This window comes from Kitasatospora sp. NPDC002543, from assembly GCF_053594915.1.
Map to the genome: position 1 here is coordinate 56198 of NZ_JBSFWR010000003.1, position 57671 is coordinate 113868.

Below are 57671 nucleotides of genomic sequence, written 5' to 3' on the forward strand. Positions count from 1 at the left end.
GCGGCCCGCAGCCAGCCGGGCGGCGGTGCCTGGACGCCCTTGCCCTGGATCGGTTCGACGATCAGCCCCGCGACGTCGCCGCGTTTCAACTCCTTGGCCAGCGCGGCGAGATCGCCGAGCGGGATGGCGGTGTCCGGCAGCAGCGGGTCGAAGCCCTTGCGGAAGCCGCTCTCCCCGTTGACCGAGAGCGAGCCGGTGGTCAGCCCGTGGAAGGCGTGGTCGGCGTAGAGGATCCGCCGGCGTCCGGTGGCGTACCGGGCGAATTTGAGCGCGGTCTCCACCGCCTCGGTGCCGCTGTTGCCGAAGAACACCCGGTCCAGCCCGGGAGCCTGGGCCAGCAGCCGCTCGGCCAGCAGCCCGGGCAGCGGCGAGCAGTCGAAGCGCACCAGGTCCGGCAGGTCGAGGTCCATCACCTGCCGGATCGCCGAGCGCACCACCGGGTGGTGGCGGCCGAGCGCGAAGATCCCGAAGCCGGCCAGCATGTCGAGGTACTCGTTGCCCTCGGAGTCGTAGAAGTACTGCCCGCGGGCGCGCTCGTAGTACTTGTCGAAGCCGATGGTGTGCAGCATCCGCGGCAGCTGCGGGTTGAGGTAGCGGCCGTGCAACTCGTAGCGTTCGCCGCCGCGTTCGGCGATCAGCTTGGCGAGGTCGAAGGCGGGGCGGTCTGGTTCAGCCGGCATGGCGCGGGTTCGCTCCTCGGGTCGGTAGCAGGTTCTTGGCGAAGACGGCGGTCTGGGCGGCGACCCCGGTCCCGGTGAGCCCGGCCTCCTCCAGGATCTCCCCGCGCGAGGCGTGGCCGAGGAACTCCTGGGGCAGGCCGAGCACCCGCACCGGCACGTCCACGTCGGCGTCCCGCAGCGCCTGGGCGACGGCCGAACCGACGCCTCCGGTACGGCCGTTGTCCTCGACGGTGACCACCAGCCGGTGGGCGGCGGCCAGTTCGGGCAACGCCGGGTCGACCGGCTTGACCCAGCGCGGGTCGACCACGGTGGCGGTGAAGCCCTCGGCGAGCAGCAGCCGGGCGGCGTCGAGGCAGGCGGAGGCGGTGGTGCCGACCGCGACCAGCAGGATCTCCGGCGCCCGCCCGGTGCGCAGCAGCACGTCCACTCCGCCGATCCGCTCGACGGCCGGCACCCCGGGCCCGATGTTGCCCTTCGGGAAGCGCACGACGGTCGGGGCGTCGCGGACGTCGACGGCCTCGCGCAGCTGGGCGCGCAGCTGTTCGGCGTCGCGCGGCGCGGCGAGCCGCAGGCCGGGTACGACCTGGAGGATCGACATGTCCCACATGCCGTTGTGCGAGGCGCCGTCCGGCCCGGTCACCCCGGAGCGGTCGAGCACGAAGGTGACGCCCAGCCTGTGCAGGGCGACGTCCATCAGGACCTGGTCGAAGGCCCGGTTGAGGAAGGTCGCGTACACCGCGACCACCGGGTGCAGTCCGCCGGTGGCGAGCCCGGCCGCGCTGGTGACGGCGTGCTGCTCGGCGATCCCGACGTCGAAGGTCCGTTCCGGATAGGCCTTGGCGAACGGGGCCAGGCCCACCGGCTGGAGCATGGCCGCGGTGATCGCCACCAGGTCCGGCCGCTCGGCACCGAGGGTGACCAGCTCGTCCCCGAACACCGAGGTCCAGGAGACCCCGCCGGTGGGCGAGATCGGCAGGCAGGTGTACGGGTCGATCGGGTTGACGGCGTGGAAGCGGTCGGCCTCGTCCTGCTCGGCCGGCCGGTAGCCGCGTCCCTTGACGGTCAGGCAGTGCACGATGACGGGCCCGCCGAAGTTGCGGGCCTGGCGCAGCGCCTGTTCGACCGCGCCCAGGTCGTGGCCGTCGATCGGCCCGAGGTACTTGAGGCCGAGGTCCTCGAACATGCCCTGCGGGGCGAAGGCGTCCTTGAAGCCCTTCTTGGCGCCGTGCAGCGCGTCGAAGATCGGCTGGCCGACCAGCGGGGTGCGCTGCAGGGCCTCCTTGCCGAGTGCGAGGAAGCGTTCGTAGCCCTGGGTGGTGCGCAGGGTGGCCAGGTGGTTGGCGAGGCCGCCGATGGTCCTGGCGTAGGAGCGCTCGTTGTCGTTGACGACGATGACCAGCGGCCGGTCGCGCGCCTCGGCGATGTTGTTGAGCGCCTCCCAGGCGAGCCCGCCGGTGAGCGCGCCGTCGCCGATCACCGCGACGGTGTGCCGGTCGTGCTGGCCGAGCAGCCGGGCGGCCTTGGCCAGGCCGTCGGCGTAGGAGAGCGCGGTGGAGGCGTGCGAGTTCTCGACCAGGTCGTGCTCGGACTCGCCCCGCGAGGGGTACCCGGAGAGTCCGCCGCGCATCCGCAGCCGGCTGAAGTCCTGTCGGCCGGTGAGCAGTTTGTGGACGTAGCTCTGGTGGCCGGTGTCGAAGACGATCCGGTCGTACGGCGAGTCGAAGACCCGGTGCAGGGCGATGGTCAGCTCCACCACGCCCAGGTTGGGCCCGAGGTGGCCGCCGGTGCGGGTGACGGCGTCGATCAGGAAGTCGCGGATCTCGTCGGCGAGCAGCGGGAGTTCGACGGCGGGGAGCTTGCGCAGCTCGGCCGGGGACGTGACGCGGGAGAGCAGTGACATGGGTACACCTCACGACTCGGAGCGGTGCGGTGGCGCCTCCACCCGGTCCGGAAGCGGGCCCGGCCCGGCGCTGGGGCGGCGCCGGCCCGGGCGCGGGGCCCGGGCCGGGGTGCCGACCTGGAGGTCAACTCCCGTCTCAGCGGCCCTTGTTGCCGCTGACGGTCTCGGTGATGGCGCGCAGCGACTGCTGGAGCGAGCCCATCGTCGCGAGGACGGCGGTCGGCTCGTAGCCGCAGTGGGCCATGCAGTTCTCGCAGCGCGGGTCCTTGCCGCGGCCGTACTTGCTCCAGTCCGTCTTCTCGACCAGTTCGCGGTAGGTCGGCACGTAGCCGTCGGCCATCAGGTAGCAGGGCCGCTGCCAGCCGAACAGCGAGTAGTTGGGGATGCCCCAGGGGGTGCACTCGAAGTCGGCCTTGCCCTCCAGGAAGTCCAGGAAGAGCGGGCTGTGGTTGAGCCGCCAGCGCCGGCGGTTGCCGTCGGCGAAGGCCTTGCGGAAGAGCTCCCTGGTCTGCTCGACCCCGAGGAAGTGCTCCTGGTCGGGGGCCTTCTCGTAGGCGTAGGCGGGCGAGATCATCATCTCGTCCACCTTGAGCTCGTCGTTGAGGTAGTCCAGGACGTCGATGACGGTCTGCGGGGTGTCGGTGTTGAAGAAGGTGCTGTTGGTGGTGACCCGGAAGCCGCGCCGCTTGGCCTCCTTGATCGCCGCCACCGCCTCGTCGAAGGTGCCCTCCTTGGCCACCGACTCGTCGTGCCGCTCCCGCAGGCCGTCGATGTGCACCGCGAAGGTGAAGTACGGCGAGGGCGTGAACTTGTCCATCTTCTTGCGCATCAGCAGCGCGTTGGTGCAGAGGAAGACGTACTTGCGGCGCTCGACCAGCTGCCGGACGATCTCGTCGATCTGCGGGTGCATCAGCGGCTCGCCGCCGGCGATCGAGACCATCGGCGCACCCGACTCCAGGACCGCGCCGACCGCCTGGGCGACGGGCATCCGCTGCTTCAGGACGCCCGCGGGGTGCTGGATCTTGCCGCAGCCCTCGCAGGCGAGGTTGCAGGCGAAGAGCGGTTCCAGCTCCACGATCAGCGGGAACTTGTCCCGGCGCTTGAGCAGCTTCTGCTGCATGAGGTAGGTGCCGACCCGCACGGTCTGGCGCAACGGCATGGCCATGGCTAGCTCGCCTCCTGGGGGAGCGTCGAGGATGTGGGGTGGTTCAGGTCCGCGGAGCCGTTCAGGACCGCGGGTCCGGGCGCGCGCTCCTGCCGGTACCAGTCGACGAGGGCGGGCACCGTCGCCCTCAGGGTCCGCCAGGCGCGCACCCCGGCCGGGAGGGTGCCGAACCGCAGCAGTTCGTGCTCGGGCGTGTCCACCACCACGCGCAGGACGGCCGTCGGCAGTGCGGGCCGCACCTCCCGCAGCGCGGCCAGGACGGCGGCGGCCTCCATGTCGACGGCGAGCGCGCCCTGGACGTGCAGTGCCCGCCGTTCGATGCCGCGCACCACGTGGTCGGCGGTGTGGTGCACGCCGGTGTGCACGGTCAGGCCGCGCTCCTTCAGCGCCCGGGTGAGCTCCGCCCCGGAGTCGAGCGGGTACAGGTGGCCCTCGGCGTCGCGCACGCCGTCGGCGGCGACCACGTCGCCGGGCTGCACGCCCGGGCCGAGCGCGGCTCCGAAACCGGCCACCACCACGGCGCCGTACCCGGTGGGGGCGGAGCCGAGCAGCCGACGGACGGCCAGCCCGGCGCGCCGCCGGCCGACCCCGGTGCGCACCAGCACCGGGGACCCGCCGGGCGCGCCGCGCCAGTCACCGCCGCGCAGGGCCCAGACCTCGGGGCCCAGGGCGCAGAGCACCAGCAGCGGCGCGGTGGTCACCGCGCCGCTCCGATCGCCGGAGCGCCGTCGACCCGGCTCGTGCCCGGGGCGCCGTGGACGTAGCGGCCGAGCGCGGTGACCGGGAAGACCAGCCGGTACAGGTGGTAGTTGATGGAGAAGTCCCACGGGAAGCCGGTTCCGGTGAACTGCGGTTCGTCCCAGGTGCCCTCGGGCAGCTGGGTGCGCACCAGCCACTCCACGCCGCGCTCCACCGCGGGGTTGGCCCGGCCCTGCGGCCCCTCGCCGGCCGAGAGCAGCGCCATCAGCGCCCAGGCGGTCTGCGAGGCGGTGGAGTCGCCGCGCCCGGCCCAGCGCGCCGGGTCGTCGTAGGAGCGCATGTCCTCGCCCCAGCCGCCGTCGGCGTTCTGCCGGTCCTCAAGCCAGCGCACCGCCCGGCGGATCGCCGGGTGCTCGTCGGGGACGCCGGCCGCGACCAGGGCGGGCAGCACCGAGCCGGTGCCGTAGATGTAGTTGGTGCCCCAGCGGCCGAACCAGGAGCCGTCGGCCTCCTGGTTGCGCAGCAGCCACTCGATGCCGCGCCTGGTCCGGGGGTCGCGGGAGCGGCCGGTCTCGGCGAGCATCTCCACCACGTGCGCGGTGACGTCGGCGGACGGCGGGTCGACGACCTCGCCGAAGTCGCAGAACGGCAGCTTGTTGGGCAGCGTGCTGGTGTTGTCCACGTCGAAGGCGCCCCAGGCACCGTTCTTGGACTGCATGCCGAGGTTCCACAGCACCGCCCGGTCGACCGCGCCGTCGACCCTGGCCGGGTCCGGGTGGGCGACCCGGCGCAGCGCGAGCACCACCTCGGCGGTGTCGTCGATGTCGGGGTAGGTGTCGTTCTCGAACTCGAAGGCCCAGCCGCCGGGGGCGAGCCCGGGCCGCTGGACGGCCCAGTCGCCGCGCTTGCGGATCTCCTCGCCGAGCATCCAGTCGACGGCGGAGACCAGCGCCGGGTGGTCGGCCGGCACCCCGCCGTCGACCAGGGCGATGGTGGCCAGGCAGGTGTCCCAGACCGGGGACTGGCAGGCCTCCAGCCAGCGCTTGCCGTCCTCGGTGTGCACGGTGAAGCGGTCGAAGGAGGAGAGCCCGGCCTTCATCACCGGGTGCTCCAGCTCGTAGCCCTCCAGGTGCAGGGCGATCAGCGAGTATACGGCGGGGGGCTGGATGCCGCCCCAGCAGCCGTCGGCCTCCTGGCGCTCGACGATCCAGCGGCAGGCCTGCGAGACGGCCAGTCGGCGCAGCGGGCGGAAGGCCCGGCGGTGGTAGGCGTGCAGCACCTTGTCGAGGCGTTCGAAGAGGCCGTCCCAGGTGGTGGCGGGGGCGAGCGGCCGGTGGGGGTACGGGTCGTCCGGGTCGGTGTGCAGCTCGGTGAGCGCGAAGGGGGCCGGACGGACCGGGCGGTGGGAGGAGACCACGGTCAACGGGACGATGGTCTGGCGGGCCCAGCAGCCGAAGGCGTAGATGTTCAGCGGCAGCCACCGGGGCAGGAAGATGATCTCGGGAGGCATCTCGGGCAGCCGGTCCCAGGGCCACCAGCCGAACAGGGCGAGCCAGATCCGGGTGAACACCCGGGCCGCCGCGATGCCCCCGGCGGAGCGGACGTAGCGCGCGGCGGCGAGCATGTGCGGGGCGTCCGGGTCGTCGCCGGCCAGTTTGAGCGCGACGTACGCCTCGACGGTGGTGGACAGCTCGGGCGGCCCGCCGTGGAAGGTGGACCAGGTGCCGTCCTCGCGCTGCTGGGAGCGGATCCACTCGGCGGTGGCGCGGGTCTGCTCCTCGGTGCGGATTCCCAGGAACTGTCGGAGCAGTAAGTCCTCGGCGTCCATGGTGACGTTGGTCTCCAGGTCGCCCTTCCACCAGCCCTCGGACGACTGCAGGGAGAGCAGGTGGGTGGAGGCGCGGGCCAGGGCCTCCCGTGCGTCGGCCGGCCGGAGGTCCGCCTCACCGGCCGGCCGGAGCTGGTCGGTGTCCTCGGGCTGCCACCTCCCCGCACCCAGCAGGGTCGGGGGGCGGTCGCCCACCGCGACCGGCTCGGAATCGTACTCAGGGTCGAGCCGGCCGTCCGCGGTTGCTGTCAACGTAACGTCACCTCTCTCGTACCACCACGAATTCGGCGAGTGCGACGAAGTGCTCGCGCACCTCGTCGGTCATGGGCACCTCGTCCAGGGCGGCGAGGGCAGTCGTGTGCTGGCGGCGGGCCTCCTCCTGGGTCCAGGCACGGCCGCCGGCCTCCTCGATCAGCGCGGCCCGGGCGGCGAGCTCGGGCTCGCTCTCCTCCCCGCGTCCCTTGGGGTCGGCCAGTTCCTCGGCGAGCCGGCGCGAGGCCGCTCCGCCCTCGGCGAGTGCGGCGGCCACCGGCAGGGACTTCTTGCGCTGGCGCAGGTCGCCCCAGTGCGGCTTGCCGGTGACCTCGGTGGCACCCCAGATGCCGAGCAGGTCGTCCACCGCCTGGAAGGCCAGGCCCAGGTGGTGGCCGTAGCGCTCCAGCGCTCCGGAGACCTTGTCGTCGGCGCCGGCCAGGACGGCTCCGATCGCCGAGGCGGCGGCCAGCAGCGCCGCCGTCTTTCCGCCCTCCATCTCCAGGCACTCCGCGACCGTGACGCTGTCGCGCTGTTCGAAGGCGACGTCCATGGCCTGGCCGTCGATCAGCCGGCGGGTCGCCGTGGTGAGCAGCCGGACGGCACGCGCGGCGTCGGTGGGGCTCGTGTCACCGGTCACCGCGGCGTCGAGCAGCACCTCCGTGCCGAGCGTCGCCAGGGCGTCACCGACCAGGATCGCCTGGGCCGGGCCGAAGACCGTCCAGGCGGTGGCCCGGTGCCGTCGGGTCTCGTCACCGTCCATCAGATCATCATGGAGGAGGGAGAAGTTGTGCACCAGTTCAACCGCGACCCCGCCGGGCACCCCCACCTCCTCCGCCGCACCGGTGGCACGGGCGGACAGCAGCGCCAGCGCGGGGCGCACGGCCTTGCCGCCGTCCCCCGTCACCGGGGTGCCGTCCCGGTCGATCCAGCCGAAGTGGTAGGCGGCGACGGTGTCCATGGGTGCGGCCAATCGGGCGACGGCGGCCCGTAGCGGCGGGGTGCAGAGCGTACGGCTGCGGGCCAGCAGCTCCGGCACCGAGACCGGTTCGGCGTGCGCCGTGCCTCCGACGGCGAAGCCGGTGCGTGACTCCACGTGCGTTCCCTCTCCCTCGTGGTGCCGGACCGCCCGGGGCGACCGGGTGCTGTCGGTGCGGCTGGTGTCGAATCGAGTGCCAGTGCCGGTGGCGCCGGTGGTACCGGTCGTACCGGTGCGGCCGAACGGGCCGTTCCCGACGGTCGCGCCGATGCGGTCGACGCTACGCCCGTCGGCTCTGGCGGGCTCTCCGGCGGCGGGGCCCGCCGTCACCTGGGCCACCTCCCGTCGCCGCGGTCCACCGGCACCCTGGCGCCGGCGGCGGCGAGTGCGGCGTCGGCCGCGGCGTGACCGCTGCGCACCGCGCCCTCCATGGTCGCGGGCCAGCCGGTGGCCGTCCACGAGCCGGCCAGCAGCAGGCCGGGGACGTCGGTGCGGGCCGACGGCCGCAGCGCCCCGTTGCCCGGGGCCGGGTCGAAGGTCGCGGTGCGTTCCCGGGTGACGAAGAAGTCCAGCACCTCGGCCCGGGCCGCGGCCGGCAGCAGCCGGCCCAGCTCGGGCAGGTAGCGCTCGCGCAGTTCGGCCACCGGCAGGTCGATCTCGTCCTGCGCGGCGGACTGCGACAGCGCCAGGTACTGGGCACCCGGGTGGGCCCGGCCCATCGGAGTGGCGGCCAGGCCGGAGTGCGCGGTGCGGTCGAAGACCCACTGGACCGGGGAGCCGAGCGCGGCGAAGAACGGGCGGCGCAACACCTTGCGGTCGTAGACCACGTGCACGTTGAGGATCGGCGCGGTGCCGAACCCGGCCAGCCGCTCCTGCCCGGGGATCGCGTTCGGCGGCAGCAGCGCGGCCGCGCTGTCCTGGGCGCCGGCCAGCACGACGGTGTCGGCGCCGAGCAGTTCCCCGCTCTCCAGCCGGACGGCGTGCTGCGGCGCGGCGGGCTTCAGTTCGGCCACCCGGGCCCGCAGCAGCACCCGTACGCCGGCCCGCTCCAGTTCGGCGAGCGCCCGGTCGTGGTGGATCGTGCCGAGCGGGACGGCGGCGGTGCCGATGTCCGAGGCGCCCGGGTCGGAGAGCAGGCCGGTCTTGAAGACCATCCCGGCGAGCGCCGTCGACACCTGGTCGGCCCGGCCGTTCAGGGTGGCGACGCCGACCAGGTCCCACAGGGCGGCCCGGGTGGCGGCGTTCTGCCCGTGGCGGTCCAGCCACTCGCCGAAGGAGACCTCGTCCAGCGCCGGGTCGGCGAGGTCCAGGCCCTTCAGGGCGAGCGCGCCGCGGACCACCCGGGCGCGGTCGGCCGGGGACAGGTGCGGGTAGCGGGCCAGGCTGCCGGCCAGGTGCAGCGGGACGGGCAGGCCCGTCCGGCGCAGTCGGCCGAGGGTGCGGACCGGGTTTGCCCCCGGCCCGGTGACGGAGAGTACCGGGATGTCGAGGCGGTCCTGGAGGTGGACCAGCCGGGAGGCGCCGAGGCGCTCCAGCAGGCCGCGGTAGGCGGTGCAGCAGCGCAGGTAGACGTGCTGGCCGTTGTCGACGGTCAGCTCGCCGCGCTGGAAGGAGAAGGCGAGGCCGCCGAGCCGGGGCCGCCCCTCGGCGAGGGTGACCCGGTGGCCCGCCTCGGCGAGGCGCAGTGCGGTGGTGATCCCGGCCAGGCCGCCGCCGACCACGACGGCGGCCGGGCGCGCGGCGTCGGCTCGCCCGGTCATCGGCCCTCCCCCTCGCAGTCGGTGGACCGCCCGCGGGCGGTCCCGGAAGCCGTCACTCGATCGTTCAACGCAAAACTACCCACACGTGAATCCGCGCTGACACAGCGTGACAGAACTGTTGCGAGAATCAAGAACGCCCCCCGGCGAGCCCGGAAAGCGCCACGTACGCCTTCTCCCAGCCGGGCAGCGAGACCCGGCCGCGCAGCACCGACTCCGGGTCGGTGGCGATCCGGCCGAGCAGCCGGTGGTAGATCCCGGCCATCGCGGCGGTGCAGGCGCGGCTGCGGCGGTCGAGCATCGGCAGCAGCCGCAGGCCCTCCTCGAAGGCGGCCTGGGCGCGGGCGGCCTCGAAGGCCACCAGTCCGGTGAAGTCCGCGCCGACCGGCGGCTCGGGCAGCGCGAAGCCCTGCTCGCAGCCGAACCGGACCAGGTCCTCGCTCGGCAGGTAGGTACGGCCGTTCAGGGCGTCCTCGCGCAGGTCGCGCAGGATGTTGGTGAGCTGCAGCGCCAGGCCCAGGGTGTCCGCGTAGCGTGCCCCGAGCTCCGGGTCGTCGCAGCCGTAGACGCCCAGCGAGAGCCGGCCGATCGCGCCGGCGACGCAGCGGCAGTAGACCTTCAGCTCGTCGTAGGTCTGGTACTCGGCGCCCTTGAGGTCCATCTCGACGCCGTCGATCAGTTCGTCGAAGCCGCCGAGCGGGATCGGGAAGCGCCGGGCCGCGTCGGCCAGGGCGACCTTGATCGGGTCGGTGTCGTCCTCGGCGACCACCCCGGAGCGGACCTCGTCCACGAGTTCCCGGGTGCGCAGCAGCGCCTCGGCCTTCCGGTCGTCCGGGAGGTCTCCGTCGCCGATGTCGTCCACCCGCCGGGCCAGGGCGTACAGGGCCGACATGGCCAGCCGCTTGGGTTCGGGCAGCAGCCGGATGCCGTAGCTGAAGTTGCGCGCCTGCAGTCCGGTGACTGCCTCGCAGTACCGGTACGCCGCCATGACCTGGGCCGACGCCAGTGGTGATGCCGCCACTCGGGCGTTCACCTTCCCTTCGCGAAGATGGCCGCCGCCTTCGCTGCGAGGCGGCGCTTGTCAGGCTTCGCCTGCTGGGCGAGCACGTCGTACCCGGCGTCCTCGACGGCCGCCAGGGCCGCGTAGCCGCCTGCGGTGAATCCCGCCAGGAGCAGTCGAAGCCTCCCCCGAACCGTACCTACCAATGGTGCGCCGCGGTCGAGCAGGGTGCGGGCCCGCTCGACCTCGAAGGCGATCAGCTCGCGCACCGCGCCGTCGGCGGAGGGGGCGGCCAGGTCCGCCTCGGTGACGCCGAAGCGGGCCATGTCCTCGGCGGGCAGGTAGATCCGGCCGTGGGCCAGGTCCTCGGCCACGTCCTGGAGGTGTTCGACCACCTGGAGGCCGCTGCACACGGCGTCGGAGAGTTCGATCCGCTCGGGGGTGGAGACGCCCGCGATGGCCAGCACGAGGCGACCGACCGGGTCGGCGGAGAGGGTGCAGTAGCCGATCAGGTCGTCGAAGGTGGCGTAGCGGGCGGTGGTCTGGTCCACCCGGTTGGCCTCGATCAGACGGCGGAACGGCTCGGGGGTCAGGCCGCGCCGGTCGACCAGCGGGACGAGGGCGCTCAACAGTGGGTGGCGGGGGCGGTCGGTGCCGGCCGCGGAGCCGCCGGCGGTGCGCAGCGCCGTCTCGAACACCCGGTCGAGGTCCCGCTCCAGACCGTCGAGCAGGGCGAGCCGGAAGGCCGTCTCCTGCGCGGTCGGCGGGCCGGACTGGTCCGAAGGGGTGGCGGGGGGCGTCCCCTCGACGCCGAGCAGGCGGGCGGTGGCGGCCGGGTCGGCCAGGTCGCCGTCGCCGGCGTCGTCGACCAGGCGGGCGAAGCCGTACACCGCCATCAGGTCGTCGCGCCAGGCCGCGGGCAGGAAGAACGGGGCGACGGGGAAGTTCTCCGCGCCCGCCTTGTCCAGGGTCTGTCCTGCGGATCCGTTCACCGGCGTATCTCTGGGCTGGGCCGAAGCCGACACTGCTGTCACTCCCCCGTTCTACACCGCGTGGCACGACCGGCCCGACTCGGACACGCGTCCGAGCGCGGGCGTCACGCACGGCACACCGCCCCCGAGACCACCAGGCTGACACGCCCGGGCGCGCCGGAGAAGACCGCCCCGCCCGGGGCACGGGGGCGCTCGCCCCGGCGCTCGCGGGCCGCCCGGCGCACCAGGGGGCGCGCAAGGCGAAGGGCCGGTCCCGGAGAATTCCGGAACCGGCCCCTGTGAGTGTGACGGGGACTACGGTCGCTCGCCGCGCTCGTAGCGGCTGACGACCTCCTCGGTGGGCCCGTCCATGACCAGCTCGCCGGCCTCGATCCATATGGTCCGCTCGCAGACCTCACGGATCGAGTTGTTGTCGTGGCTGACCAGGAAGACCGTACCGGCGGACTTGCGCAGCTCGTCGATCCGCCGCTTGCTGCGCTGCTGGAAGGCCTGGTCGCCGGTGGCGAGGGCCTCGTCGATCAGCAGCACGTCGTGGGTCTTCGCGGCCGCGATCGAGAACCGCAGCCGGGCGCCCATGCCGGAGGAGTAGGTGCGCATCGGCAGGGAGATGAAGTCGCCCTTGTCGTTGATGCCGGAGAAGTCGACGATGTCCTGGTAGCGCGCCCTCACCTGGGCCGGGGTCATGCCCATCGCCAGGCAGCCGAGGATGACGTTGCGCTCACCCGTGAGCTCGTTCATCAGCGCGGCGTTGACGCCCAGCAGCGAGGGCTGGCCGTTGGTGTAGATGCCGCCCTTCTCGGTCGGCAGCAGGCCCGCGATGGCGGCCAGCATGGTCGACTTGCCGGAGCCGTTGGAGCCGATCAGACCGATCGCCTCACCCTTGTACGCGGTGAAGCTGATGCCCTTGACCGCGTGCACCTCGCGCACGCCGGCGGCGCGCTTGCGGCTGATGATGCGACTCAGCGCCGAGGTGGCGCTGCCCTTGCCGGAGCCGGCGCCGTGCACCTTGTAGACGATGTGCACGTCGTCGACGACGACGGTGGGCTCGCGGGCCACGTCCGCGTCCTGGACGAGGTCGTCCTTGCTCAGGTCGATGTCAGCCACGGCCGTACTCCTCCTCGGCCTTCCAGAAGAAGACGTATCCGACGACGAACATGCCCACGCCCCAGGCGAGGCCGTACGCCCACTGGTGTGCCGGGAGGGACTGGTGCACCGGCTGGTGCGGGTTGTAGATGACCGGCGCGAACGCGTGCCGCAGCAGGTCCATGTAGACCGACGCCGGGTTGAGCGACATCAGCGTCTGGATGTAGTGCGGCCAGTGCGTGATCTTGTCCTGGATGCTGAACATCACACCGGACAGGAACATCCAGGCGCGCATCACGAACGGGATCAGCTGGGAGATGTCGCTGGTCCGGGAGCCGATCCGGGCCATCACCAGGGAGATGCCGGTGTTGAACAGCGTCTGCAGCAGCAGCGCCGGGATGATCAGCAGCCACGTCCGGCCCGGGGTGATCCCGGCGGCGAGCACGGTGACGACCAGCACCACCATCGAGATCAGCAGCTGCTGGAGCTGGATCACGGTGAAGGCGATCGGGAGGCTGGCCCGGGGGAAGTGCAGCGCCCGGATCAGCCCGAGGTTGTCGGAGATCGCCCGGGTGCCGGCCTGCACCGCGTTCTGGGTGAACTGGAAGACGAAGACGCCGATGCACAGCCAGGCGATGTAGGTGTTGTCCGGGAAGCCCTGCTTGCTCGCCAGGATCACGCCGAAGACCAGGTAGAACACCGCGCAGTTGAGCAGCGGGGTCACCACCTGCCACAGCTGGCCGAGCTTGGCGTTGGTGTACTGGGCCACCAGGCGGGCGGTGGCGAAGGCCCAGATGAAGTGGCGCCGGGCCCAGAGCTGCTTGGAGTAGGCGAACAGGCCGGGACGGGCGCCGCTCACCGTCAGACCGTACTTGTCCGCAAGCTGCTTGGGGGTCAGGCCCGCGTCCGCCCCCCTGGGGGCCGAGAGGCTGACGGGTTCACTCACTGTCGACACATTCGTCCTTCACGCGGGATCGGTCGGGGCGGCCGGTCGGCGGGGTCCGCCGGTCGTGCGCCGATGGGGATCCACTGGGATCTCGGGGGAGCCGGCCGGTGTGTGGGCACCGGCCGCAGCGATCGGCCGTCCGACGGGGGTGCCCGTCGGACGCGATCAGATGATCGGTGGTCGGCCCAGCCTGGTCAGTCGCCAGACGGTACGCCACCGCATGGGCCGCCGCGGACCACAGGGTTCGCGCCAGCCCGCCCGGAATCCGCCCCACCAGGCCTTCAGCGCCTCCGGGGAGGGGCGGCGGGCCAGGGTCAGCAGGAACCAGGTTCCCAGATAGAGAGGCACCAACAGGGCCGGAAGGTTCCGCCTCGCGAGCCAGACCCGGTTCCGGGCCACGTTGTGGAAGTAGGTCGCGTGGCGGGCGGGCGAGGTCGTGGGGTGGTGCAGCACCACGTCCGCCCGGTAGTCGATGGCCCAGCCGGCGTCCAGCGCACGCCACGCGAGGTCGGTCTCCTCGTGGGCGTAGAAGAACTCGGCGGGCAGCTGCCCGGCCTGCTCGAACACCTTGCAGCGCACCGCGCTCGCGCCGCCCAGGAAGGTGGTCACCCGGGACGAGCGCAGCGGGTCGCTGGCGCGCAGCCGGGGGACGTGCCGGCGCTGGGTGACCCCGGTCTCCGGGTCGGCGATCCGGAAGGAGACGATGCCCAGCTCCGGGTCGGCGGTGAAGGCCTCGCGCAGCAGGCGGGCCGAGTCGGTGCGCGGCAGGTTCCCGTCGTCGTCCAGGAAGAGGACGGCGTCGACCTCCGCGCCGTCCCGGCCGAACAGCTCGATGCCGACGTTGCGGCCGCCCGGGATTCCCAGGTTCTCCGGCAGCTCGACGGTGCGCACGCCCTCGGGCAGCGGGGGCAGCTCCACGCCCTGGCCGACCACGGCCAGCTCGACCGCCGGGCCCTCCTGGGCGCGGACGGCCTCGATCAGGGCGTTGAGCTCGGCGGGCCGGTTGCCCATGGTGATGATCACGGCGCCGAGGCGGAAGTTCTCCGCGGTGCTCTCGGCGCTCATCGCAGCCTGCTGGAGAGGACGATGCTCAGCAGGTGCAGCACGGTCTGGAGCATGGCGATCGCCGCCAGCACCACCACCGCGAGCCGGGTGAAGAGGAGCCCGCCGTGCACCGCGTCCGCGACGCCCGCGGCCAGGATGAACAGCGAGGCCTCGACCGCGCCGACCAGCCGGTGGAACTTCAGGACGGAGGCCGCCCGGCGGGCCTTGGCGACGGACGCCGAGCGCGGCACCGAGGCGCTGTCCTCGACGGCCGTCAGACCGCTGCGGGCCCGGGCCACGTCCACCAGGTCGGTCTCGGACTTGATCAGGATCGCGCCCAGCGCGGCCAGGGTGCCGAGGAAGGCCCACTCCCAGTGGGAGCCGGCGCCCTCGCGGTGCAGCAGGTCGGTGGCGCGCAGGCCGAGGCCGGTCAGCAGGGCCGCCTCGGACATGTAGTGGCCGACCCGGTCCAGGTAGACACCGGTGAGCGAGGTCTGCCGGCGCCAGCGGGCCACCTCGCCGTCCACACAGTCCAGCAGCAGGTAGACCTGGATCAGCAGGGCGCCCAGCACGGCGCCCGCGATGCCCGGCACGACCAGCGCGGCACCGGCCAGGATGCCGGTGAACATCATCAGGTACGTCAGGCCGTTGGGCGTGATCGCCGTCACGGTGGAGAGCACGCGGGTGATCCGCAGCGAGATCTTCCGCATGTACAGGCGTCCGGCCCAGTGCTCGGCGCTGCGGCGCTGGAGCATGCCCTCCGGGTGGATCACCGCGCGCAGCTCCTCGATCGAGGGCCTGCGGCTCAGGTCCACCGGGGGACGCCCGGCGCCCGCGGTGGAGGGGTCAGCTGTTGACGGCTTGGACATAGTCGGCGTACGCGTCCCTGATTGCGGAAGGGGAGAGGTCGAGGTGTTCGAGGATGGTGAAGCGCCCCGGTCGGGTGTTCGGAGCGTAGTGCACCGCTTCGGTGAACTCCGCCTCGGTGAAGCCGATCTGAGCCGCGGTCACCGGCAGCCCGTGGCTCGCCAGGCGCTCCACGATCAGACCGGTCAGCTCGCGCTCGCCCCGCAGGAAGCTGGCGAAGGCGGCGCCGAGGCCGACCTGCTCGCCGTGCTGGGCGGACCGCTTGGGATACAGCACGTCCAGGGCATGCGAGATCTCGTGGCAGGCCCCCGACGAGGGCCGGGTGCTGCCCGCGATGTTCATCGCGATGCCGGACAGTACCAGGGCCTCGGCGAGCGCCGTCAGGAGGTCCTGGTCCTGGGTGCTCCCCGGGTGCCGCAGCAGGTTCTCGCCCGCCGAACGGGCCATCGCCACGGCCAGGCCGTCCACCGGCTCGCCGGTCACCGCGTGCGACAGCTCCCAGTCCGCGCACGCCGAGATGTTGGAGACGACGTCGCCCACGCCGGCCGCCACGAAGCGCTGCGGGGCCTGCCGGATCACGTCCAGGTCGACCACGATGCCGATCGGGCTGGGCACCCCGTAGGAGCCGCGGCCCGCGTCGTTGTCCAGGGTCGAGACCGGCGAGCAGATGCCGTCGTGGGCCAGGTTGGTGGCGACCGCGACCAGTGGCAGGCCGACCCGGGCCGCGGCGTACTTGGCGGCGTCGATGATCTTGCCGCCGCCGAGGCCCACGATCGCGTCGTAGTGCCCGCCGCGCATCGCCTCGGCCAGCCGCACCGCGCTGTCCAGGCTGCCGTCGTCCACGTTGTACCAGTCGGCGCCCGGCAGGGCCGGCTCCAGGCGGCGGCGCATGGCCGAGCCGGAGCCGTTGCTGATCGCCACCGCGATCCGGCCCGAGGCCGACAGCCGCTGGTCCGCGAGGATGCCGCCGAGCGCGTCCAGCGCGCCCGGGCGGATCTCGACGAACAGCGGCGACGGGACCAGTCGGGTCAGTACCGGCACGCGATCTCCCGAGCCTTCGCCAGGTCGTCGTGGTTGTCGACCTCGACCCAGGAGACCTCGCCGATCGGCTGCACGTCGATCCGCAGGCCCCGGTTCACCATCTCCTGGTAGCCGTCCTCGTAGTACAGCTGGGGGTCGCGCTCGTAGGTGGCGCGCAGCGCGTCGGTCAGATCGGCGGCGGCGGACGGGTTGATCACCGTGACGCCGATGTACTCGCCGGTCGCCTCGTGGGGCTCCATCAGCTTGGTGATGCGGCGCATCCCGGCGGCCGGGTCGACGACGACCTTCATCTCCTCGTCGGCGAGCTTCTTCACCGTGTCGAGGGCGAGCAGGATGCCGGGGGCGGTGCCGGCCTCGGTCAGGCGGGCGTTGCCCTCCAGCATGGTGCGCTGGACGGAGGCCGGGTGGACGGTGTCGCCGTTGGCCAGCAGCAGGCCCTCGGCGAACAGGTCGCGGGCGCACCAGAGCGAGTAGGCGTTGTTCCACTCCTCGGCCTTGTCGTTCTCGACCAGGTGGAGCTTGACGCCGTACTTGCTCTCCAGGGCGTCCTTGCGGTCGTACACGGCCTCCTTGCGGTAGCCGACGACGATCGCGGCCTCGCGCAGTCCGACCTCGGCGAAGTTGCCGAGCGTGAGGTCCAGGACGGTCCGTTCCCCGTCGACCGGCACCAGCGCCTTGGGCAGGGTGTCGGTGTACGGGCGCAGCCGGCGGCCGGCGCCGGCTGCCAGAACGAGGCCGATCATGCGGGTCTCCTGATCCGTCGTGCTGTGCGCGCGGGGCCGTGCCGGAGGGCGGCGGCACCACCGGGCCCCGAACCGGTGCGTGTTCGACCGGGCCGGGCGGCGGCGCGCCGGTGCCGGCACAGATCCGGGCACCGTGTCGTATGTGATGGTAGGCGACCAGGGCGACCGGCCAGAACGCGCCCGCGGGCCCGGGGGCCGCTCCGGCGCCCGGGGAAGGGGGCGCCGGAGCCGCAGGGAGGAGGGGTCGTCCCCGCCGGACGGAGGGGCCGCCTCCGCGGGGAGGAGGGGCCGTCTCCGCCGGGAGGAGGGTCCCGGGACGTTCGAACGGGGCCCGAACGCGCGCCGAACGGTTCTGCGAATTCGGCGCCCCTTTCGAGGGCATCTCGGGCCCTTCTCCGGACGGTTTCCGACTCCTCCGGGTCATGATCCGTCCGGTTGTGCGTGGGACCCCTGCCGAGTGCCACCCATACGGCAGACTGGAGCCCGACGCCGGCGCCGGTGCCCCCGCCGTGTCCGACGCACCCGTCCGGTGCGCCGGAGACACCCGATACTCCCGGTGCTCCCGCTCCCGAAAGAGGCCCCATGCCCCAGAGTCTGCCGACCGACCCGACACACTTCGCCGCCGAGATCGACACCGGTCTCGACGTCGAGACCGATGTGACGGTCGCCCCCGGGGCAACCGGGTCCGCCCCCGCCGGAGCCGAGATCCTGCTGGAACTGGTCGACGACGAGGGCGTCACGATCGGCACCGGGGAGAAGCTCTGGGCCCACCAGCAGCCGGGCCGGCTGCACCGGGCCTTCTCCGTCTTCCTGTTCGACCGCCAGGGCCGCCTGCTGCTCCAGCGCCGGGCGCTCGGCAAGTACCACTCCCCCGGTGTCTGGTCGAACACCTGCTGCGGCCACCCATACCCGGACGAGCGGCCGTTCGTCGCCGCCGCCCGGCGCACCGCCGAGGAGCTGGGCGTCGCACCGGCGCTGCTGTGCGAGGCGGGCACCGTCCGCTACGACCTGCCGGACGAGGCGTCCGGGCTGATCGAGCGCGAGTGGAACCACCTGTTCGTGGGACTGGTCACCGCCCCCGTCGAGCCGAACCCGGAGGAGGTGGACGACTTCGCCTTCGTGACCGCGCAGGAGCTGCGCGAGCTGCGGGCGGAGCGCCCGTTCTCGGTCTGGTTCGAGACGGTCTTCGAGGCCGCGCTCCCCGGCATCCGGGAGATCGCCGGGCGGGACTGGTAGTCCGGGCCCTGCCGTTCCGGTTCCTGCCGGTCCGGCCTTTGACCGCCCGGTCTTTGCCTGCCCGGTCTTTGCCTGCCCGGCCGCTGTCGAGTCGGTCACTGTCGGCCCGATCGCTGCCGGTCCGGCCGCCGTGAGCCCGGTCACTGCCCGTCCGGCCGCGCCGGTGCCGGGCCCGGGCGGTCAGTGGCCGGGCTCCGCGGGGACGGGCAGCGAGGCCCAGATGACCTTGCCGCCCTCCCCCGTGTGTTCGACGTCACACACGCCGCCGGCCTGCAGGGTGACGCTCTTCACCAGCAGCAGGCCGCGCCCACCGGTCCGTCCGGTGTCGTTCTCCAGCGCCTTCGGCCGGTACGGGTCGCCGTCCTCGACCGACACCCGGACCCAGGCCCGGCGCACCGACAGCTCGGTGACCACCTCGGGCGACAGCTCCGCGGCGTGCGTCACCGCGTTGCTCACCAGCTCCGAGACGATCAACAGCAGGTCGTCCACCAGCTCCTGGTAGCGCACCCCGGTCATGCCCAGGGCCAGCAGGCGGTCGCGCACCGCGTGCCGGGTGAGCGGCACCGAGGCCTCGGTGGCCGGCACCGGGAAGCGCCACACGCCTTCCGCCGGGCCCCCGGCGGCGGTGGACCCGCCCGGGCCCTCCGTCCGCCTGCCGCGTCTGGGTTCGGCCTTCGCCGCTCCGCTGATCTGCTCCACGTCCAGCCGCCCCTTCGTCCGCGACCCGGGAATCAGGCGATCCGCTTCATGGCGCCCTCGGTCCACAGAGGCTAGGAGAGCCGTCGCGGCGGCCGTGGCACCGTCGACAAGTTGCCCGTGTCGGACCGGTTCCGGCCGCAACCGACCACGGGTGGTGCGGGAGTCGACCGGTTCCTACGCGGACACCACCGGTTCGGCCCGGATTCGAGCGTGCTCACCGGCCGTACCAACCTGTGCGGGCGGCGTGCGGGCCCGTCCCGGCCGCGCGCGGGCCGACCGCGGGCCGACCGCGGGCCCCGGCCGACCCGACCAGGATGTCCTGCGGCGCGGCCCCGAGGAAGCGCAGGTGAGAAGCACTCCAGAACCCTGGTAATGTTCTCTCTGTCGCCGAGGGGGCGAGGAAAAAGCCCCCGAAGCACACACCCGGTCCGGGTGGCGGAATGGCAGACGCGCTAGCTTGAGGTGCTAGTGCCCTTTATCGGGCGTGGGGGTTCAAGTCCCCCCTCGGACACAAGCGAATTCCCCGTGGGAGCCGAAAGGATCCCACGGGGAATTTCGTTTTTCGGGCCGCCCTTTTCATCCCGGGCCGGCCCCGGTCGCCATTCCCGGCCACCGCCCCCGTCCAGGCGCTGTGGCGTCGGCCTCCCCGTCGGTACACACCGGCCCGGAAGCCGGACACGAGATGGCAACAATCGGACGGTTTGAGCTTCCTCTGAGGTTTTCGCCCGTTTTCGGAACATAGGCTGCTCTCCGTTTGCCCGAAATAGCGACTCAAAATCGCAAAAACACCGACACCACCCGATGAACCACGAGCGAGAGGACCGATACGTTGAGTGAGCCCGAATCGTCGACGCCATCACACCAGAACTACCGCCGATCGCTCGGCACCATCAGCCTGACCGCCGTCGGGCTGGGGTCGATCATCGGCTCCGGATGGCTGTTCGGTGCCGAGCGTGCGGCCAAGCTCGCCGGCCCCGCCTCGATCCTCGCCTGGGTGATCGGTGCCGCGGTGGCGCTGACCATCGCCCTCACCTACAGCGAGCTGGGCTCGATGTTCCCCAAGGCCGGCGGCATGGTCCGGTACGGCCAGTACTCGCACGGCTCGCTGGCCGGCTACCTGGCGGCCTGGGCCAACTGGATCGCCATCGTCTCGGTCATCCCGGGTGAGGCCACCGCCTCCGTGCAGTACATGAGCTCCTGGCACTTCGGCTGGGCGCAGGGGTTGTACAACGGCAAGGAGTTGACCCTCAGCGGCGTGGCACTGGCCAGCGTCCTGCTGCTCGTCTACTTCGCCCTCAACTGGTTCGCGATCACGCTGTTCGCCAAGACCAACACCGCGATCACCGTCTTCAAGGTCGTCGTCCCGACGGTGACCGCCGGCGCGCTGCTCTTCGCGCACTTCGACACCGCCCACTTCACCGACCACGGCGGCTTCGCGCCGAACGGCTGGAGCTCGGTGTTCACCGCCGTCGCGGTCTCCGGCATCGTCTGGGCCTTCAACGGCTTCCAGTCCCCGCTCAACCTGGCCGGCGAGGCCCGCAACCCGGGCAAGTCGCTGCCGAAGGCCGTCATCGGCTCGATCCTGATCGCCCTGGTGATCTACGTCGCGCTCCAGATCGCCTTCCTGGGCGCCATCCCCGGCGGCGACCTGGCGAACGGCTGGAGCAACCTCTCCTACACCTCGCCGCTGGCCGACCTGGCCATCGCCTGGGGCCTCAACTGGCTGGCGATCACGCTGTACGCGGACGCCTTCATCTCTCCCTCCGGCACCGGCATGATCTACGCCGCCACCACCTCGCGCATGATCCACGGCGTGCAGGAGAACGGCCACCTGCCGAAGATCTTCGGCCGGGTCGACGCCAAGACCGGCATCCCGCGCCCGGCGCTGGTGCTCAACCTGGTGGTCGCCTTCCTGTTCCTCGCGGTCTTCCGCGGCTGGGGCTCGCTGGCGGAGATCGTCTCGGTGGCCACCGTGATCTCGTACATCACCGGCCCGGTCGCCGTGATGGCGCTGCGCCGCCTGGCCCCCGAGCTGCCCCGCCCGGTCCGGCTGCGGGCCATGCCCGTGATCGCCCCGGTGGCGATGGTCTTCGGCTCGCTGGTGCTCTACTGGGCCCGCTGGCCGCTCACCGGCAAGGTCATCCTGCTGATGGCCGCCGGTCTGCCGATCTGGGCCTGGTACGAGCTGCGCAAGCCGTTCGTCGAGCTGAAGCCGCACCTGAAGGCGGGCGCCTGGATGGTCGCGTACCTGTTCGTGATGGCCGGCGTCTCCTGGGCCGGCAGTGCCGACTTCGGCGGCCACGGCTACCTGCCGGAGGGCTGGGACCTGCTGATCGTCGCCGCCATCGGGCTGGCGTTCTACCGCTGGGGCGTCGCCAGCGCCTGGGCCAACCCCTCGCTGGCCGCCGTCCGCAAGGAGATGGCGGAGGCCGAGGACGCGGCGTCCGACGGCGCCGCGGAGCCCTCGCGGGTCTGAGTCGCGTGCACGTACGAACCCGTGGCGCATGAACCCGTGAGCGCACGGTGAAGGGCCGGTCGGAACACTCCGACCGGCCCTTCGGCGTTTCATGGGGGCGCGCGCGGTGCGACGCGCTCCTGCTGTGCCATCCATTCTGCCGTGGCGGGCACCCCCGGGTCACCGTCTTCGGGGATGATCTTCGTCGCGTTCTCCGCGCCTAGCGTGGTGGCGGCGGCCCTCGGCAGGAGGGCCCGGGCGCGAGGAGCGGATCGGTATGACGGACGTACGGCGGCAGGGCGGCGGGCTCGGGTCGGAGCCTGGCGCGGGCCCGGTCGGGGAGCCGGCCGCGGAGCAGGCCGCGGAGCAGGCTTGGGACGGGGCGGCGGAGCAGGCTTCGGACCTGGCCGCGGAGCTGACCGGGATGATGGCCGAGGACGGCGCGGCCGCCCGGCTGGCGCACAGCCCCGACCTGGCCGAGCAGGCGGCCTGGCGGCGGCTCACCGCCCGGCACGGGGACCGGTTCGCGGAGATCATGACGGTGCACGGCTGGCCGACCGAACGCACCGTCGGCCCCGAGGCCGCCCGGGCGGCCTGGCTGCTGGCGCAGCACGCGGACCGGCAGCTCGACGTCCAGCGGCGGGCGGCCGCGCTGATGGGCGAGGCCGTCGACCGGGGCGAGGCGAGCGCCCGCGACCTGGCCTTCCTCCAGGACCGGCTGGCGGTCAACGAGGGCCGGGAGCAGCGCTACGGGACGCAGATCGGCGCGGTGGCGGACGGCCGGCCGGTGCCGTGGCCGTGCGAGGAGCCCGGGCGGCTGGACGAGCGGCGCGCCGAGGTGGGCATCGAGCCGTTCGACGAGTACACCGCGCGGTTCGCCCCGAAGTAACCATCAGGTCCGCCGGTCGGGATTGACTCTTGCGCGCGGCGGCCCTGCCGCATTGACTTGCCTCCGACTAGCGCTGCTAGTTAAGCGGGGGCCGAGTGGATCAGCGGATGAGTGGATGAGGGGACGATCGGTGCGGCAGGACGCGGAGTACCCGGAGCACAGCGACCAGTACATCGACGGCGAGTGGCGGCCCTCCGGGGACGCCGGGTCGATCACCGTGCTGAACCCGGCGACCGAACAGGTGCTGGCCACCGTGCCGGCCGGCGGCGTGACCGACGTCGACGCGGCCGTGACGGCGGCCCGCCGGGCGGCCCGCGGCTGGGGTGCGACCTCCCGCGAGGAGCGGCTCGCGCTGCTGACCCGGCTGCGGGACGGGATCGCCGCCGCACAGGGCGAGATCACCGAGACGGTCGTCGCCGAACTCGGCTCGCCGGTCGGCTTCGCCGGCGCCGTGCACGCGGGGCTGCCGCTCGCCGTGGCGACCTCCTACCTCACCCTGCTCGCCGAGCACCCCTTCGAGGAGCGGATCGGCAACTCGGTGGTGCACGCCGAGCCGGCCGGGGTGGTCGCGGCGATCACGCCGTGGAACTACCCGCTGCACCAGATCGTCGCCAAGACCGTCCCGGCGCTGGCGGCCGGCTGCCCGGTGGTCCTCAAGCCGGCCGAGGACACCCCGCTGGTGGCCCGGCTGTTCGCCCGGCTGGTGCACGAGGCCGGGTTCCCCGCCGGCGCCTTCAACCTGGTGACCGGCACCGGCACGGTGGCGGGAGCGGCACTCGTCGCGCACCGGGACGTGGACCTGGTCTCGTTCACCGGCTCCACCGCCGTCGGCCGGCAGGTCGCCGAAACGGCCGGCCGGGGGTTGAAGCGGGTCTCCCTGGAACTGGGCGGCAAGTCGGCCAACGTGGTGCTGCCCGGCGCCGACCTGGCCCGCGCGGTCAAGGCGAACGTCGCCAACGTCTTCGCCAACTCGGGCCAGACCTGCAGCGCGCTGACCCGCCTGCTGGTGCACGAGGACCAGTACGAGGAGGCGGTCGCCCGGGCCGAGGAGGTCGCCTCCCAGTACCTGCCGGGCGACCCGACCGACCCGCGGACCAGGATCGGCCCGCTGGTCAACGCCAGGCAGCTGGCCCGGGTCCGCGGCTACATCGACGGCGCGCTGGCCGAAGGCGCCCGGCTGGTCGTCGGCGGTTCGGAGCCGGTCGCCGAACTGCCCGCCGGCTACTACGTCCGCCCGACCGTGCTCGCCGACGTGGCCCCGGAGATGACGGTGGCCCAGGAGGAGGTCTTCGGCCCCGTCCTGGCGATCCTCCGCTACCGGGACGAGGACCACGCCGCCGAGCTCGCCAACGGCACCCCGTACGGCCTGGCCGGCGGCGTCTGGGCCCGCGACACCGACACCGCCGCCGCCTTCGCCCGCCGCCTCGACACCGGCCAGGTCGACCTCAACGGCGGCCGCTTCAACCCGCTCGCCCCCTTCGGCGGCTACAAGAGCTCCGGCCTCGGCCGGGAGCTGGGCCGCCACGGGCTGGAGGAGTTCCTCCAGTACAAGTCGCTGCAGTACTAGCGGCAAACACCGTTCACTTAGGACGGTTGGGGCTGCGTCATGGGTCGGTTGTGAGCATGCTGATGCTGATGGTGGCGCCTTGTAGGTGGCTCGGTCGATACTTGGTCCGCGTGCGTTGTACTGAGATCGCTCGTCTCGGCCAGTACCTCATCGTCCCTCTCGAAGGGCACGATCCGGGTCAACTTGCCGATATGACCAGGCGCGCACACCCCGGCCGTCCGTGCTATGGCAGCCTGTTCTAACAGCGGAGCTCCCGTGGTGAGGATGTCTTGGAGGACAGACCTCTTCTACGGCAGCTCCGCTACTTTGCCTACAGGCTTTTACAGGCGATCGCCACGTCTAACTGGACGGCGTTGGTATAGCAGTCAGCTGACGGTCTTCGGCGAACAGATGACAGGTTTCAGAATTCAAAAATCTGTCATCTGTTCGCCGTTCGTCGTCCGCCACGGGGTGACGCACGTCTCGGCGGATCAGCAACCCGCTGGGCAGTACGGCCCGGAGATCTCGCAGACACTGGGGCCACCGAGTCCCACACCCGAGGGAAGGCCCCGTCATGCGAGCGATCCGTTCCCTTGCCACTCGTCCGACCGGCCCTCAGACCTCGGGCCAGATTGCGTCGTCCACTCAGGAGGTCATGGCCGAACTGCAACGGAGCGACGGGAAGGCCACCGGCATCGGGGCCGCGGCCGTCGGCGGCATCACCATGGCGACCGCGCTGAGCGGTGCGCTGCCTTCGCTCTCCCTTCCGGCCAAGGCGACACTTCTGGGCGCCATCACGCTCCTGATCGGCGCGCTCGCCCTGTCACTGGCAGCCGCCCGGCCCCGACTCCGCAATGAAGGCTACCGCGCCCTCTCCTATTTGGAATTCGCCAGTTTGACACCGGAACAATTGATCGAATCGTTCTCGGAACGAAACTCCGGCGATCTCGCGACGGCGCACGCACAGCGTTTGGTGGAGCTTTCCCGGCTCGTCCTACGGAAGTACCGCCTTCTGCGGCACGCGGTCGATCTGCTGTCCTGCGGACTGGTCCTGGGCGCGCTGGCCGTCGTTCTGACACTTGCGGCACACTGAGCAGATCGCTCTGCCCGGTCGGCACGTCGGCATCCGCCGACCGGGGACTCGGCCGTCGGAGGCGCCATATGCAGGAATCACACCGGGAGTTCCTGAGTGGCGAGAGGTGGGCGCTCCTGCGGCAGCTGGCGCCAGTAAGGTACCGCGCCTCCCGCACTACCTTGCTGCGGCAGGACGAACCCGCAAGCTGCGTCGTCGTCTTGGAAACCGGCAGCGTGATGGTGACCGCTGGCGGCCCTCGTGGCGGCGAGCACTTGCTCGCGGCCCGCGGCAGCGGCGAACTCCTCGGCGAGATGTCGGTGCTGGCGGAGGGAGTGCGCAGCGCCACCGTACGGACACTGGAGCCGTGTCAGGTCCGGGTGGTCCCTGCCGTGGACTTCACGGAGTTCGTCGAATCGCACAGCCTGCTGCGGCCGCTGCTTAGACACTCCTACAGTCGACTGCGCGAGGCCGACCAGACCAGGCTGGAACTCGCCACCGGATCCGTCGCGCTTCGGCTGTCCGGGCTCATCACGCGGTTGTCCGGCCCGGCGGCGTCCGGCGGCCCGTCCCGGATCCGGTTGCCACAGGAGGACCTCGCCAGGCTCATCGGCGTGTCACGCAACGCCGTCGGCAAGGTCCTGAAGGAGTGGAGCGGTCACGGCTGGCTGACCACGGCGCCGGGCGGCGGCGTGACGGTGACCGACTTGCCGGCGCTGCGCGCACACGCTGCGGAGCAGTAGGACCGTCGGCGTCTGCGCGCAGTGGCGCAGCTCACTTCCGTTCTGCACTCCGTTGGGCAGCACCGGCCGCGCACTCGGAGGCATGATCGCTGCCTAGCACACGGACCTCGGATCGCACCCGTACCCGCACCAGGAGAACCAGCAGAATGATGCTCCCCGTCCCCACCCTCACCCCCACCGAATCGGACGACATCCCGCCCGATGTCGCCATCCTGGTGGTCGACATCGTCGGCTACAGTAAGGTGCCGGAGACCACGATGCCCGGCCTTCGGGCCGCGCTGGACGCCGCCGTCGCCGAGACCTTCGACGACATCGGATTGGCCGCGCACTGGGCCGACGAACGTCAGGGCCGCGACACCGGTGACGGCTGGATCAGGATCCTTCCCGTCGCCAAGGTCGCCCGACTGGTCGACCCGGGCATCGCGATCCTGGAGGAGGCGTTGCGCCGCCACAACCGGGATCGGCGCGCCAGCGGGCCCGCGCTGCGGACCCGGCTGAGTGTCCACCTCGGTCCACTCTCCCCCGACTACCGGGGTGACGCCATCAACGACGCCTGCCGGTTGGTGGACAGCGACGAGGTCCGCGCCGCGGCCGCGGCAGCCACCGAGCACGGCTCGTTCCTCGCCGCGATCGTCTCTGACGAGGTCTACCGGCGGACAGTGGCGGCCGGTCGCACCTACACGCTGTCCGAGCGGGACTTCCTGGAGGTCTCGGCGGCTGTGCCGAGCAAGCAGTTCCACCGCGCCTCCTGGGTCCATGTACCGCGGCTCGCACCCGTGGCGATCAAGGACTCCCTCGGTCGGGAGGAGACGCCTGCGGAGCCCGCTCCGAAGCACTCGTCCGGTCCGCAGCTCACCTTTCACGGCAACGTCGGTACGGCCATCGGAAGCGTCGAGACCCTGCACATGGGAGGCGTCAACCTCGTATGACCATGGACGACTTGGAGCGGATCCAAGCCTTCCTGCCCGCGCCGGTCCGCACGCCTCCGACCGGTACCGGCGGGAAACCCGTCACGCCGAAGGACGCGGTGCCCTCGCTCACCTTCACGGCGGAGGTCGGGGTCGCCATCGGCCGAGTCGAAAAGATGTACCAGGAGATCCGTGAGGACTTCCTGGAGGCCAGGACGCTGGACCGTACCAAGCTGCTCGAATCCCGGACGTTCGCGTTCCCCTCCGCCTGGAACACCGCCCGCACGCACCTGACCGACGCCCTGGCCTACCCCGGGGTGCGGGTGATCATCGTGGTGGCCCCGCGCGGCTACGGATCCACCGCCTTCGTCCACCACCTGCTGGCGCACCACGCGCCGTACGGGATGAAGCTCGTCGAGCTCGAACCGGACGGGCCGCGCCCGAGGGCCTCCAGGATCCGTCGGGAGCCGGGCCGCGCCTACCAGTTGGACCTCAAGGATCCGCAGACCGACCGACCGTCGGTGACGTTCCTCAACGACGTCGCCGGGTGCGTCCCGATGCTGGAAGAGGTCCGCTCAATCTGGGTCCTCAACATCGCCGCAGATCTCTGGACCGAACAGCGGACCTGGCCCGTCGCGCCCGGGATCCGGGTGGTCGAACTCCGTTCCCCACCAGAGCCGTTCGCCATCGCAGAACGTCGGCTGACCGCGGTCGGCATGTCCTGGCTGGTGCCGTACCTCCGGTCGGACACCGCCCGCGCCCACCTGTCGTCCCTGCGCAACGCGGTGGAGGCGGTACGCGCGGCTGGCGCCGTGGCCGAACAGTGGCTGGAGTTCAAGCGCGACCACCCAGAGGAGTCCGGCTGGATCGAGGAAGGGCTCGGCCGGCCCGGTGAAATGGGCGACGACCCGTGCCATCCTAAGCTCCGCGCGAGCGTGGAGAACGCTCTCGGGGACTGGCGCACCGAGTTGGATCTCGCCTTCGAGCACGGTGGCGACCTCGGCGGCGCCCCGTCCCTCCCCGACCGCTGCCTACTGCTCTCCCTAGCCCTCCACCGGGTCGCACCAGCGGCCAGGATCTCGCGGGATGCCCGCGTCCTGGAGGAGCTGATCGCCCAGAAGGACAAGACTCGCGCTCCGACCAACCTCGGCCAGGTCTTCGCCGGGCGGGGGCTGCGGCAGCGGCTCAGAGCGCTGCACGCGACGGTGAACGCCCAGGACATCGCCTCGCTCGGCCGTCCGGGCTACGACCAGGCCGTCCTCACCTATGTCTGGGACAACTACGAGGACATGCGGTCCGTCCTGCTGGAGTGGCTGATCGCGACCGCCCCGGCCGAGCGGGCCGAGACGGACAACAGCGTCTCCGCCCTGACCACGCTGGCCGCCCGGCACCGGGACCCGGCGGTGCTGACGGACATCCGCGACGCCGCCCACGGGTCCGGGCGCTCGGACGTGTGCGCGGCCGTCATGACGCGCGTACTCAAGGACCCGGGAATGGAGCGGGCCGTGTGGGCCCGGCTCTACGACTGGGCCGATGACCAAATCGTCGCGACGAAGTCCGTGGTGGTCGACGTGGCCGAACACGTTCTGAGCACCGATGACCCCGGGGGCAGGGACCATGGCAAGGCGATGACCCGACTGCGTCGAGTGGCCTCGACATCGAAGGACCGATCCGTTCTCGCAAGGGTCCTGGCCATCTTCCGCCGTCTCGGTGATCGGGAGGATGGACGGAACCTGCTGCTCTCCGAGGTGCTGCGCTGGCGCGAGAAGAAGGCCCTCCGATCCGGGAAGATCGCCATGCTCGCGCTGATGGCACAGCTCGACGGTCCGTGGCCCTGGCTGCTCGGGGCGGCCAACGAGAAGGCTCGCGGCGAGATCGACGACGGCTTGCGGGACCTCCTGTCGGATCCGCAGTTCGAGCCACTGGCGGTCCCTGCCCTCTGCGCCTGGTTCGAAGGCGCGGCAGACGACCGCGAGGTGTACGCCGCCGTCAAGGACCGGGTCATGCCCGCACTGGGTAGGCACCTGTCCCAGAAGGCCGCCTTCGACTTCTTCCGCCGGGTCAACCGGCGGGCTCTGCCCGATGGCACCCGAGTCGGCGACGACCTCTGGGCCGCCCTCTTTCCCGGACGTCTCGGAAGCCCGCTCGCGGCGGGCCGCTGACAACCTTCGGGCGGACAGCCGACGACGAACGGATGACAGCGAACAGATGACAGATTTCAAAATCTGTCATCTGTTCGCTGTTTGCTGTTCGCTGTTCGCCGTCCGCCGTTCGCCGTCAGGCCAGGTCGACGCCCGGGTAGAGCGGGAAGGGGGTCAGCAGGTCGGCGGCGCGCTTGGCGGTGGCGTCGCGGAGGGCGGCGTCCAGGGTGTAGGCGGCCTTGGAGGGCGAGCCCTTGGCCGTGGTGGCGGGGGTGGTGGCGCGCAGGACGGTGTGGATCAGGTCGGCGATCTCGTCCATCTCGGCGGTCCCGAGGCCGCGGGTGGTGAGGGCCGGGGTGCCGAGGCGGATGCCCGAGGTGTACCAGGCGCCGTTCGGGTCCAGCGGTACGGAGTTGCGGTTGGTGACGATGCCCGAGTCGAGCAGCGCCGCCTCGGCCTGGCGGCCGGTCAGGCCGTAACCGGAGACGTCGGCGAGGACCAGGTGGTTGTCGGTGCCGCCGGTGACCAGCTTGCCGCCGCGACGCAGCAGGCCTTCGGCGAGCGCCCGGGCGTTGTCGACGACGGCGTGGGCGTAGGCCTGGAACTCGGGCCGGCGGGCTTCGGCCAGCGCGACCGCCTTCGCGGCCATGACGTGCGAGAGCGGGCCGCCGAGCACCAGCGGGCAGCCGCGGTCGACGTGCTCGGCCAGCTCGGCCTGGCACAGCACCATGCCGCCGCGCGGGCCGCGCAGGGACTTGTGGGTGGTGGTGGTGACGATGTGGGCGTGCGGGACCGGGTCGTGGTCACCGGTCAGCACCTTGCCCGCGACCAGGCCGGCGAAGTGCGCCATGTCGACCATGAGGGTCGCGCCGACCTCGTCCGCGATCTCGCGCATCGTGCGGAAGTTCACCAGCCGCGGGTAGGCCGAGTACCCGGCCACGATGATCAGCGGACGGAACTCGCGGGCGGTCTCGCGCAGCGCGTCGTAGTCGATCAGGCCGGTGGCCGGGTCGGTGCCGTAGCTGCGCTGCTCGAACATCTTGCCCGAGATGTTGGGACGGAAGCCGTGGGTGAGGTGGCCGCCGGTGTCCAGGGACATGCCGAGCATCCGCTGGTTGCCGAGCTCCTGGCGCAGCCGCGCCCAGTCCTCCTCGGTGAGGTCGTTGACGTTGCGGACCTCGGCGCGCTCCAGCGCCGGGCTCTCGACCCGCTGGGAGAGCACGGCCCAGAAGGCGGTGAGGTTGGCGTCGATGCCGGAGTGCGGCTGGACGTAGGCGTGGTCGGCGCCGAACAGCTCCCGGGCCTGCTCGGCGGCGATGCTCTCGACGGTGTCGACGTTGCGGCAGCCCGCGTAGAAGCGGCGGCCGACGGTGCCCTCGGCGTACTTGTCGCTGAGCCAGTTGCCCATGGTGAGCAGGACGGCCGGGGAGGCGTAGTTCTCGCTGGCGATCAGCTTGAGCGAGGCGCGCTGGTCCGCCAGCTCCTGGCCGATGGCGCCGGCGATCCGCGGGTCGACGCCGGCGATCACGTCGAGGGCGCTGCGGAAGGCGGTGTCGGCCGCGGCGGAGGCGGCGGTGTGGGGCTGCTGGGCCATGGCGGTCTCCTGGTGGGGATGACGGGGGCCCAGGCGCTCGGCAACTTCACGTGAGGATTCACGGGGCCGCTTCCCGATGGTTGATTCCATCCCTGCGCGCCAGTCGCGGCCCACCGGAATCGTACCAACACCGCGAGGACTGTGGCGGAGGTCTCAGAATGCGGGACGGGCAGTCCACTACGCCCCGCTATGTCCGTTCTTTTGCAACGCCAGTGTTTCAGCGAAATGAAGCCGCCACATTTCCCGAAACAGTTCGGCGGGAATGACCGGATCGACCGTCGAGGGTGATTTGCGGAACCTCGGATGCATCCGGTCAAATATCGATCGAACGGCAGCCGGGAAAACCCCGGACGCCGTACCGGAAATGCACACCAGCGCACCCTCACCCATGGGGCGGCGGAGAATTCGGGGGTTACGCCTCATGGCCGTGGTCGACACCGTCCCAGGCACCGCGAGCGGGCCCGCGCCCGCCGCCGACCCCGGACTGCTCCGCCGGATCCTGCGGGACCGGGTCGGCGCCTGCGCCCTGGCGGTGGTGGCCCTGTTCCTGCTGCTCGCCCTCGGCGCCCCGCTGGTCTCCGCGCTGTACGGGAAGAACCCGGTCGAGCACTACGGCCAGAACCTCCCCGGCCTGCTCAGCGACGGCGGCCTGCCGATGCTGCCGAACGGCGGGATCTCCGGGGACTTCTGGTTCGGCCTGGAGCCCGGTCTCGGCCGGGACGTGTTCACCCAGCTGCTGTACGGCATCCGCACCTCGCTGCTGATCGCCTTCGCGGCCGCCGCGGTGACCACCACGCTGGGCGTGCTGGCCGGCGTCGCGGTCGGCTACCTCGGCGGGATCACGGACCGGCTGTTCGGATTCCTCGCGAATGTGCTGCTGGCCTTTCCCACGCTGCTCCTGCTGCTGGCGCTCAGTCCGGTGATCCAGTCCCGACTGGTCGACCCGGGCACCGCGGAACCGGAGTGGATGCAGTTCCTGGTACTGGTCCTGGTTTTCTCGGCGTTCGGCTGGATTCCGCTCGCACTTTCCCTGCGGGCCACCGTCCGCTCGCTCCGGGAAAGGGATTTCGTGCAGTCCGCACGGGCCCAGGGCGCGAGCCGTTTCCATGTCGTCGTCCACGAACTTCTGCCGAATGTGCGCTCGCAGCTGCTGGTGCACGCCACCATGGCGGTGCCGACCTTCGTCGCCTCCGAGGCCGCGCTGTCCTTCCTCGGCGTCGGCGTCACCGAGCCCGTCCCGGACTGGGGGCGGATGATCGCGCGCGGTTCCGAGGTCTTCCAGGCAGACCCGACGTACATGGTGTTCCCCGGGGTGGCGCTGCTGCTGTTCGTCGTCGCCTTCAACCTGCTCGGCGACGCCGTCCGGGACGCGCTGGACCCGCGGAGCGGCACCGCCCGCTGACGGCTCCGCCGGACACCACCCCGCCGGGCGCCGGCGCCATCCGCCGGGCACCCCCTTCCGGACACCAGCTCTCCGGACACCATCCGCCGGGCACCGCCCGCGGAAACCTTTCGCCTCCTCCCATCCATCAACCCCGAGCCCGTCCCGGCACGATCCGCCGGGACAAGGAGAGATTCGCCATGCGCTGGACCAGACCGTCCCTCGCCGTCGTCGCCACCGCCCTGCTGGCGACCTCCTGCTCGGCCGGCGCGGGCAGCACCACCAGAGCCGGCGGCGCGGCCGGTTCCGGGGTCTCCGCCAAGGAGACCTCCCCGCTGACCGCCGTGCTCGGCACCGAACAGGAGAGCGCCGGCCCCGCCCCGGCCGTCCCCGGCGCCCGTGCGGGCGGCACGGTGAACGTGTACAACAGCGTCGAGTTCCGCCACCTCGACCCGCAGAAGGTCTACGCGGGCGCCACCTACAACGCCTCGCTGCTCTGGGGCCGCCAGCTGACCCAGTACCAGGTCGTGGACGGCAAGGCCAAGCTGGTCGGGGACCTGGCCACCGACACCGGCACCCCGGCCGACGGCGGACGCACCTGGACGTACAGGCTCAAGCAGGGCGTCGCCTGGGAGGACGGGAAGCCGATCACCGCCCAGGAGGTCAAGTACGGCATCGAGCGCACCTTCGGCAAGGGCTACGAGGTCGGCCCGCCGTACTGGCCGCAGTGGCTCACCGGCGAGGCGAGCTACGAGGCGGCGCGCGCCAAGTACGCGGGCCCGCAGGCCGGCGACCTGGACGCGATCGAGACCCCGGACGAGCGCACCATCGTCTTCCACTTCCCCCAGCCGCAGGCCGACGTCCCGTACATGGCCGCGCAGTCCTCCTCCTCGCCGGTGCGCAAGGACAAGGACACCGGGACGGACTACGACCGGCAGCCGTTCGCGACCGGCCCCTACCGGATCGTCGAGCACGTCCAGAACACCCGCATGGTGCTGGAGCGCAACCCGGCCTGGAAGCCCGAGACCGACCCGATCCGCAGCCAGTACCCGGAGAAGTTCGTCTTCACGTACGGCAAGGAGGCGCTCAACCTCAACCAGGAGATCCTCTCCGGGCGGGACGGCGGCGCCAACGCCACCACCGCGTCCGACACCCTCTCCGCCGAGCTCTACCAGACCACCGACACCGACCCGAAGGCCAAGGAACTGGTGGTCTCCGGCCGGCAGGGCGCCTTCGTCACCCAGCTGATGGTCAACAACGAGCGGGTGCCGGACGTCGAGGTCCGCAAGGCGCTGCACCTGGCCTACCCCCGCCAGCAGGCCCGTCAGGTCGAGGGCGGCGCCCGGACCGGCGAGCTGGCCACCACGCTCAGCTCGCCCGCGCTGATCGACTACCAGAAGTACGACCTCTACCCGGTCAAGCCCGAGGGCGACCCGGAAGCCGCCAAGGCCGAGCTCGCCAAGGCCAAGCAGGCCCCCGGCAGCCTGACCTACGCGTACCGGAACACCCCGACCGGGCAGCGCGTCGCGCAGGTGCTGGTCGAGGGCTTCGGCAAGGCGGGCATCACCGTCGTGCCCAAGCCGGTCGACCCCAAGGCCTTCCTGGACGAGGTGCACCGCGCCGACTCCCCGTACGACCTGTTCGAGGAGACCAGCTCGGTCGACTGGCCGACCCCCTCCACTCTGATCCCGTTCTCCTTCGACGGCCGGGCCGGCAGCGACATCAACTCGGCGCGCTACCGCAACCCGGAGGTCGACAAGGAGATCGACCGGATCAACCAGATCGGTGAGCCGCGCGCCAAGGCCAAGGAGCTGTACGCGCTGGAGCAGACCGTGATGAAGGACGTGCCGGTGCTGCCCTTCGCCTACCCGACCGTCAACCAGCTGCGCGGCAGCAACGTCGGCGGGGCGTTCATCCACCCGATCTACGGGACGGTCTCGCTGGCCTGGCTGTACCTGAAGTCCTGAGTGCCCGGGGCCCGCTCCCGTTCCACGGCCCGACGGCCGGGACGGCGGGCGGGCCCCCGCCACCTGCGCCCCTCCCCCCTCCCCCGCCTCCCTCGTCTTCTCGCCCTGACTGCTCCCCCGTCCCGTCGACCCCGGATCGGCCATGCTCTCCTTCGTCCTGCGGCGGACCGCCCAGGCCCTCGCGGTCCTGGTCGCGGTCTCCGCCGCCGCCTTCGCCCTCTTCTACGCCGCGCCCGCCGACCCGGCCCGCGCCGCCTGCGGCCCGCGCTGCGACAGCGGACAGGTCGCGGCGGTGCGCCAGGGCATGGGCCTGGACCAGCCGCTGCTCACCCAGTACACCGACTACCTGGTCGGGGTCGTCGCCGGGCGGGACATCGGCGACGTGGACGGCTCGACCATCCACTGCGCCGCCCCCTGCCTCGGCTACTCCTACCGGCTGCACCAGCCGGTCACCGAGGCGCTGGCCGACCACCTCCCGGTCACCCTCTCGCTGACCGCCGGGGCACTCGCCGTCCTGCTGGTGTTCGGCCTCGGCACCGGGTTCGTCTCCGCGTTGCGCCACGGGCGGCGGACCGACCGGCTGCTGTCCGGCTTCACCCTGGTCGGCGCCAGCGTGCAGATCTACTTCCTCGGGTACGTCGCGCAGTGGCTGCTGGTGTACTCCACCGGCCTGCTGCCGCTGCCCTCCTACACCTCGCCGGCCGACGACCCGGCCGCCTGGGCGGGCGGGATGCTGCTCCCCTGGTTCGTCCTCGGCTTCGTCAACTCCGCCGTGTTCGCCCGGCTTTCGCGCTCGCAGCTGCTGGAGACGATGAACGAGGAGTACGTCCGCACGGCCCGCGGCAAGGGCCTGGGACGGCTGCGTGCCCACCTCAAGTACACCTCGCGGGGCGCCGCCGGGCCGCTGGTGCAGCTGATCGGGCTGGAGGCCGGGGTCCTGCTGGGCGGGGCCGTGATCACCGAGACGGTGTTCGGGCTGAACGGGGTCGGACGGTTCGCCGCCGAGGCCGTCGCCGGGCAGGACCTGCCCGCCGTGGTCGGCGCGGTGCTGCTGGCCGCCTGCTTCATGGTGCTGTTCGTCGCGCTGGCCGACCTCGCGGTCGCCTGGCTCGACCCGCGTGTCCGGCTGAGCTGATGGGGAGTCCTTCGATGAAATCCACTGTTCCGGGGGCCGCCGGGCGCACGGCCGAGGCGACTTCTCCGGGGGCCGCCGAGCGGACCGTCGCGACCGCGAGTACGGCGGCTGCCGCCGCCGCGACGCGGGGCGGCGAGCCGGTGCTGAGTGTCCGCGACCTGACCGTCGCCTTCGCCGACCCGCGCGGCGGTGCGCCGGTGACCGCCGTACAGGGTCTCTCCTTCGACCTCGCCCCGGGTGAAGTCCTGGGCCTGGTCGGGGAGTCGGGCTCCGGCAAGTCGACCGTCGGGCTCGCCGTCCTCGGTCTGCACGACCCGCGCACCACCACCGTCACCGGCTCGATCCGGCTGGACGGGCAGGAGGTGGTCGGCGCCGGGGAGTCCGCGCTGCGCGGAGTGCGGGGCGGAACGGCGGCGCTGGTCTTCCAGGACGCGCTCACCTCGCTCAGCCCCTTCCACGCCGTGGGTGCCCAGCTCGCCGAGATGTACCGGCTGCACCACCCGGGCACGGGCCGGGCCGAGGCGGCCCGGCGGGCGGCCGAGATGCTCGACCGGGTCGGTATCCCGAAGGCCCGGACGCGCGACTACCCGCACCAGTTCTCCGGCGGCATGCGCCAGCGCGTGATGATCGCGATGGCGCTGATGAACGACCCCCGGCTGATCATCGCGGACGAGCCGACCACCGCCCTGGACGCCCGCGTCCAGCGCCAGGTCCTCGACCTGCTCGGCGAGTTGCAGCGCGAGCACGGAACGGCGGTACTGCTGGTCAGCCACGACCTGGGCGTGGTCGCCGGGACGACGGACCGCACGCTGGTGCTGCGCGGCGGGAGGGAGGTCGAGTCCGCGCCGACCGCCGAACTGCTGGCCGCGCCGCGCGAGCCGTACACCCGGGCACTGGTGGGCGCGGCGCTCCGGCTGGACTCGGTGCCGGGCACCGCCCTGCCGACGGTCGAGGAGCCGGTGCCGGCCCGGACCTTCCGGCCGCGGCCCGCCGGGCGGCCCGAGCGGTGGCTGGTCGAGGTGGAGGACCTGTCCGTGCGCTTCCCCGGGCGGCGGCGCTTCCCCGGCCTGCGGGCCGAGCCGGTCCGGGCGGTCGACGGCGTCGGCCTGCGGATCGCCCCCGGCGAGACGCTCGGGCTGGTCGGCGAGTCCGGCTCCGGGAAGTCCACCACCTCGCGGGTCCTGGCCGGACTGCAACCCCCCACCGGGGGAAGGGTGTTGTACGACGGCCAGGACGTCACCCGGCCGGACCGGGAGCTGCGGAAGCGGCTCAGCCGGGAGATCCAGCTGGTCTTCCAGGACCCGTACGCCTCGCTCAACCCGCGCCGGACCGTCGCCCAGACCCTGGACACCCCGCTGCGCCTGCACACCCCGCTGGGCCCGGCCGAACGGCGGGAGCGCTCCGCCGAGTTGCTGGAGCAGGTCGGGCTGGAGGCCCGGCACCTGGACCGCTACCCGCACGAGTTCTCCGGCGGGCAGCGCCAGCGGATCGGCATCGCCCGGGCCCTGGCCCCGCAGCCGCGCCTGATCATCGCCGACGAACCGGTCTCCGCGCTCGACGTGTCGGTGCAGGCCCAGGTGCTCAACCTGCTGATGGAGCTGCGCGAACAGCTGGACGTCGCCTTCCTGTTCGTCTCCCACGACCTCGCGGTGGTCCGGCACTTCTGCGACCGGGTGGCGGTCATGCACCGGGGCCGGCTGGTCGAGTCCACCGATCGGGACCAGCTGTTCGAGGCGCCGCACACCGAGTACACGAGGGAGCTGCTGGCGGCGGTGCACTGAGCGGTGGTGCGCTGAGCAGCGGTGCACCGAGACGGGTGAACATCTCCGCCGGGCCGGGGCGGAACGGGAAGCTCCGCGGGCGGCTCCGCGGGGGCGGAGCACGGGGCTCCGCGGGCGGCGCGGCGGGCGTTGCGGCGTGAACGGGCAGGTCGTTCGGCGTTCGTTCGGCTGCGCCGGTCCGGCTCAAGGCGCTAGCGTGCAGGCGATGTGACGTAGGAGACGAAAAGGAATCACCAACCGAGGGGGCACATTTGTCGGACGACCTGCTCATCGCAAAGATCAACCACGGCTTCGATCACCTCGACACCGACGGGGACGGCCTGCTCACCGAACGGGACCACGTCCTGATGGGCCTCTCGGTGGCCCGCTCCCTCGGCCACCAGGAGGGCTCCGAGGCCGAGGCGGTGATAGTCCGCGCCTACCTGACGACCTGGCACGACCTGCACCTCGCCCGGCTCCCCGCCGGCACCGAGGCCATCACCCGCCAGCAGTTCGTCACCTCGACCGGCTCCCTCGCCGACGACCCGGAGTCCGCGCAGGAGATCCTCGGTGCCCTCGCCAGGGCCTTCCTCTCCGTCGCCGACACCGACCGCAGCGGGACGGTGGACGCCGGCGAGTTCTTCGTCTTCCAGCGCGGCCACTTCGCCGGCCTCTCCCGCGACGACGCCGACGAGGCCTTCCGCCACCTCGACGCCGACGGCGACGGCGTGCTCTCCGCGGTCGAGTTCACCAGCGCGATCATCGAGTTCTGGACCAGCCGGGACCCCGAGGCGCCCGGGAACTGGTGGACGGGCAAGCCCCCTTACACCTTCTGAGCCGTCCGGCCGTCCGGCCGCCGGGCCACCCCCACGAGCCGGAAGCGTGGGGGTGGCCCGGCATGGACGCACCCGCCGGCTTCGACCGGGCACCGGAGCGCGGGGGCGCCCGTGCTCGGCTACGAGCGGGTGGCTCCTTCCCCGGACGAACCGGAGGAGACGGATGCGGCGGACGAGGCGGACGAAGCGGACGGGCCTGCCGGGTCCGGCTTCCGGCGGGCCGGGCGCCGGCTGACGCTCACCACCAGGCAGACGCCCGCCACCACGATCGCGCCGCCCGCGAGGGTCGGGCCGGTCAGCGGCTCGGCCAGGATCAGCCAGCCCAGCAGCACCGCGACCACCGGGTTCACGTACGCGTAGGTGGCCACCAGGGTCAGTGGGGCGGCGCGCAGCAGCCAGGCGTACGCGGTGAAGGCGAGCAGCGAACCGAACAGCACCAGGTAGACGAGGGCCAGCCAGGACCGGCCGGAGAACGCCCCGAGGTCCAGCCCGCGCTGCTCGCCGCGGACCAGTCCGATCAGCAGGTTGCAGAGGCCCCCGGCCAGCATCTGGTAGGCGCTCGCGGCGAGCACGTTGCCGGGCATCGGGATCTTCTTGCTCGCGAAGGAACCGAGCGCCCAGGTCAGGGTGGCGCAGATGATCAGGATCACACCGCCCGGCTGGATCGACCCGCCGATCGCCGGGGCCGACAGGACCCCGAGGCCGACCAGCCCGAGCAGCACCCCGGCCAGCTCGGCCGGCCTCGGACGGTCGCCGCCGACCGCCGTCAGCACCACCATCCACAGCGGGACCGCGGCCACCAGCAGGGCGGCCAGGCCGGAGGGGACGGAGGTCTCGCCCAGGACCACCATGCCGTTGCCGCCGGTCAGCAGCAGCACGCCGACCAGGGCGGAGGAGGCCAGCTGCCGGCCGGTCACCTTCAGCCCGGCCGGGCCCTGGCGCACCAGGAGGAAGCCGGCCAGCAGCAGGCCGGCGGTGACGAAACGGGCGCCGGCGGACAGGAAGGAGGGCATCGTCTCCACCGCGATCCGGATCGCCAGGTAGGTCGAGCCCCAGACGATGTAGACCACCAGGAGGGCCAGCCAGACCGCGCCGCCGAGACGGGCACCGGCCTTGGCCTTGGCGACGGCCGTGGACTCGGCCTCGGCCATGGCGACGGCCGTGGACTCGGCCGCGGCCGCGGCGTCGGTCACGGCCCCGCCGGCGGTGGAGGCTGAGGTGATGGCGGGGGTGTCGGGGGCTGAGCCGGGGGTCGCGGCCGGCTGGGCGGGCGAAGCAGGCGATGTCATGTGTGTCCCCCTCGGACGGTGCTGGCCGAACACTCGACATGACAGCGCATGAACGGCCCCGCGCGCCAGTCGGTATCAGGAACCGGACCGCAGGACGTACCGTGGGCGCTCCCGTCGAGGAGGTCGAACCCGTGTCCGCATCCGAGGAGGCCCTGCCGTTCTTCGTGTACGGCACCCTGCGCAGCGGCGGCCGCAATCACGCCGTCCACCTGGCCGGGCGCTGCGCCGACATCCGGCCGGCGGAGCTGGAAGGCGCCGCCCTGCACGAGGGCCCCGGCTTCCCGTACGCGGTGCCTGACCCGGCGCCCGGGCGCCGGGTCCTCGGTGAGCTCGTCACCGTACGCCCCGGCGCGTACGCCGGAGCCCTGGAGACCCTGGACCGCCTGGAGGACTGCCGGCCGGACGGGACCGGGCTGTACGTGCGGCGGCGGCTGGCGGTGCGGACGGCGCCGGGCGAGCTGCGGGACGCCTGGGTCTACCTCGCCGGGCCGAGGGCCGCGGCGCGGCTGCGGGAACAGCCGGCGCTGATCGAGTCCGGGGACTGGGGCGCCGGCGAGGGACGAACCGCCAGGTAGGCTGCCCCGGCCGATTAACTTTTATACTCATTGGCCCATTCGAACGACGAGGAGCCACCCGGTGCCCGAGCTGCCACCCCCGATCACCGTCGTCGGGATCGGGGCCGACGGCTGGCCCGGCCTCGCCGCCGCGTCCCGGGCCGCGCTGCGGGAGGCCCAGGTCGTCATCGGCGGCCCCCGCCAGCTGGACCTGCTCCCCCACGACGAGACCACCGCCGAACGCGTCCCCTGGCCGTCCCCGCTGCGCCCCGCCGTCCCCGGGCTGCTCGCCGCCCACGCGGGCCGCCGCGTCGCCGTCCTGGCCAGCGGCGACCCGATGTTCTTCGGAATCGGCCGCACCCTCGCCGAGACCGTCGGCGCCGAGCGCCTGCGCGTCCTGCCGCACCCCTCCTCCGTCTCCTACGCCTGCGCCCGGCTCGGCTGGCCGCTGGAGGCCACCGAGGTCGTCAGCCTGGTCGGCCGCCCGCTGGACACCCTCGCGCTCGCCCTCCACCCCGGCCGCCGCCTGCTGGTGCTCAGCGCCGACGCCGCCACCCCGGCCGCCGTCGCCGGGCTGCTCACCGCCCGCGGCTACGGCACCGCCCGCCTGCGGGTGCTCGAACAGCTCGGCGCCCCCGCGGAACGCCACCTGGACGGCCCCGCCGACGGCTGGCCGCACCCGCCCGGCGACCCGCTGAACGTCATCGCCGTGGACCTCGGCGACGGCCCCCGCGGCTCCGTCGTCCCCGGCCTGCCCGACGCCGCGTACGAGAGCGACGGCCAGCTCACCAAGCGCCACGTCCGCGCGGCGACCCTCGCCACGCTGGCACCCTCCCCCGGCGAACTGCTCTGGGACGTCGGCGGCGGCTCCGGCTCGATCGCCATCGAATGGCTGCGCGCCCACCGCGACTGCCGGGCCGTCAGCATCGAGCGCGACCCGGCGCGGGCCGGGCGGATCACCCGCAACGCCGCCGCACTCGGCGTGCCCCGACTCCGCGTGGTGACCGGCCCGGCCCCCGCCGCACTCGCCGAACTCCCCTCCCCCGACGCCGTGTTCGTCGGCGGCGGCCTCACCGCGCCCGGCCTGCTGGATGCCTGCTGGGCCGCGCTGCGCCCCGGCGGCCGGATCGTCGCCAACACCGTGACCCTGGAGTCCGAGGCACTGCTCACCGAGTGGTACCGGCGCCACGGCGGGGAGCTCGTCAAGCTCGCCGTCGCCCACGCCGTCCCGGTGGGCGGCTTCACCGGCTGGCGCCAGGCCATGCCGGTCACCCAGTGGGCCGCCGTCAAACCCGACGCCGCCGAACCCGACACCGCCGGGCACGACGCGGTCAAGCCCGACGCCGCCATGTCCGACACCCCTCAGGAGAACGCCTCGTGACCGTCCACTTCATCGGAGCCGGCCCGGGCGCGGCCGACCTGATCACGCTGCGCGGCCAGCGCATCCTGGCCCGCGCCGAGGTCTGCCTGTACGCCGGCAGCCTGGTCCCGCGCGAGCTGCTGGCCGAGTGCCCGCCCGGCGCCCGCCTGATCGACACCGCACAGCTCAACCTGGACCAGATCACCGCCGAGCTGGTCGCCGCCCACGAGGCCGGACAGGACGTGGCCCGGCTGCACTCCGGCGACCCGTCCGTCTTCTCCGCCGTCGCCGAGCAGATGCGCCGCCTGGACGCCGCCGGCGTGCCCTACGAGGTGGTTCCCGGCGTGCCCGCCTTCGCCGCCGCCGCGGCCGCGCTGAAGCGGGAGTTGACCGTCCCCACCGTCGGCCAGACCGTCATCCTCACCCGGATCGCCAAGCGCGCCACCCCGATGCCCGAGGGCGAGGACCTCGCCACCCTCGGCCGCAGCGGCGCCCTGCTGGTGCTGCACCTGGCCGCCGGGTACGTGGACGACGTGGTCGAGCAGCTGCTCCCGCACTACGGCGCCGACTGCCCGGTGGCCGTGGTCGCGATGGCGAGCCGCCCCGACGAGCTGGTGCTGCGCGGCACCGTCGGCGACATCGCCGAACAGGTCAAGGCCGCGGGCGTGGTCCGCACCGCCGTCATCATCGTCGGCCGTACCCTGGCCGCCGAGCAGTTCCGCGACAGCCACCTCTACTCGGCGGACCGCGAGCGCCCGCACGAGCCCTGCGGGGCGTGATGCGGCACGCGTCGCGGCACGTCCTGATCCTCGGCGGGACCACCGAAGGGCGCACGCTGGCCGCCGAACTGGCCCCGACCGCACACCGGGTCACCAGCTCGCTGGCCGGCCGGGTCGCCCGACCCCGGCTGCCCGCCGGGGAGGTGCGGATCGGCGGCTTCGGCGGAGCGGAGGGCCTGGCGAACTGGCTGCGCACGGAACGCGTGGACGCGGTGGTGGACGCCACCCACCCGTTCGCCGCCGGCATCTCGCGCAACGCCGCCCTCGCGGCCGCCGCCACCGGCGTCCCCCTGCTGGTACTGCGCCGCCCCGGCTTCACCCGCGTCGACGGCGACCACTGGCTCCCCGTCCCCTCCCTCGCCGCGGCGGCCGAGCTCCTGCCCCGGCGCGGGGAACGCGTCTTCCTCACCATCGGCCGGCAGGGCGTCGCCGCCTTCGCCCACCTGGACGGCGTCCACTTCCTCGCCCGCTCGGTGGACCCGCCCGAGCCGCCGCTGCCGCCCTCGTTCGAAGTCCTGCTGGACCGCGGCCCGTTCACGATCGAGGGCGAGCAGGCGCTGCTGCGCAGGCACGACGTCGACGTCCTGGTCACCAAGGACAGCGGCGGCGCCGCGACCTCCGCCAAACTCACCGCCGCCCGCGGCCTGCGCCTGCCCGTCGTCATCGTGGAGCGCCCGCCCGTACCGGACGGCGTCCCGGTCGTGCCGGACGTCCCCGGCGCGCTGCACTGGCTGGAACAACTACGGTAGTTGCCAATGCCGTTACGGATGGTCGCCGCCGAAGTGGTGGCGGCCGTTCGCCTGCTCCTCCGTACGGTGCTCGGCCTGCAGAACCGACCTCAACCCGTGCGCCGCCTCGGCGGCCCATGACCGGACGGTGGCGGAGCCGGGACATGGCCGGAGCACACCGGGAAAAGGTGGGGCGCGTCCGCCGGGAGCCGGGCAGGATGGCCCGATGAGCGATGATCAGCGACCTCAGGCCCCCCGCACCGGCGACGAACTCACCACCCTGGCAGGCTTCCTGGACTACCAGCGCGCCACCCTCGCGATGAAGTGCGAGGGCCTCGGCGCGGAACAGCTCCGTGCTCGCGTACTGGAACCGTCCGGGCTCTCCCTGCTCGGGCTGGTCCGCCACCTGGCCGAGGTGGAGCGCAGCTGGTTCCGCAACGTCCTCAACGACGAAGGCCGGCCCGGCTTCTGGAAGCATCCGGACGGATCCTTCGCCGAGTTCGACACCGAGGCCGCCGACCCCGACGAGGCCTTCGCGATCTGGCGCCGCGAGTGCGACCACGCCAGGGAACTCGTCGCCGCGGCGGAGTCGTTGGACGTCCTGGGCCACTACGGCGACGAGGTCTTCTCGCTCCGCTGGATCCTCACCCACATGATCGAGGAGTACGCCCGCCACAACGGCCACGCCGACCTCCTCCGCGAACACCTCGACGGCACCACCGGCGAGTAACCCGGGAGAAGCCCGAAGCGCGGGCCGGGGAGCGGCGTTCGCGCTGGGCGCTGAACAACCCGGTGTTCGTGGAGTGCCTGAACACCGGGTTGTCGGTTGCCGTGCTGCCGACCGGCCTCGACAGGTGAGGCCGGTCGGCGGGGCGGCGGTCCGTCAGATGTCGCGGAAGGTCTCGATCCGGGCGCCGATGGAGTTGAGGCGCTCGGCGAGGTCCTCGTAGCCGCGGTTGATGACGTAGACGTTGCGCAGCACGGAGGTGCCCTGGGCGGCGAGCATCGCGAGCAGGATGACCACGGCGGGGCGCAGGGCCGGCGGGCACATCATCTCGGCGGCGCGCCAGCGGGTGGGGCCCTGGACCAGCACGCGGTGCGGGTCGAGGAGCTTGACGTCGGCGCCGAGGCGGGTCAGCTCGGTCAGGTAGATCGCGCGGTTGTCGTACACCCAGTCGTGGATCATCGTGGTGCCGTGCGCGGCCGCGGCGATGGCGGCGAAGAACGGCACGTTGTCGATGTTGATGCCGGGGAACGGCATCGGGTGGATGGTGTCGATCGGCGCGGTCAGCTTGGAGGGCCGCACGGTGAGGTCGACCAGCCGGGTGTGGCCGTTGTGGGCCGGGTACTCGGGGGTGCGGTCGTAGTCGAGGCCCATGCCCTCCAGCACCGCGAGTTCGATCTCCAGGAACTCGATCGGCACCCGGCGGATGGTCAGCTCGGAGGAGGTGACGACGGCGGCGGCGAGCAGGCTCATCGCCTCCACCGGGTCCTCGGCCGGGGTGTAGTCGACGTCGCAGGTGATCTCCGGGACGCCGTGCACGGTGAGGGTGGTGGTGCCGATGCCCTCGATCCTGACGCCCAGCTTCTCCAGGAAGAAGCAGAGATCCTGGACCATGTAGTTGGGCGAGGCGTTGCGGATGACACTGACGCCGTCGTGCCGCGCGGCGGCCAGCAGGGCGTTCTCGGTGACGGTGTCCCCGCGCTCGGTCAGGACGATGGGGCGGTCCTGCGGGGCGCCCGGCTCGACCGAGGCGTGGTAGGCGCCGCCGGTGGTGGCGACCTCCAGGCCGAAGCGGCGCAGCGCGGTCAGGTGCGGCTGCACGGTGCGGGTGCCGAGGTCGCAGCCGCCCGCGTACGGGATGGCGAAGTGCTTGGCGCGGTGCATCAGCGGGCCGAGGAACATCAGCACGCTGCGGGTGCGGCGGGCGGCCTCGACGTCCATCGCCGCGAGGTCCAGCTCGGCGGGCGGGGTGAGTTCGAGGTCGCGGCCCTCGTTGATCCAGCGGCTCTTGACGCCGATGCTGGTGAGGACCTCGAGGATGCGGTAGACCTCCTCGATCCGGGCGACGCTGCGGATCGTGGTGCGACCGGTGGTCAGCAGCGAGGCGCAGAGGATCGCCACGCAGGCGTTCTTGCTGCTGCGGACGTCGATCGCGCCGGAGAGGCGGGTGCCGCCGGCGACGCGCAGGTGCATCGGGCCGGAGTAGCCGAGGGAGACGATCTCGCTGTCGAGCGCTTCGCCGATGCGGGCGATCATCTCAAGGCTGACGTTCTGCTTGCCCTGCTCGATGCGGTTGACCGCGCTCTGGCTGGTGCCGAGGGCGTCGCCGAGTTGCGCCTGGGACCAACCGCGGTGCTGGCGCGCGGTGCGGATGAGGGTGCCGATACGGGTGAGGTAGTCGCCTGTCACTCGCCAGACGATATCTCATGGTTGAGATGACGACAGAACCGGGGCCCGACATGCTGCTCCATTTGTCCGTTTCTCTCCCCGTATGGACGTCAGTTCTTCACATCACCAGGCGATGTTGTCACGCCGCCGTGACAGCCGTGACATTGTCACGACCCCCGGCAGCGGCCCCGGTTCACGATCCCGCGCCCCGGCCTCGCGGCTCCGCTCCGCCTCGCGGCTCCGCGTCACGGCCTCGTGTCACGGCCTCGTGTCACGGCCCGAGCGGCTCCGCCCGACCGACGACGGTGCCCGCGCGGTCGATGCAGATGACGTCCACCGCGACCGGCGAGCCCAGTAGCACGCCGAGCGCCGTCGCCCGGGCCGCCTCGGCCACCCGGTCCCCGAGCGGCACTCCGGCCGCCCGGCACAACTGCACCGCCTCCAGAGCGGTGTTGGCACCGGCGACCGCCCCGGCCAGCGCCTCGTCCGCCCCGGCACTCCGGGCCAGTTCGGCCAGGTACCCCTTGTCCACCTGGGACCGTGCCGAGTGCAGGTCGAGGTGGCCGGCCGCGAGCTTGGACAGCTTGGCGAAACCGCCCGCGATGGTCAGCCGGGGCACCGGGTGGCGCTTGAGGTACTTGAGCACGGCACCGGCGAAGTCCCCCATGTCCAGCAGCGCGTCCTCCGGCAGCCCGTGCTCCGCGACCGCCACCTTCTCCGAGGTCGACCCGGTGCAGCCGGCCACGTGGGTGCGCCCCGCCGCCCGGGCCACGTCCACGCCGCGGCGGATCGAGTCGATCCAGGCCGAGCAGGAGTAGGGGACGACCACGCCGGTCGTGCCGAGGACGGACAGGCCACCGAGGATGCCGAGCCGGGGGTTCCAGGTGGACCGGGCGATCTCCTCACCGTGGTCGACGGAGATCTCGACCACCACGTCCCCGCTGCCGCCCTGCGCGGCGGCCACCTCGGCGACGGCGTCCCGGATCATCTGCCGGGGCACCGGGTTGATCGCGGGTTCGCCGACCGGCAGCGGCAGCCCGGCCTTGGTGACCGTGCCCACGCCGGGGCCGGCCCGGAACACCACCCCGGTGCCGGGCTCGCCGGACCGGACGGTCGATCGGATCAGCGCGCCGTGGGTGACGTCGGGGTCGTCGCCCGCGTCCTTGACCACGCCGGCCATGGCGGAGACGAGCCCGCCGGGGCGGGGCCCGCCCGTTCCGGCGGCGGCCGGCTCCCCGGCGGTCGGCTTCCCGACTGGGGCCGGCTTCTCGGCGGTCGGTCCTCCCCCGGCGGTCGGATCCCCGGTAGTGGTCAGCTCCTCGGCCGCGAGGGCGAAGGCGGGTTGCTGCCCCCTGGGCAGGGTGATGACCACCGGGTCCGGGAACGCGCCGGTGAGCAGCGCGGTGTACGCGGCCTTGGTGGCGGCGGTGGCGCAGGCGCCCGTCGTCCAGCCGGGCCGCAGGCCACTGCTCTTCAACTGGCCGGCCCGGCCGCCCGCCGCCCCGGTTCCCGGCTCGGATCCCGCTGCCGCCACCTGCGCCCCGTTCCCGACGGCGCCCGTGCCGTCCTGTTCCACTCCGGCGACCGCCCCGGCCGCCGTCGAGGATTTTCCCCCACCGGGCCGGACGGGGCCCGACCGGGGTGGCGGCGGCCGAGACCTGCGCTGCGCGGCGCGACCGCGTGCACGACCTGCGGAGGGACGCCGCCCCGCGTTCCCGAAGTGTTCTCTGCACGGCCCTCGCCCACCGGACCTACCAGTGAGTAATCTGGCGGTCCGCCAGAAGCGGGTTCATGACACACGTGGGCCCGGCCGGGGCCGAGCGCCCCGCCGGGCCATCAGTCTGTGGGGGTTTTTGTGGCAGGGATGAGTCGGCGTACGTTCCTCACCGGTACGTCGGTGGCCGCCGCATGGTCGGCCTTGTCGCTGGGCGGCGCGCAGTTCGCCTCGGCCACGGCGCGCGACCAGGCGCTGGCGACGACGGCCGCACGGGCGGTCAGGGTCACCGGGACGACGCTGGAACAGGTGGCCACGCCGGTCGGGACGGGCACCTACAAGCGGCTGGCGGCCGGACCCGGCTGGCCGCTGGTGGTGCGCGGCGACCTGGCGTCGGCGGGCACCGGGCGGGACGACCGCCGGACCGGCCTGGCCAGCTTCGTCCAGTTCAGCGACCTGCACCTGGTGGACACCGAGTCCCCGGTGCGCTTCGAGTACCTGGCCAAGTTCAACGGCAGCGCCTACCGGCCGCAGGAGGCCCTGAACGCCCGCGGTGTCTCGGCCCTCGTCGAGCGGGTCAACTCGCTCGACGGCGGCCCCTACACCGGGATGCCGTTCAGCATGGTGATGGCCACCGGCGACAACACCGACAACCACGAGCTCGCCGAACTCGACTGGTACCTCAAGGTCATGGGCGGCGGCCGGCTCGCCCAGAGCACCGGCGACCCCAACCGCTACGAGGGCGTGCAGAGTTCCGGCAACGCCGCCTACTGGAACCCCGAACTCGCCTACAACGACGGCTACAAGGCGAAGGGCTTCCCGCGGATACCCGGCTTCCTGAACGCCGCCGGCCGCCCCTTCGACGCACCGGGCCTGCGCACGCCCTGGTACACCACCGTCGGCAACCACGACGACAGCATCGAGGGCACGCTGCCGGACCTCGGACTGCTGAACGACCTGTACGCGGGCCAGTACAAGTTGGAGGGCTGCGACGACGCCACGGCCGCCCAGCTGATGGACTCACTGCGCCGCGACCCGGCGGGCGCCGTGCTGCTGCTGGCGAAGCTGATCGCCAGTGGTGACCTGGTGCGCAAGATCACCCCGGACGAGCGCCGCCGGCCGTTCACGCTCAAGGAGTTCGCCAAGGCCCACCTGAACCCGGCCGTCACCGGCGCCGGCCCGTACGGGCACGGTTTCACCTCGGACATGGCGAACAGCGGCAAGCTCTACTACACCTTCCGCATCTCGGAGAAGGTGGTCGGCATCAGCCTGGACACCACCAACCAGGCCGGGTTCGCCGACGGTTCGCTGGGCACCGCGCAACTGCGCTGGCTGGAGCAGCAGTTGCAGGCGCACAGCGGGCACTGGTACGACGCGGACGGGCGCCGGGTGGCGGGCGGGAGCACGGACGAGCTGGTCCTCGTCTTCAGCCACCACACCAGCGGCACGATGGGCAACCTGCTGCCGGACCCGCGCAACATCTTCGAGGGTCGGCACGACGGCAACGAGCTGGTGGCGCTGCTCCAGCGCTACCCGAACGTCGTCGCGTGGGTGAACGGGCACACCCACATGAACAAGATCACGCCGCACGGCCACGCGGTGCCGGAGCGGGCCTTCTGGGAGATCAACACCGCCTCGCACATCGACTACCCGCAGCACGGGCGGATCATCGAGATCGCGGACAACGGGGACGGCACGCTCTCGCTGTTCACCACGCTGATCGAGTCCTCCGCCCCGTACGGGACGGACTTCGGCAGCACCTCGGACGCCAACCTCGCGGCGCTCTACCGCGAGCTGTCGTACAACGACCCGAACGGCCGCCCGACGGCGCTGCTGGGCACGGGCGCGGACCACAACACGGAGCTGCTGATCACCAAGCCGACCCGGTAGCCGTCGGGGGCCGACGGGGCCGGACGAGGACCAGATAGGGGACGGCGGCCGGCGAAGAACGGCGGAGAACGGCGGACAGGGAGCAGCGAACAGATCACAGATGACGGATGACGGATGACGGATGACAGCGAACAGATTTCATCATCTGTTCGCTGTCATCCGTCGCCCGTCACTCCTCCGGGTAGCGCCGCGGCGTCCAGACGACCTCCACGCCGCCGCCCCGCTCGACCGCCCGGGTCTGCGAGGAACCGATCAGCAGGATGGTCCGCATGTCGACCAGCGCCGGGTCCAGCTCGCCCAGCCGGACGATCCGCACCCGCTCGGTCGGGCCGCCGACGTCGCGGGCCATCACGACCGGAGTCTCCGGAGCCCGGTACTCCAACAGCAGGTCCCGGGCGAGCGCGACCTGGGTGGTGCGGGACTTCGAACCCGGGTTGTACAGCGCGAGCACCAGGTCCGCCTCGGCCGCGGCCCGCAGCCGCTTGGCCACCACGTCCCAGGGCTTGAGCCGGTCCGAGAGCGACACCGTCGCGTAGTCGTGTCCGAGCGGGGCGCCGGCCCGGGAGGCGGCCGCGTGGGCGGCGGTCATCCCGGGGAGCACCCGGACGGGAACGTCCCGGTACGCCTCCTCGCAGGCGACCTCCAGCACGGCGGTGGCCATCGCGAACACCCCCGGGTCACCGGAGGAGACCACCGCGACGCGGTGCCCGCGCCGGGCGAGGTCCAGGGCGAACTCGGCGCGCTCCGACTCCACCTTGTTGTCCGAGCCGTGCCGCCGCTGGCCCGGCCGCTCCGGCACCCGGTCCAGGTAGGTGGTGTAGCCGACCAGGTCGGTGGCCTCGGACAGCGCGCCGCGTGCCTCGGCGGTCAGCCAGAGCGGTCCGGCCGGCCCGGTGCCGACCACGGTCACGCTGCCGACGCCGTCCGACAGCCGGACCTCGGGCTCCAGCGGCGCGACCTTGCTCGGCAGCACCGCGACGGAGAAGTACGGCACCGTCTCGCCGTCGACCTCGGCCAGCGGGGCGATCCGCTCCCCCGCCATGAAGGCCCGTTCCACGTACTGCGCGTCCGCCAGCCGTCCCGCCCGCTCCAGGGCCCTGCGGACGGTCGGGAAGGTGCGCCCAAGCTTCATGATCACGGCCGAGTCGGCGGCGGCGATCCGGGCCGTCAGCTCCTCCTCGGGCAGCGTGCCGGGGATGACGGTGAGCGTCTCCTCGGCCTCGGTCAGCGGCTGCCCGAGCCGGGCCGCGGCCGCGCTGAGCGAGGTCACGCCCGGCACCACCTCGGTCGGGTAGCGGTGGGCGAGCCGCTTGTGCATGTGCTGGTAGGAGCCGTAGAAGAGCGGGTCGCCCTCGGCGAGGACCACCACGTCACGGCCGGCGTCCAGATGGGCGGCGAGCCGGGCGGCGGCCTCCTCGTAGAAGTCGTCCAGCGCGCCGCGGTAGCCGCCCGGGTGGTCGGTGGTCTCGACCGTCAGCGGGTAGACCAGCTTCTCCTCGATCTGACCGGCCGCCAGGTACCGCTCGGCGATCGACCGCGCGATCGACCGGCCGTGCCGGGCGCTGTGGTAAGCCACCACGTCGGCCTTGCCGATGAGTTCGGCGGCACGGACGGTCACCAGCGACGGATCGCCCGGGCCGAGCCCGACGCCGTACAGCCGACCCGTGGCACCCTCCGCGCCCTCGACCCCTGCGGCGCCCTCGACGCCTGCGGCGGCCTCGACGCCCGCGACGCCCGCGACATCCTCGATGTTCCGACGGCCCGTCACTCTTCTTCGCTCGCAATCGCGTTGATGGCGGCGGCGGCGATCGCGCTGCCGCCGCGCCGGCCGCGCACCACCAGGTGCTCCAGGCCGGAGGGGTGCTCGGCCAGGGCCTGCTTGGACTCGGCGGCACCGATGAAGCCGACCGGGACGCCGATCACCGCGGCGGGTCGCGGCGCGCCCGCCTCGATCATCTCCAGCAGCCGGAACAGCGAGGTCGGCGCGTTGCCGACGGCCACCACCGCGCCCTCCAGCCGGGGCAGCCACAGCTCCATGGCCGCGGCGCTGCGGGTGTTGCCCATCGCCCGGGCGAGTTCGGGCACCGACGGGTCGGTGAGGGTGCAGATCACCTCGTTGTCGGCGGGCAGCCGCCTGCGGGTGACGCCGCTCGCGACCATGTTGACGTCGCAGAGGATGGGCGCACCCGCGCGCAGCGCGGCGCGCGCGGAGGCGACCACGCCGGGCGAGTACACCAGATCCTCGACCAGGTCGACCATCCCGCAGGCGTGGATCATCCGCACCGCGACCTGGGAGACGTCCGCCGGGAGGGCGGCCAGATCGGCCTCCGCGCGGATGGTGGCAAAGGACTGGCGGTAGATGGACGCGCCGTCCTTCTCGTACTCGATCACTTCGTGGTCCTCCTGGCCTCGGCGACCGCCTCGGCCATCTCCTCGTTCGTCACATCAACGGCCGTCGCACCGACCGCCGCACCGTTCACCGCCAACCGGTAGCCGTGCCCCGTGGCGAGCACGTCCACCCACCGCCCGGCCGGGTGGCCGCAGCGCCGTTCGCAGCCCGACCAGTGGACGGGCAGCCGGACGGGCGACGCGCCCGCGGCCGGGTCCCGCACGGCGTCCGGGACCCGGGCCGTGTCCAGCGCCCGGGCCGCGTCCGCACGGACGTCGGCCAGCGATTTGGCGCAGCCCGGCAGCCCGGTGCAGGCCGTGGCCCGCTCCCAGGCCGAGCCGGGCTCGGTCCGGAAGCCGACCGAGGCGAGCCCGGGCAGCCGGTCGGCCGGGGCGCCGGGCAGCACCACCCCTCGCCAGGGGGTCAGTCGCAGCTCGCCGGCCGAGGCGGCGACCAGCGCCCGCCACTGCCCGGCGCCCGCCCGGCCGAAGCGCAGTCCCACCGAGACCCCGCCGGGCAGCGCGCCGACGGCCGGCCCGGTCCCGGCGAGGGCGGGCAGCGGAACCGTGCCGGCCGGCAGCAGGTCGGGGACCTCGCGCAGGTGCCAGGCCTTGCGCCCGTTCGTCCGCAGCGCGGTCAGGAAGGAGCGTGCCGCGTCCAGCACGGCCGCGACCTCCTGCCCGGCCTCGACCGGGTGCCCGTACCCGTCGCGCCCGAGGCGCAGCAGCCGGGTGCCGGCCGGGCCTGCGATCAATGTCACATCGGCGTCGAGCGCGGCGACGTCGCCCCGCCCGTCGTCCAGCGCGAACAGGAACTTGCCGGAGAGTCCGGCCGCCCAGTCGCTCGCACACAGCCGTGCGTCCAACTCCCTTACCCAGGACTGCACATCAACGCTGACGGGGGTTCCCGGGGCGGTGTCCAGCCCGGCCGCCGGGGAGGCGACGATGTTCCGGACCCGCTCGTGGGTGTCCGAGGGCAGCAGTCCGACGGCGCGCAGCCGGTCGGCGAGGTCGGCCGCGCAGTGCGGGGCCAGGCCGCGCAACTGGACGTTGCCGCGCGAGGTGGTCTCCAGTTCGCCGTCGCCGAGGGCCTCCGCCGCCTCGGCCAGCGCGAGCGTCTGACGGTCCGTCAGGAGCCCTCCGGGCAGGCGGATCCGGGCGAGGGCGCCGTCGTCGGCCGTATGCAGACGAAGCGCTCCGGGGCAGGCGTCCGCACGCCCCCGGTCGGGCACCTCCCGGTCGGGACCTGCGGCGCCCGGCGCGGTGGCGTCGGGTGTCGGTGGCATGGCGGCGAGCATACAGATGATCCGATCGCTTGCCCTTGTCCGTCGCATCACACCCTGACCCCGGCGCGGGCCGCTGTCCGCCCCGCGCGCCGGGCCCGCGCGCCGGGCGTCCGAAAGCTCGCCCTCCCCCCGGGTCAGCCGTACCCCGTACGATGCTGGCGGACGGTCCCCCGCGGGCCGTCCGAACGCCAGCGACGGCGCAGGGGAGGAAACCGGTGCGAACCCGGTGCGGTCCCGCCACTGTGACCGCGGTTCACCGGTAGACCGGTCGGCCGCGGGAGCCAGGAACTCCTGCCGTCCTCCACCGGCCCGGGGCGCGGACCCCGAGGAAGGCAGAAATGTTCCAGCGCTGTCGCATGCCCGCGCCCGTGTCCTCGGCCGCCGTCACGGCTGCCCGGACCGCCGCCACGACCACCCCGGTCGACCCCGCGGCCGTCCCGGCCGCCGCCACCCCGACGGCCGACCCGGCCCAGATCCCGGCCACCCCGGCCACCGACGAGGCCGGGAGGGCCTTCGCATGATCCTGCTGCTGTCGACGTCCGACACCGACCTGCTCAGTGCCCGTGCCTCCGAGGGCCCGGTGCGCTACCGGCTCGGCAACCCGGCCCGGCTCACTCCCGAGGACCTGCCCGCGCTGCTGGAGGGCACCGAGCTCGTCGTGGTCCGCCTGCTCGGCGGGCGCCGCGCCTGGCAGGAGGGCCTGGACACGCTGCTGGCCGGCCCCCGCCCGGTGGTGGTGCTGACCGGTGAGCAGGCCCCCGACGCCCAGCTGATGGAGCTGTCCACCGTCCCGGCCGGCATCGCCGCCGAGGCGCACGCCTACCTGGCCCACGGCGGGGCGGCCAACCTGGCCGAACTGGGCGCCTTCCTCTCCGACACCGTGCTGCTGACCGGCCACGGCTTCGCCCCGCCCGCCTCCGCCCCGGCCTGGGGCCCGCTGGAGCGCGAAGCCCGTACGACCGACGGCCCGGTCGTCGCGGTGCTCTACTACCGCGCCCACCACATGAGCGGCAACACCGCCTTCGTGGAGACCCTCTGCCGGGCCGTCGAGGACCAGGGCGCCCGGGCCAGGGCCTACTACTGCGCCTCGCTGCGCGGCGCCGAGCCCGAGCTGCTGGCCGCGCTCGGCGAGGCCGACGCGATCGTCACCACCGTGCTCGCCGCCGGCGGCACCCGCCCGGCCGACGCCCAGGCCGGCGGGGACGAGGAGGCCTGGGACGCGGGCGCGCTGGCCGCGCTCGACCGCCCGATCCTCCAGGCGCTCTGCCTCACCTGGTCGCGCGCCCAGTGGGAGGGCAGCGACGACGGCCTGTCCCCGCTGGACACCGCCACCCAGATCGCGGTGCCGGAGTTCGACGGCCGCCTGATCACCGTCCCGTTCTCCTTCAAGGAGCTGGACGAGGACGGCCTCACCGTCTACGCCGCCGACCCGGAGCGCGCCGCCCGCGTCGCCGGCACCGCCGTCAAGCACGCCAGGCTGCGGCACGTCCCGGCCGCCGAGCGCCGGCTCGCCCTGGTGCTGTCCGCGTACCCGACCAAGCACGCCCGGGTCGGCAACGCCGTCGGCCTGGACACCCCGGCCAGCGCGGTGCGCCTGCTGGAGCGGCTGCGCGCCGAGGGCATGGACCTCGGCGACGACCTCCCCGCGTTCGACGCCGCCGAGGGCGGCCACGAGGGCGACGAGCTGATCCACGCCCTGATCGCGGCCGGCGGCTACGACCAGGACTGGCTCACCGAGGACCAGCTGGCCCGCAACCCCGTGCGCATCCCCGCCGCCGACTACCGCCGCTGGTACGCCACCCTGCCGCAGGCCCTGCGGGAGCAGGTCGAGGAGCACTGGGGCCCGGCCCCCGGCGAGCTGTACGTCGACCGCTCGCAGAACCCCGACGGCGACATCGTGCTGGCCGCGATCCGCTCCGGGAACCTGCTCGTGCTGATCCAGCCGCCGCGCGGCTTCGGAGAGAACCCGGTCGCGATCTACCACGACCCCGACCTCCCGCCGAGCCACCACTACCTGGCCGCCTACCGCTGGATCGAGGCCGCGCAGGAGGACGGCGGCTTCGGCGCCCACGCGGTGATCCACCTCGGCAAGCACGGCAACCTGGAGTGGCTGCCCGGCAAGACCGCCGCGCTGTCCGCCGAGTGCGGCCCGGACGCCGTCCTCGGCGACCTTCCGCTGGTCTACCCCTTCCTGGTCAACGACCCGGGCGAGGGCACCCAGGCCAAGCGCCGCGCCCACGCCACGCTCGTCGACCACCTCGTCCCGCCGATGGCCCGCGCCGACTCCTACGGCGACATCGCGCGCCTGGAGCAGCTGCTGGACGAGCACTCCAACATCGCCGCGATGGACCCGGCCAAGCTGCCGGCCATCCGCGCCCAGATCTGGACCCTGATCCAGGCCGCCAAGCTCGACCACGACCTCGGCCTGGCGGAGCGCCCCGAGGACGACGGCTTCGACGACTTCCTGCTGCACGTCGACGGCTGGCTCTGCGAGGTCAAGGACGCCCAGATCCGCGACGGTCTGCACGTCCTCGGCCAGGCGCCGGCCGGCACCGACCGGGTCAACATCGTGCTCGCCATCCTGCGGGCCCGGCAGATCTGGGGCGGCGTCAGCGCCCTGCCCGGCCTGCGCGAGGCGCTCGGCCTGGACGAGGCGGCACCGACCCTGGGCGCCACCGACGCGGCCGAGGCCGAGGCCCGCGCCCTGGTCGAGGCGATGGAGGCCGAGGACTGGGCGCCCGCGGCGGTCGAGAAGGTCACGGCCGGGCTGCCGGAGGCCGTCCGGGGCGCCGTCCGCGAGGTGCTGGACTTCGCCGCCACCCAGGTGGTGCCGCGGCTGGCCGCCACCACCGACGAACTGGACGCCGTGCTGCACGCGCTCCAGGGCGGCTTCGTCCCGGCCGGCCCGTCCGGTTCGCCGCTGCGCGGCCTGGTCAACGTGCTGCCGACCGGCCGCAACTTCTACTCCGTCGACCCGAAGGCCGTCCCCAGCAAGCTCGCCTGGGAGACCGGCCAGGCACTCGCCGCCTCGCTGGTCGAGCGCTACCGTTCGGACAACGACGGCGCCTACCCGCCCTCGGTCGGGCTCTCGCTCTGGGGCACCAGCGCGATGCGCACCGCCGGCGACGACATCGCCGAGGCCTTCGCCCTGCTGGGCGTCCGCCCGGTCTGGGACGACGCCTCGCGCCGGGTCACCGGCCTGGAGCCGATCCCCCTGGACGAGCTGGGCCGCCCGCGCATCGACGTCACGCTGCGCATCTCCGGCTTCTTCCGGGACGCCTTCCCGCACGTCGTCGCCCTGCTGGACGACGCGGTGCGCCTGGCCGCCGCCCAGGAGGAGGCCCCGGAGTCGAACCACGTGCGCGCCCACGTCCAGGCCGACCTCGCCGTGCACGGCGACGAGCGCAAGGCCACCGTCCGCGTCTTCGGCTCCCGCCCGGGCACCTACGGGGCGGGCCTGCTCCAGCTGATCGACAGCCGGGACTGGCGCACCGACGCCGACCTGGCCGAGGTGTACACGGTCTGGGGCGGCTACGCCTACGGCCGCGGGCTGGACGGTCGCCCGGCGCGCGAGGAGATGGAGACCGCGTACAAGCGGATCACCGTCGCCGCCAAGAACACCGACACCCGCGAGCACGACATCGCGGACTCGGACGACTACTTCCAGTACCACGGCGGCATGGTGGCCACCGTGCGCGCCCTCACCGGCAAGGCGCCGACCGCCTACATCGGCGACTCGACCCGCCCGGAGACGGTCCGCACCCGCACCCTGACCGAGGAGGCCGCCCGGGTCTTCCGCGCCCGGGTGGTCAACCCGCGCTGGATCGAGGCGATGCGCCGCCACGGCTACAAGGGCGCCTTCGAGATGGCCGCGACCGTGGACTACCTGTTCGGCTACGACGCCACCACGGGCGTGGTCGCGGACTGGATGTACGAGAAGCTGACCCAGGAGTACGTCCTCGACCCGGTCAACCGGGAGTTCCTCGCGGGCGCCAACCCGTGGGCGCTGCACGGGATCAGCGAGCGGCTGCTGGAGGCGGCGAGCCGCGGGCTGTGGGAGCAGCCGGACCCGGAGCTGATCGAGCAGTTGCAGGCCGCGTTCCTGGAGACCGAGGGGGACCTGGAGGGCGGCGAGGAGTGAGGCCGCGCGGCGGCTGAGGCCCCTGCGAGGGGGAGGCCGCGCTCGGAGTGAGGCCGCGCTCGGGTTGGTCCCGGGTGGAGTGGGCCGGGGTCCTTGGAGCCCGGCCCACTCCGGAGGTGCCGGTGGGCCGGATCGCCAGTTCGATCCGGTCCACTGGTGCCGTCCGGTCCACTGCTTCCAAAGGTCGTGTCGTCTTCACCCGTTCGGCCGATGGGCGTACTGGTGGTGCACGCCCTTCCGGCGGACAATACGGGTCATGCCGCGTCGCTCCGCCCCCACCAGCCCGCCCCTGAGCACGCCCGCCGCCGCGGAACGGGAGCCCCGCGCGCCGCACCGGTACCGCGCGCGGATCGGCGCGCTGGCGGCCGGGGCGGTACCGGTGCTCGCCTTCCCCGCGCCCGGGCAGGCCTGGCTGGCCTGGATCGCGCTCGTCCCCGGACTGCTGCTGATGCAGCGGGCGCCGTCGGGCCGGGAGGCCGCGGTGCGCGGCTGGTGGTTCGGCGCGGGGTTCATCCTGACCGCGATGTACTGGCTGATCCCGTCCGTCGGGCCGGGCCTGCCGGTCATCGCGGTGCTGTTCGGGGCGCTGCAGGGCGCCGTCGGGTACACCGTGCACCGGCTGCTGCACCCCCGGCTGACCGCCCGTCGGGCCCTGCTCGCGCTGCTGCTCGTACCGGCCGTCTGGGTGACGACCGAGTACGCGCGGTCCTGGCCCGCGCTCGGCGGGCCGTGGGCGCTGCTCGGCGCCACCCAGTGGCAGCACCCGGCGATCCTCGCACTGGCCTCGGCCGGCGGGATCTGGCTGGTCAGCGCGACGGTGGCGACGGTCAACACCGGGGTGCTGATCGCCCTGACGGCGGTGCACTGGCGGCCGCGGGCCGTCGCCGCCGGGACCGTCGCGCTGGTGCTGGCCTCCGGCCCGCTGCTGTTCGCGCTGCGCGAGGCACCCGCCCGCGACGGGGCGGTGACCGTGGCCCTGGTCCAGCCCGGCATCGTGGAGGACCCGCAGGCCCGGTTCGAGGCGAGCTCGCGGATCACGGCAGGCCTGGTCGGGCAGCCGGTGGACCTGGTCGTGTGGGGCGAGAGCAGCAGCACCGCCGACCTCGACCGCGACCCGGCCGCGCTGGACACCCTGCGTCGGCTCGCCGCGACCACCGGCGCCGAACTCGTCGCCGGGGAGGACGCGCGCAAGGCCGACGGGCGGATCTCGAAGGACTCGGTACTGGTCTCGCCCGCCGGCGTGGTGGACCGCTACCGCAAGATCCGGCTGGTGCCGTTCGGCGAGTACATCCCGCTGCGGCCGGTGCTGGGCTGGATCGCGGGGGTCAGCCGGGCCGCGGGCGAGAACCGCGCCCCCGGCACGTCCTTCCACGTCCTGCCGGCCACCGACCGGGCGGGCGGCGCGCTGCCGGTCGGGGCGCTGATCTGCTTCGAGTCGGCCTTCCCCGACATGGCCCGCACGGCCGCCCGGGACGGCGCCAGGGTGCTCGTCTACCAGTCCTCGACCTCGACCTTCCAGCGCACCTGGGCGCCCGAGCAGCACGTCTCGCTGGCGGCGATCCGGGCCGCCGAGACCGGCCGGCCGGCCGTGCAGGCCTCGCTGACCGGGGTCTCTGCCGCCTTCGACGCCCAGGGCCGGGAGCTCGGCCGGCTCGGCACCGACGCCACCGGCGCGCTGACCGTCCGGCTCCCGCTCACCGAGCCCGGGACGCTGACCTGGTACGACCGGATCGGCGACGTGGTGCCGCTGGGGGCGCTGCTGGTCACGGCGGGGGCGGCGGCGGTGGCCGTGACCGGGTGGCGCCGCTCGCG

At 73.0% G+C, this 57671-nt stretch carries 45 protein-coding genes, 1 tRNA gene and 2 riboswitches (2 of these 48 running past the window's edge); of the genes, 23 read left to right on the forward strand and 23 right to left on the reverse strand.

Features of this window, described 5'->3' with window-relative positions; translation table 11 throughout:
- The 15 genes from ACWD4P_RS02330 to ACWD4P_RS02400 all read right to left on the reverse strand — a co-directional run.
- Positions 1 to 680, reverse strand: the 5' portion of a protein-coding gene (locus tag ACWD4P_RS02330; RefSeq protein WP_449778271.1) for an aspartate aminotransferase family protein. 721 nt of this gene lie to the left of the window's left edge; only the first 680 of its 1401 coding nucleotides appear in the window; its start codon is at positions 678 to 680; its stop codon lies beyond the left edge, outside the window.
- On the reverse strand, positions 670 to 2580 hold the full coding sequence (dxs, locus tag ACWD4P_RS02335) for a 1-deoxy-D-xylulose-5-phosphate synthase (RefSeq protein ID WP_449778272.1): 1911 nt from the start codon (positions 2578 to 2580) through the stop codon (positions 670 to 672). The genes ACWD4P_RS02330 and dxs overlap by 11 nt, the downstream gene beginning before the upstream one ends.
- 136 nt (positions 2581 to 2716) lie before the next feature.
- The gene (gene hpnH, locus ACWD4P_RS02340) at positions 2717 to 3745 is read right to left on the reverse strand and encodes an adenosyl-hopene transferase HpnH (RefSeq protein ID WP_359817332.1); all 1029 of its coding nucleotides are present in this window, start codon (positions 3743 to 3745) and stop codon (positions 2717 to 2719) included.
- 2 nt (positions 3746 to 3747) lie between these two features.
- Positions 3748 to 4446: a 5'-methylthioadenosine/S-adenosylhomocysteine nucleosidase family protein gene (locus ACWD4P_RS02345; protein WP_449778273.1), complete on the reverse strand. Its 699-nt coding sequence runs from the start codon at positions 4444 to 4446 to the stop codon at positions 3748 to 3750.
- On the reverse strand, positions 4443 to 6524 hold the full coding sequence (shc, locus tag ACWD4P_RS02350; RefSeq protein ID WP_449778274.1) for a squalene--hopene cyclase: 2082 nt from the start codon (positions 6522 to 6524) through the stop codon (positions 4443 to 4445). The genes ACWD4P_RS02345 and shc overlap by 4 nt, the downstream gene beginning before the upstream one ends.
- A gap of 7 nt (positions 6525 to 6531) precedes the next feature.
- Entirely contained in the window at positions 6532 to 7620 is a 1089-nt protein-coding gene (locus tag ACWD4P_RS02355) for a polyprenyl synthetase family protein (RefSeq protein ID WP_449778275.1), read from the reverse strand.
- 209 nt (positions 7621 to 7829) lie between these two features.
- Positions 7830 to 9263, reverse strand: coding sequence for a hydroxysqualene dehydroxylase HpnE (gene hpnE, locus ACWD4P_RS02360; RefSeq protein ID WP_449778276.1), 1434 nt, complete (start codon positions 9261 to 9263; stop codon positions 7830 to 7832).
- A gap of 127 nt (positions 9264 to 9390) precedes the next feature.
- Complete coding sequence (gene hpnD, locus ACWD4P_RS02365; protein WP_359817346.1) at positions 9391 to 10248, reverse strand: presqualene diphosphate synthase HpnD; 858 nt, start codon at positions 10246 to 10248, stop codon at positions 9391 to 9393.
- A gap of 41 nt (positions 10249 to 10289) precedes the next feature.
- The gene (gene hpnC, locus ACWD4P_RS02370) at positions 10290 to 11252 is read right to left on the reverse strand and encodes a squalene synthase HpnC (protein ID WP_449778277.1); all 963 of its coding nucleotides are present in this window, start codon (positions 11250 to 11252) and stop codon (positions 10290 to 10292) included.
- A 294-nt stretch (positions 11253 to 11546) separates the two neighbouring features.
- On the reverse strand, positions 11547 to 12356 hold the full coding sequence (locus ACWD4P_RS02375; RefSeq protein WP_359817322.1) for an ABC transporter ATP-binding protein: 810 nt from the start codon (positions 12354 to 12356) through the stop codon (positions 11547 to 11549).
- Positions 12349 to 13290, reverse strand: coding sequence for an ABC transporter permease (locus ACWD4P_RS02380; protein ID WP_359817318.1), 942 nt, complete (start codon positions 13288 to 13290; stop codon positions 12349 to 12351). The genes ACWD4P_RS02375 and ACWD4P_RS02380 overlap by 8 nt, the downstream gene beginning before the upstream one ends.
- A 156-nt stretch (positions 13291 to 13446) precedes the next feature.
- Entirely contained in the window at positions 13447 to 14346 is a 900-nt protein-coding gene (locus tag ACWD4P_RS02385; RefSeq protein WP_359817316.1) for a glycosyltransferase family 2 protein, read from the reverse strand.
- Positions 14343 to 15080 carry a CDP-alcohol phosphatidyltransferase family protein gene (locus ACWD4P_RS02390; RefSeq protein ID WP_359817344.1) on the reverse strand — a complete coding sequence of 246 codons (738 nt, stop codon included), beginning with the start codon at positions 15078 to 15080 and terminating at the stop codon, positions 14343 to 14345. Before ACWD4P_RS02390 ends, ACWD4P_RS02385 begins: the two co-directional genes overlap by 4 nt.
- 91 nt (positions 15081 to 15171) lie before the next feature.
- Positions 15172 to 16233, reverse strand: a complete 1062-nt coding sequence (locus ACWD4P_RS02395) for an iron-containing alcohol dehydrogenase family protein (protein WP_359817314.1) — start codon at positions 16231 to 16233, stop codon at positions 15172 to 15174.
- Positions 16221 to 16976 (reverse strand): phosphocholine cytidylyltransferase family protein, encoded by a 756-nt coding sequence (locus ACWD4P_RS02400; RefSeq protein ID WP_359817312.1) that lies wholly within the window; start codon positions 16974 to 16976, stop codon positions 16221 to 16223. Before ACWD4P_RS02400 ends, ACWD4P_RS02395 begins: the two co-directional genes overlap by 13 nt.
- Positions 16977 to 17558: 582 nt before the next feature.
- Between ACWD4P_RS02400 and idi the strand changes: the two genes are divergently transcribed.
- The gene (gene idi / locus ACWD4P_RS02405) at positions 17559 to 18212 is read left to right on the forward strand and encodes an isopentenyl-diphosphate Delta-isomerase (RefSeq protein WP_359817310.1); all 654 of its coding nucleotides are present in this window, start codon (positions 17559 to 17561) and stop codon (positions 18210 to 18212) included.
- Between the two features lie 180 nt (positions 18213 to 18392).
- On the opposite strand, the gene ACWD4P_RS02410 is transcribed toward idi, so the two are convergent.
- Entirely contained in the window at positions 18393 to 18911 is a 519-nt protein-coding gene (locus ACWD4P_RS02410; RefSeq protein WP_449778278.1) for an ATP-binding protein, read from the reverse strand.
- Between the two features lie 426 nt (positions 18912 to 19337).
- On the opposite strand from ACWD4P_RS02410, the gene ACWD4P_RS02415 reads away from it, so the two are divergent.
- The 8 genes from ACWD4P_RS02415 to ACWD4P_RS02450 all read left to right on the forward strand — a co-directional run bounded on the left by ACWD4P_RS02415 (position 19338) and on the right by ACWD4P_RS02450 (position 28686).
- A tRNA-Leu gene (locus tag ACWD4P_RS02415) sits at positions 19338 to 19422 on the forward strand.
- Between the two features lie 318 nt (positions 19423 to 19740).
- Positions 19741 to 21387, forward strand: coding sequence for an APC family permease (locus tag ACWD4P_RS02420; RefSeq protein WP_359817308.1), 1647 nt, complete (start codon positions 19741 to 19743; stop codon positions 21385 to 21387).
- 403 nt (positions 21388 to 21790) lie between these two features.
- Positions 21791 to 22255: a DUF6624 domain-containing protein gene (locus tag ACWD4P_RS02425; protein ID WP_449778362.1), complete on the forward strand. Its 465-nt coding sequence runs from the start codon at positions 21791 to 21793 to the stop codon at positions 22253 to 22255.
- 115 nt (positions 22256 to 22370) lie between these two features.
- On the forward strand, positions 22371 to 23822 hold the full coding sequence (locus ACWD4P_RS02430) for an aldehyde dehydrogenase family protein (protein ID WP_449778279.1): 1452 nt from the start codon (positions 22371 to 22373) through the stop codon (positions 23820 to 23822).
- Between the two features lie 634 nt (positions 23823 to 24456).
- Positions 24457 to 24894, forward strand: a complete 438-nt coding sequence (locus ACWD4P_RS02435; RefSeq protein ID WP_449778280.1) for a Pycsar system effector family protein — start codon at positions 24457 to 24459, stop codon at positions 24892 to 24894.
- 161 nt (positions 24895 to 25055) lie between these two features.
- Positions 25056 to 25616 carry a Crp/Fnr family transcriptional regulator gene (locus ACWD4P_RS02440; RefSeq protein ID WP_449778281.1) on the forward strand — a complete coding sequence of 187 codons (561 nt, stop codon included), beginning with the start codon at positions 25056 to 25058 and terminating at the stop codon, positions 25614 to 25616.
- A gap of 146 nt (positions 25617 to 25762) precedes the next feature.
- The gene (locus ACWD4P_RS02445; RefSeq protein ID WP_449778282.1) at positions 25763 to 26545 is read left to right on the forward strand and encodes a hypothetical protein; all 783 of its coding nucleotides are present in this window, start codon (positions 25763 to 25765) and stop codon (positions 26543 to 26545) included.
- An 11-nt stretch (positions 26546 to 26556) separates the two neighbouring features.
- Positions 26557 to 28686 carry a hypothetical protein gene (locus tag ACWD4P_RS02450; RefSeq protein WP_449778283.1) on the forward strand — a complete coding sequence of 710 codons (2130 nt, stop codon included), beginning with the start codon at positions 26557 to 26559 and terminating at the stop codon, positions 28684 to 28686.
- Positions 28687 to 28801: 115 nt separating this feature from the next.
- Here ACWD4P_RS02450 and ACWD4P_RS02455 read toward each other — a convergent pair whose 3' ends face one another.
- The gene (locus ACWD4P_RS02455) at positions 28802 to 30259 is read right to left on the reverse strand and encodes a glycine hydroxymethyltransferase (protein ID WP_449778284.1); all 1458 of its coding nucleotides are present in this window, start codon (positions 30257 to 30259) and stop codon (positions 28802 to 28804) included.
- Positions 30260 to 30279: 20 nt separating this feature from the next.
- Positions 30280 to 30376: riboswitch (ZMP/ZTP riboswitch) on the reverse strand.
- Positions 30377 to 30680: 304 nt separating this feature from the next.
- Between ACWD4P_RS02455 and ACWD4P_RS02460 the strand changes: the two genes are divergently transcribed.
- The 5 genes from ACWD4P_RS02460 (at position 30681) to ACWD4P_RS02480 (ending at position 37338) form a co-directional block, all read left to right on the forward strand.
- The gene (locus ACWD4P_RS02460; RefSeq protein ID WP_449778285.1) at positions 30681 to 31661 is read left to right on the forward strand and encodes an ABC transporter permease; all 981 of its coding nucleotides are present in this window, start codon (positions 30681 to 30683) and stop codon (positions 31659 to 31661) included.
- Between the two features lie 179 nt (positions 31662 to 31840).
- Complete coding sequence (locus ACWD4P_RS02465) at positions 31841 to 33607, forward strand: ABC transporter substrate-binding protein (RefSeq protein WP_449778286.1); 1767 nt, start codon at positions 31841 to 31843, stop codon at positions 33605 to 33607.
- A gap of 142 nt (positions 33608 to 33749) precedes the next feature.
- Complete coding sequence (locus ACWD4P_RS02470; protein ID WP_449778287.1) at positions 33750 to 34742, forward strand: ABC transporter permease; 993 nt, start codon at positions 33750 to 33752, stop codon at positions 34740 to 34742.
- Positions 34743 to 34756: 14 nt separating this feature from the next.
- Entirely contained in the window at positions 34757 to 36523 is a 1767-nt protein-coding gene (locus ACWD4P_RS02475; RefSeq protein WP_449778288.1) for a dipeptide ABC transporter ATP-binding protein, read from the forward strand.
- A 251-nt stretch (positions 36524 to 36774) separates the two neighbouring features.
- On the forward strand, positions 36775 to 37338 hold the full coding sequence (locus ACWD4P_RS02480; protein ID WP_359817293.1) for an EF-hand domain-containing protein: 564 nt from the start codon (positions 36775 to 36777) through the stop codon (positions 37336 to 37338).
- Positions 37339 to 37457: 119 nt separating this feature from the next.
- On the opposite strand, the gene ACWD4P_RS02485 is transcribed toward ACWD4P_RS02480, so the two are convergent.
- Positions 37458 to 38627: an EamA family transporter gene (locus ACWD4P_RS02485; protein WP_449778289.1), complete on the reverse strand. Its 1170-nt coding sequence runs from the start codon at positions 38625 to 38627 to the stop codon at positions 37458 to 37460.
- 131 nt (positions 38628 to 38758) lie between these two features.
- Between ACWD4P_RS02485 and ACWD4P_RS02490 the strand changes: the two genes are divergently transcribed.
- The 5 genes from ACWD4P_RS02490 to ACWD4P_RS02510 all read left to right on the forward strand — a co-directional run bounded on the left by ACWD4P_RS02490 (position 38759) and on the right by ACWD4P_RS02510 (position 42778).
- Complete coding sequence (locus ACWD4P_RS02490; protein WP_449778290.1) at positions 38759 to 39202, forward strand: gamma-glutamylcyclotransferase family protein; 444 nt, start codon at positions 38759 to 38761, stop codon at positions 39200 to 39202.
- A 61-nt stretch (positions 39203 to 39263) separates the two neighbouring features.
- Positions 39264 to 40562 carry a precorrin-6y C5,15-methyltransferase (decarboxylating) subunit CbiE gene (gene cbiE / locus ACWD4P_RS02495; protein ID WP_449778291.1) on the forward strand — a complete coding sequence of 433 codons (1299 nt, stop codon included), beginning with the start codon at positions 39264 to 39266 and terminating at the stop codon, positions 40560 to 40562.
- Entirely contained in the window at positions 40559 to 41320 is a 762-nt protein-coding gene (gene cobM, locus ACWD4P_RS02500; protein WP_449778292.1) for a precorrin-4 C(11)-methyltransferase, read from the forward strand. Before cbiE ends, cobM begins: the two co-directional genes overlap by 4 nt.
- A complete protein-coding gene (locus ACWD4P_RS02505) occupies positions 41320 to 42069 on the forward strand; it encodes a cobalt-precorrin-6A reductase (protein ID WP_449778363.1) in 750 nt (249 codons plus the stop codon). Before cobM ends, ACWD4P_RS02505 begins: the two co-directional genes overlap by 1 nt.
- A gap of 205 nt (positions 42070 to 42274) precedes the next feature.
- Complete coding sequence (locus ACWD4P_RS02510; RefSeq protein ID WP_449778293.1) at positions 42275 to 42778, forward strand: DinB family protein; 504 nt, start codon at positions 42275 to 42277, stop codon at positions 42776 to 42778.
- A 153-nt stretch (positions 42779 to 42931) separates the two neighbouring features.
- Here ACWD4P_RS02510 and ACWD4P_RS02515 read toward each other — a convergent pair whose 3' ends face one another.
- A complete protein-coding gene (locus tag ACWD4P_RS02515; RefSeq protein ID WP_359817281.1) occupies positions 42932 to 44461 on the reverse strand; it encodes a UDP-N-acetylglucosamine 1-carboxyvinyltransferase in 1530 nt (509 codons plus the stop codon).
- 250 nt (positions 44462 to 44711) lie between these two features.
- Entirely contained in the window at positions 44712 to 45974 is a 1263-nt protein-coding gene (locus ACWD4P_RS02520; RefSeq protein WP_449778294.1) for a cobalt-precorrin-5B (C(1))-methyltransferase, read from the reverse strand.
- Positions 45975 to 46304: 330 nt separating this feature from the next.
- Here ACWD4P_RS02520 and ACWD4P_RS02525 point away from each other — a divergent pair, with 330 nt between their 5' ends.
- Positions 46305 to 48044: a TIGR03767 family metallophosphoesterase gene (locus ACWD4P_RS02525; protein WP_449778295.1), complete on the forward strand. Its 1740-nt coding sequence runs from the start codon at positions 46305 to 46307 to the stop codon at positions 48042 to 48044.
- Positions 48045 to 48213: 169 nt separating this feature from the next.
- On the opposite strand, the gene cobJ is transcribed toward ACWD4P_RS02525, so the two are convergent.
- From cobJ to ACWD4P_RS02540, 3 genes are all read right to left on the reverse strand, one after another.
- On the reverse strand, positions 48214 to 49701 hold the full coding sequence (cobJ, locus tag ACWD4P_RS02530; protein WP_359817338.1) for a precorrin-3B C(17)-methyltransferase: 1488 nt from the start codon (positions 49699 to 49701) through the stop codon (positions 48214 to 48216).
- A gap of 107 nt (positions 49702 to 49808) precedes the next feature.
- Positions 49809 to 50435 (reverse strand): precorrin-8X methylmutase, encoded by a 627-nt coding sequence (locus ACWD4P_RS02535; RefSeq protein WP_449778296.1) that lies wholly within the window; start codon positions 50433 to 50435, stop codon positions 49809 to 49811.
- Positions 50432 to 51718: a hypothetical protein gene (locus tag ACWD4P_RS02540; protein ID WP_449778297.1), complete on the reverse strand. Its 1287-nt coding sequence runs from the start codon at positions 51716 to 51718 to the stop codon at positions 50432 to 50434. The genes ACWD4P_RS02535 and ACWD4P_RS02540 overlap by 4 nt, the downstream gene beginning before the upstream one ends.
- A 205-nt stretch (positions 51719 to 51923) precedes the next feature.
- A riboswitch (cobalamin riboswitch) is annotated at positions 51924 to 52009 on the forward strand.
- A 65-nt stretch (positions 52010 to 52074) separates the two neighbouring features.
- Here ACWD4P_RS02540 and ACWD4P_RS02545 point away from each other — a divergent pair.
- From ACWD4P_RS02545 to lnt, 3 genes are all read left to right on the forward strand, one after another.
- Complete coding sequence (locus ACWD4P_RS02545) at positions 52075 to 52239, forward strand: hypothetical protein (protein WP_359817272.1); 165 nt, start codon at positions 52075 to 52077, stop codon at positions 52237 to 52239.
- On the forward strand, positions 52236 to 55859 hold the full coding sequence (gene cobN / locus ACWD4P_RS02550) for a cobaltochelatase subunit CobN (protein ID WP_449778298.1): 3624 nt from the start codon (positions 52236 to 52238) through the stop codon (positions 55857 to 55859). Before ACWD4P_RS02545 ends, cobN begins: the two co-directional genes overlap by 4 nt.
- Positions 55860 to 56115: 256 nt before the next feature.
- Positions 56116 to 57671: the 5' portion of an apolipoprotein N-acyltransferase gene (lnt, locus tag ACWD4P_RS02555; protein ID WP_449778299.1), read on the forward strand. The gene runs 43 nt beyond the window's last position; only the first 1556 of its 1599 coding nucleotides appear in the window; the start codon lies at positions 56116 to 56118; its stop codon lies beyond the right edge, outside the window.

Bases quoted from the DNA above. Each gene is read 5' to 3' on its own strand.
- dxs (WP_449778272.1), bottom strand. From the start codon at position 2,580: ATGTCACTGCTCTCCCGCGTCACGTCCCCGGCCGAGCTGCGCAAGCTC.
- ACWD4P_RS02475 (WP_449778288.1), top strand. From the start codon at position 34,757: ATGAAATCCACTGTTCCGGGGGCCGCCGGGCGCACGGCCGAGGCGACT.
- ACWD4P_RS02425 (WP_449778362.1), top strand. From the start codon at position 21,791: ATGATGGCCGAGGACGGCGCGGCCGCCCGGCTGGCGCACAGCCCCGAC.
- ACWD4P_RS02470 (WP_449778287.1), top strand. From the start codon at position 33,750: ATGCTCTCCTTCGTCCTGCGGCGGACCGCCCAGGCCCTCGCGGTCCTG.
- hpnD (WP_359817346.1), bottom strand. From the start codon at position 10,248: ATGGCGGCGTACCGGTACTGCGAGGCAGTCACCGGACTGCAGGCGCGC.
- ACWD4P_RS02400 (WP_359817312.1), bottom strand. From the start codon at position 16,976: ATGATCGGCCTCGTTCTGGCAGCCGGCGCCGGCCGCCGGCTGCGCCCG.
- ACWD4P_RS02545 (WP_359817272.1), top strand. From the start codon at position 52,075: ATGCCCGCGCCCGTGTCCTCGGCCGCCGTCACGGCTGCCCGGACCGCC.
- cobN (WP_449778298.1), top strand. From the start codon at position 52,236: ATGATCCTGCTGCTGTCGACGTCCGACACCGACCTGCTCAGTGCCCGT.
- ACWD4P_RS02385 (WP_359817316.1), bottom strand. From the start codon at position 14,346: ATGAGCGCCGAGAGCACCGCGGAGAACTTCCGCCTCGGCGCCGTGATC.
- ACWD4P_RS02465 (WP_449778286.1), top strand. From the start codon at position 31,841: ATGCGCTGGACCAGACCGTCCCTCGCCGTCGTCGCCACCGCCCTGCTG.
- ACWD4P_RS02445 (WP_449778282.1), top strand. From the start codon at position 25,763: ATGATGCTCCCCGTCCCCACCCTCACCCCCACCGAATCGGACGACATC.
- idi (WP_359817310.1), top strand. From the start codon at position 17,559: ATGCCCCAGAGTCTGCCGACCGACCCGACACACTTCGCCGCCGAGATC.
- ACWD4P_RS02390 (WP_359817344.1), bottom strand. From the start codon at position 15,080: ATGCTCCAGCGCCGCAGCGCCGAGCACTGGGCCGGACGCCTGTACATG.
- ACWD4P_RS02435 (WP_449778280.1), top strand. From the start codon at position 24,457: ATGGCCGAACTGCAACGGAGCGACGGGAAGGCCACCGGCATCGGGGCC.
- ACWD4P_RS02485 (WP_449778289.1), bottom strand. From the start codon at position 38,627: ATGACATCGCCTGCTTCGCCCGCCCAGCCGGCCGCGACCCCCGGCTCA.
- ACWD4P_RS02540 (WP_449778297.1), bottom strand. From the start codon at position 51,718: ATGCCACCGACACCCGACGCCACCGCGCCGGGCGCCGCAGGTCCCGAC.
- ACWD4P_RS02525 (WP_449778295.1), top strand. From the start codon at position 46,305: ATGAGTCGGCGTACGTTCCTCACCGGTACGTCGGTGGCCGCCGCATGG.
- hpnH (WP_359817332.1), bottom strand. From the start codon at position 3,745: ATGGCCATGCCGTTGCGCCAGACCGTGCGGGTCGGCACCTACCTCATG.
- hpnE (WP_449778276.1), bottom strand. From the start codon at position 9,263: ATGACCGGGCGAGCCGACGCCGCGCGCCCGGCCGCCGTCGTGGTCGGC.
- ACWD4P_RS02505 (WP_449778363.1), top strand. From the start codon at position 41,320: ATGCGGCACGCGTCGCGGCACGTCCTGATCCTCGGCGGGACCACCGAA.
- ACWD4P_RS02455 (WP_449778284.1), bottom strand. From the start codon at position 30,259: ATGGCCCAGCAGCCCCACACCGCCGCCTCCGCCGCGGCCGACACCGCC.
- ACWD4P_RS02460 (WP_449778285.1), top strand. From the start codon at position 30,681: ATGGCCGTGGTCGACACCGTCCCAGGCACCGCGAGCGGGCCCGCGCCC.
- ACWD4P_RS02430 (WP_449778279.1), top strand. From the start codon at position 22,371: ATGAGGGGACGATCGGTGCGGCAGGACGCGGAGTACCCGGAGCACAGC.
- ACWD4P_RS02510 (WP_449778293.1), top strand. From the start codon at position 42,275: ATGAGCGATGATCAGCGACCTCAGGCCCCCCGCACCGGCGACGAACTC.